Raw genomic sequence first — 57,671 nt, forward strand, 5'->3', positions numbered from 1 at the left:
AAGAAAACGGCCCAAAAGTAGGACCGTTCGAATTTCAAAAACTCGGTACACCATTAAGTCAAAGCATGCTTAACTGAATGGTGTTAGCTCAAGAGCGACTTTAAATATTTACTATATGTGAACTATGAGTGCTTAAATGCAATTTCACCGTCGATATGAATATCACGCTGCGGAAAAGCAATCACTACATCATGCTTTTCAAATACAGCATAAATACTAAAACGAATATCACTGCGTACTTTTCTAAGCATGGTTTCAGACTCGGCACATACCCAAAAAATAGCATTAAATACAAGTGAGCTGTCAGCAAAGTCATCAAATAACACTGACGACTTTGGATTAGCCAATATAGATTCATGGTCATCAAGTACTTGTTGTATTAACTTTTTAACAAGTAATACGTCTGATCCATAGGCAACACCTACACTGACCGATGAGCGGGCATTGCCATCAATTAATGTCCAGTTTGTTACTGTGTTTTCTAGTAGTTGGCTGTTAGGTATAAGCATATGTACGCCATCGTTTCGGCGAATACGTGTTGAGCGTGTATTTATTGTTTCTACCACACCTTTTGCATTACCTACTTCTAAAAAGTCGCCTATACGTATTGGGCGCTCCCACATTAATATCCAGCCACTAATAAAATTATTAATAATATTTTGGGCACCAAAACCAACACCAATGGCAATAGCACCCGATACAAATGCAAATGCAGTAACGGGAATGCTGAGCACTTCTAGAGAGGTAAAAACCAAAATAGCGATACTAATAATAAAATAAATACGCGTAAATAAATGCACAGCATCTTGGCTTAACTTTTTTGCTAATAAGGTTCTTTTTATTAGCTTACCTATGCGCGTAACAACAAACCAAATGGCAAAGAGTATTAAAGGTATTTTAATAATTTTGGCTACGGTTATATGTATATCGCTGTAACTAAATACAACAAAGGCAAGAATTTGGTTTATTTGTTCTAACGTCATTTATTTTTCCAAACAAGCAAGGAGCGCTTTAAAATTAAATCGCTTTAAGTGAAATAGGTTCAGTGTTAGGTAAGTTTAACCGTCATAATATAACTAAAACGCGAAGTTAATAAGTTCAATATGTACTTTATATACAATTTATTAACCAACTATTGCAACAAGTGCTATATATGTAGTTAAAGAGCACTGGAGGTTACTATGTCACAACTTACTTTAAATCAACGACTAGCCACTCTACAACCGCAAGTAGATCTAAATTTATTTGAGAGTAGCCTAGATTATCGCAACAAAATATTATGCTTACTTGCCCAGCAAGAGCAAACATTAGCTACTATTAATAAAGAATTTGGACAGCAGCAACCAACGAGCATTGGCTCTGAAAAAAGATTTGTTCTTGGCTACAATTAAAATTCTCAATACACTAATTATTCCCTTTTTATATATCTAGAGTAGCTCAAAGGATGTTTTTAGAGCTACTTTTACCTACCTTAATGTTAATTATTAGCTAATTTGCGTTCAAATCCCCCTTAATACCGATAAACTTTATTGTATATAAATCAAAATTTGGTAAGTTAACTGGGTTTTTCGACTCGCAAAGCCTATTTCGGCTAATTTTCCTATGGAGTTATTATGCGTAAAACCCTGATCGCCACTACTATAGCTAGTGCACTAATACTATCGGCCTGTTCAACAACTGAAACAAAAGACACGGCAAAAGAGAGCGCAGCTCAAGTACAAGATATGAACGCAGACAATGTTTTATTTAAACCAAGCCCATTACAATACATGGCACCAGAGTTTGATAAATTTGGTACAAAAGACTACGAAGCTGCATTCGATGCTGGTATCGCACAGCACACGGCACAAGTACAAGCCATTGCTAACAACCCTGCTCCAGCAACATTTGAAAACACATTAGTTAAAATGGAATTGTCAGGGGAGCTATTAAATCGCGTATCGGCTGCTTTTTATAACTTATCTGGTTTAATTTCAGATGCTGAATACCAGCGTATTGATGAAAAAATGGCGCCTGTATTATCTGCTCACTCAGATGATATTTACTTAAACGGTGAATTATTTAAGCGCGTACAAACAATTTACGACAATCAAGATAAATTAAACGCAGAAGATAAACGCCTAGTTGATTTTTACTACAAGCAGTTTGTAAAAGCAGGTGCTAAATTAAATGACGCTGAAAAAGCTAAAATGCGTGAAATTAACTCAGAGCTAGCTCAGCTATCTACTGCGTTTTCACAAAACATTTTAAAATCGTTTAAAGAAGACGTTATTGTAGTTACAGACAAAAGTAAATTAGCGGGTCTTTCGGAAGGCGAAATTGCAGGCCTTGCAGCTTCAGCTAAAAAAGCGGGCAAAGACGGCTACATGATCACTTTGGTAAATACAACGCAACAACCAATTTTAAGCAGCCTTGAAAACCGCGACCTACGTGAGCGAATTTTTAAAGCTTCTGCAAACCGTGCAGCAAAAACTAACGGCCCTATTATTATTAAAGAAACCAACCTACGCGCTCAAAAAGCAGAGCTTTTAGGCTACAAAGATTGGGCTTCTTATGTAATGACGTCGCGTATGGCACAAACAACTGATAACGTTTACGGCATCCTTGATGACCTAGCACCAAAAGCAGTTGAAAAAGCAAAAATTGAAGCAGCCGCTATTCAAAAAGTGATTAACGATTCAGGCGAAAGCTTTGAGCTTAAACCATGGGATTGGACTTTTTATGCTGAAAAAGTACGTGCAGAAAAGTACAACTTAGACCCAGCACTTGTTAAACCATACTTTGAAATGCAATCGGTTATTCACGATGGCTTATTCTTTGCAATGAACAAACTGTACGGTATTACGTTTAAAGAACGTAAAGATCTTCCTGTTTATCATGAAGATGTAACCGTATACGAAGTATTTAACGCTGATGGCAGCGCTATTGGTTTATTTTACTTAGACCCATATGCACGTGAAGGTAAACGTGGCGGTGCATGGATGAGTGCATACGTTAGCGAAAGCGGCTTAAAAGGCACCAAACCTGTTATTTACAATGCGCAGAACATTCCAAAACCTGCTGCAGGCGAGCCTACGCTAATGACGTTTGACGAAGTGTCTACTATGTTCCATGAATTTGGTCATGCTGCACACGGGTTATTCTCAGATGTTAAATACCCAAGCCTAGCGGGTACTGCAACAGCGCGTGACTTTGTTGAATTTCCGTCACAAGCAAATGAAGATTGGATGATTGAGCCTACGGTACTTGCTAACTATGCGAAACATTACAAAACAGGTGAGCCAATTCCACAAGCTTTACTTGATAAAGTACTTGAATCGCAAAAATTCAACCAAGGTTACGGCACTACTGAGTATTTAGCAGCAGCACTACTTGATATGGAATGGCATTCATTTGGTTCTGATAAGAAAATTACTGACGTTCAAAAGTTTGAGCAAGACGCATTAGAAAAGCATGGTATTGCTTACTACCCTGTACCACCGCGTTATAAATCAAACTTTTTTAGCCACACATTTGCAGGTGGTTATTCAGCGGGTTACTACGCGTACCTATGGACTGAAGTGTTTGCAGCAGACGCCTTTGCACATATGGAAAACAACGGCGGCTTAACACGTAAAAATGGTGATAAGTTCCGTAAAGAAATCCTATCAAAAGGTAACAGCCGCGACTTAATGCAAAGCTACATTGAGTTTAGAGGTCAAAAACCAACTACCGACGCACTACTTAAGCGCCGTGGTTTAGTTGAATAGTTAATAACTTAGTTTATTAATTATTGCTTTATAAAAGCCCGCTTGCGGGCTTTTATTGTTTATACATTAATTTATAACAGATAAACTGCTGCCATTAATTATTTAGAGACGACGGCTATGCGGTACTTATTTGCAGTAACTTTACTTTGGGCATTTTCATTTAGTTTAATTGGTGTGTATTTAGCAGGTCAGGTTGATGCATGGTTTAGTGTGTTAATTCGCATAGCACTAGCAACTATCGTATTTTTACCATTTTTAAAGTTTAAACAAACACCTAAACCTTTAGCCTTAAAGCTCATGCTGATTGGCGCTATACAACTTGGTGTTATGTATAGCTTTTACTACCACTCCTTTTTATTTTTAAGCGTCCCCGAAGTACTGTTATTTACCGTAATGACCCCTATTTACATTACTTTATTAAACGACGCGCTTGAAAAGAAATTCAATCCACGGTTTTTTATAGTTGCACTTATTGCTGTTTTTGGCGCAGTTGCAATTCGTTATGAGGACTTAAACAACAACTTTTTAATCGGCTTATTACTCGTACAAGCTGCCAATATTTGTTTTGCAACAGGGCAAGTTACTTACAAACGTTTAATGGTAAATAATACACTTGACGATAAAGCGATATTTGGTTGGTTTTTTATTGGGGCGTTAATTGTTGCCATTATATGCTACGTTTTATTTGGTGATGCAAGCAAACTCCCAAGTACATCTACCCAGTGGGGCGTGCTTATTTATTTAGGTATTATTGCCTCTGGTCTTGGCTATTTTGCATGGAATAAAGGCGCAACGCTTGTAAATGTAGGTGCCTTGGCAGTTATGAATAACCTTCTCATTCCGGCTGGTATTATTATTAATGTACTTATTTGGAACCGAGACGCTGACATAGTCAGGTTAAGTATTGGAGCTGGCATAATGTTAGGCGCCTTGTTAGTGAATCAAGTTATTAATAAAAAAGTAAATTAATACGTTTGTAGCTAAATTGTCATTAATAATCATTAAGGTAGTACAAATTTTACTTTTTAAGGATAAACAATGAAACGTATCACCTTACTTACAAGCTGTATATTGTTAGCCACACTTGCTGGCTGCGACGACGATGTAGAAATAGTAGAAAAAGAAGTGGTTGTTACCAGCACAGAAGTTGAGATTGTTGAAGTGCCTACGCCTATTATTGTAGAGGTACCAAGTGGTGATGCGCCAGATATTCAACTAGGCACTCGTCCTTATTATCTAGTAGATGATATGAGCGACAGCAACTTAAAAACACAATTAGAATCTTGTAGTGAAGGTCCTTTTTACCGCACCGACTTTTCTATTGGTCATCGCGGTGCATCAATGCAATATCCTGAGCACACCAAAGAAGCCTACATTGCTGCAGCCAGAATGGGCGCAGGCATTGTTGAATGCGATGTTACATTTACAAACGATAAAGAACTAGTATGCCGCCACTCTCAATGCGACTTACACACCACAACTAATATTTTAGCCATCCCTGAGCTTGCAGCTAAATGCAGTGTGCCATTTACACCAGCCGACCCTACTAATGGTATTGCCGCTTCAGCTAAATGCTGTACCAGTGATATAAGCTTAGCGGAATTTTTAACCCTTGAAGGTAAAATGGATGGTGCAAACACTAATGCAACTACCGTTGCCGACTACATGGATGGTACACCAAATTGGCGCACTGACTTATATGCTACCCAAGGTACATTAATGACCCATAAACAAAGCATTGCACTGTTTAATGGGATGGGGGTAAAAATGACCCCAGAACTTAAATCGCCACAAGTAAGCATGCCATTTGATGGAATGACGCAAGAGCAATATGCGCAAAAAATGCTAGACGAGTACACACAAATGGGCGTGCCAGCCTCAAAAGTTTATCCGCAATCGTTTAACCTTGATGACGTAAAATACTGGATTAACACTAACCCTGACTTTGCAGATAAAAGCGTATACCTAGATGGTCGCGACAGTGAAGCCGGATTTGATCCAAGTAACCCACAAACATGGCAACCTGGTATGGACGAACTTGTGGCTGACGGCGTTAAAATTTTAGCCCCTCCAATTTGGATGATGCTAACAATAGATAACGAAAATAATATCGTGCCATCACAATACGCAATTGACGCAAAAGCAGCAGGTTTAGAGCTTATTGCATGGAGCCTTGAGCGCTCAGGTCCGCTTAATGAAGGCGGTGGATATTACTATCAATCTATTGCTGATGTTATAGATAACGATGGCGATATGATGACGGTCGTTGATGTGCTCGCAAAAGACGTTGGGGTAATGGCTATATTTTCAGATTGGCCGGCTACCGTAAGTTATTACGCTAGTTGTAATAAAATGCCTGCAAGTATTTAAATACTCGACAACAAAAGTCGTTTATTTTATCGCGCTCAGTTACCATATCATTATATATAATTTTATTTAACTGAGCGCTTTTATGATAATTCAACAACATAACGCAGACTTGCCAACACCTACAGGTTTAATGCGAACAACCATCTATCGCCCTCAGGCGCAAGGGCAATTCTCTGCTATTATTTTTTATTCTGAAATTTTTCAGCAAACTGCACCTATTGCTCGCAGTGCAGCTATTTTAGCAAGCCATGGTTTTGTAGTGTTCGTACCGGAAGTATTTCACGAGTTAAATCCTATGGGCACTGTGCTTGCTTACGACGATGCAGGTAAAGATAAAGGCAATGCAGATAAGTGGGCAAAACCACTTGAGCATCATGATAGCGACACGCAAGCCATGATCGACTTTATAAAGCAGCAGCATTACTGCACAGGTACAGTGGGCGCTATGGGCGTATGTATTGGCGGGCATTTAGCTTACAGAGCGGCGCTTAACCCTGAAATTAAAGCGGCTTTTTGCTTATACGCAACTGATATTCACAGCGACACATTACCGGCAAAATCAGGTAATAACTCATTTGAACGCATGGCTGATATACAAGGCGAAATTCACTTTATATGGGGTAAACAAGACCCGCATGTGCCACAAGAAGGTCGCACTAAAATATACCAGCAATGCGTAAGCACTGGCATTAATTACCAATGGCAAGAAGTTAATGCCCAGCATGCCTTTATGCGTGATGAAGGTGAGCGATACGATGCAGCCCTTGCAATTAATATGTATCAACAAGCGGTTGCATTATTTAGCCGTACTTTATAAGTGTTTTATAAATATTTAAAAAGCGAAAATAATTAAACGCTTTTCAGCATACCCAAGGCGGTATGCTGTTTTACAAAATATGCTTTTAAGTAATCAATAAATAACCGTAGCTTTTTAGAACCCGCAGCTCCTGGCGGAAATACTCCGTACAGTTCAATATCTTTGCTTTTATAATCATCTAATATTATTTCAAGCAGCCCAGCTTGTACTTTAGGCCACGCATCGTAAAGCGGAATACGCCCAATGCCATGCCCCGCTTCTACAAAGGCAGTACGTGCAGCTGCGTTATTAGTACTTAAGGCGCCTTGCATTGCAATGTCGTGTTTTTTGCCATCTTTTGAAAGTGTTAACGTTTTACTTCCTAGCTGATAAACCACCCATTGATGATCTGCCAATTCTAAAGGCGTTTTAGGTTTACCAAAATGTGTAAAGTAATCCGGCGCGCCACAAATACAAGTGCTCATTGTAGTAAGCTTGGTTGCTTGCAAGTTGGAGTCACTCAGTGCCACACCCCTAATTGCAAAATCGAACCCATTTTTAATAATATCAACCACATCGTCAGTAAGCTGTAAGTCTATTTTAATTTTAGGGTATTGGCGCTTAAACGTATTTATTGCGGGCACAATTAGCTGCATTCCCACATTCACAGGGCAGCTAATTTTAAGTAAACCTTGCGGCTCACTCTTTATATTTTCTATTTGCTGATTAGCTGCATTAGCTTGTTCGGTAATTATTCTACAACGCTCATAATAAGCAATGCCCGCCTCAGTCAGCGCCATGGTACGAGTTGAGCGATTTAATAAAGTGACTTCAAGCTGGGTTTCTAACTTTTTTAAATGATAACTTGCTACGGCTCGCGTAAGTCCTAACTGTTTAGCGGCAGCGGTTAAGCTGCCCTGCTCTACAATTTGCGCAAATACAACCATGCTCTTTAACTGCTCAAACGACACCTTCATATGTGCTCCGTAACGTATTTTAAATTCAACCCCTCAATTGTATCAATTATTAAACCAATAAAGTTAAATTTATCATCGTTGTTTAAAGCTCTGTTAGTGCATATAGTAGTTGGTAAGCAAAATAAACTAATTCAAATCATCAGAAGGAATATATTCAATGTCTAAAAAAATACTTATGGTTCTTACATCTCACGCAGAACTTGGTAACACTGGCGAAAAAACAGGTTTTTGGGTAGAAGAATTTGCAGCCCCTTACTATGCATTTGTTGATGCAGGCGTTGAAGTAACATTAGCGTCTCCAGCTGGCGGTCAACCACCAATTGATCCGACAAGTACGCTTTCTGATTTTCAAACAGATGCAACTAAACGTTACGACGCCGATAGCGCAGCACAAACACTTATGGCAAACACTAAAGTGTTGAGTGAAGTAAAATCTAACGATTTTGATGCTGTATTTTACCCAGGCGGTCACGGTCCATTATGGGACTTAGTTGACAACGCAGATTCAATTTCGCTTATCGAAAGCTTTGTAAAAGAGCAAAAGCCTGTTGCTGCGGTATGTCATGCAAGTGCTGCATTTTTAAATGTTAAAGATGCCGATGGCAATGCATTAGTAGCGGGTAAAAAAGTAACTGGTTTTACTAACTCTGAAGAAGCTGCAGTGCAACTTACCGATATCGTGCCATTTTTAGTTGAAGACGAGCTAATTAAAAAAGGCGGCGATTATCAAAAAACTGACGACTGGGGCGTATTAGCGCTAGTAGATGGTTTAGTAATTACCGGTCAAAACCCAGCAAGCTCTGAACTAGCAGCCAAAAAACTATTAACTAAACTAGGTTAATAGTGAGTAAAAATTAAAAATAAGCACAGCATTTTATGCTGTGCTTTTTTAATTGCTTTTCATTAGCAAATACAATTCCTATACTGGCAACTCTTAAAGTCAATTAGGGCGATTATATGGCAACCAAGCCAACCACACTGTCATTACTAACTAGTACCCGCTTCGCAATTTTTAGTATTGTTGTTCTTTGCTTCGTACTACAAGTGATCAATAGCCTACCTGGTATAAACCTAAATGGTTTAGGCATATATCCACGCAGTATCCAAGGCTTAATAGGCATACTATGCGCACCTTTTTTACATGGTAGCTGGTGGCACTTCGCCAGTAATATGATCCCATTTGTAGTGTTAAGTTGGCTAATTTGCCAGTACAGCGTAAAACGTTTTTATAACGTATTTATTTTTACCGCTCTAGTTTGTGGACTGTTAGTTTGGGCATTTGGGCGCAGTTACATACATGTTGGTTTAAGCGGTGTTATATATGGTTTATGGGGCTTTATTCTATGCTACGGCTTAGTAAGACGCTCATTAAAATCAATTATAATTGCTGTTGTAGTGGCTATACTTTATAGCGGTTTTATATGGGGTGTTTTACCCCAGCGCTATCATGTATCGTTTGAAAGCCATTTATTTGGAGCGCTAAGCGGATTGTTTTTAGGTTATAGATTAGCAAAAGCCGATAAATTAAAAGGTCGGTAAATTAAGTATTAGTGCCTTTAATTAATTTTTTATGGCCACATTTACCATATATGTATTTCATCTAACAGAGGTTATTTATGAGTGATAAAAACGAATACACGCCACCAAAAGTATGGACGTGGGAAAGTGAAAGTGGCGGTAAGTTTGCCAGCATTAACCGCCCAATTGCAGGCGCGACTCATGACAAAACTCTACCTATTGGTGAGCACGCATTTCAGCTTTATTCTCTTGCTACGCCAAATGGTCAAAAAGCTACGATCATGTTTGAAGAGCTTTTACAGCTTGGTTGCACCGATGCAGACTATGACGCATATTTAATAAACATAGGTGATGGCGATCAGTTTGGATCTGACTTTGTTGATATTAATCCAAACTCAAAAATCCCAGCGCTAATGGATCATTCAACCACGCCGCCTACTCGCATCTTTGAATCTGGTTCTATTTTACAGTATTTAGCTGAAAAATTTGATGTACTTATACCTAAAGATCTAAAAGCTAAAACTGAGTGTCGTAACTGGCTATTTTGGCAAATGGGCTCAGCGCCTTACTTAGGTGGCGGGTTTGGTCACTTTTATAGTTATGCACCAAGTAAAATGCAATACCCTATTGACCGTTTTACCATGGAAACTAAACGCCAGCTTGACGTGTTAAATCGCCATTTAAGCGAAAATGAATACATGGCAGGTGATGAATACTCAATTGCCGATATTGCAATTTGGCCGTGGTACGGATCGTTAGTGCTTGGAGCTTTATATGATGCAGCAGAATTTTTAGATGTTGCCTCATACACCCATGTTGTACGCTGGGCTACGCAAGTATCAGAGCGCCCTGCTGTAAAGCGCGGTCGTCGCGTAAATCGCACATGGGGTCCTGAAGAAGAGCAAATGGCAGAGCGCCATAACGATAGCGATTTCGAAGGTTAAATCTATAGAACAGCAAGTAAGGTCGTTAACACTTTAACCTGCTTGATAATTTTAGGGCTCAAAATAAATATTTATTTTGGGCCTTTTTACTTTTTAAACTTTTTTTATCCCTCCCGTAAACTATATTTACTTTTACATTAAAGTTTTATTTAGCTGCGTAAAGGCTTATTAAGCTCTTTGTATTACCAGTATTGCATTAGTGTAATTTGCTAAATGGTTTACTTAATTTCCTAGGGGTTGTTTTTGAAAAAGGTTTTAATTAGTGCCATATAACAATTTAAGTAATAATGAGCGAAAAGAAGCGCTCAAAATTTTATACTCGAATGCTATTTCCGGAATTGCCGTTTCTATATTAGTAAGTGTTGCTTTAGTCTTTGCTTTTAATATAAATAATGAGAAAACTAACCACGATAAAATAGTATGGTTTGGCATAATAATGTGCGTACTTACTTTGCGCGTTATTGATGTAGCGCTTTTTTTTAAAACTCAAGAGTCTAACCAACCTTACAAAATACATTCTTATATAAGTCGCTTTACAATTGGCTGTATATTAACAGCCATGTCTTGGTGTGGGTATGCTCTTTGGTTTCATAGCACATCATCTACTGTAGAGGTTACTACGACTATTGCTATTTTATCAGCGCTTGCCGGAGGCTCTGCAAATTTACTGTCTGGTAGTCGTTTTACAGCAGTTTTATATAGCTTTACTTTATTAGCGCCGTACTCTTTTTTACTCACACTTTCAAACGATCGTTTCCACCATATATTGGGGTTATTAGGTTTAACTTTTTCCACAATTATGATTGCTTCATCATATAAATCAGCCACATTTACACATAGTGCTATTAAGCTCAAAAACCAAAACCGAGAGCTACTTAATGAAATGGAAAACAAGGTTGAACAACGTACTGAAGAAATTTACCGCTTATCAAATACCGATCCACTTACTAATCTACTAAACCGAACCGCATTTTTAAAAAATGCAAACAAACAACTCGCCGATAATCCTAAAGAACCCTTTGCTTTATTATTTGTAGATTTAGATGGGTTTAAACAAATCAACGATTCGTTGGGTCACAAAGTAGGCGATAAAGTATTAAAAGAAATAGCACTGAGAATTAGGAATGTATGCAACCAACAACTCTATAAATGCCGATGGGGTGGAGATGAGTTCTTAATTTTAGCAACGTATCAAAATCAAACTGAGCTTTTCGAGTTTGCAAATAAAGTACTTCAAAGCATTAGTGCCGAACATGAAACATATAAATATCAAAAATGGGTATCGGCAACTATTGGAGTTGCTATGTACCCTGAGCACGGAAATGACTTAAATACCTTAATTCGCTCTGCTGATACCTCAATGTATCACCAAAAGCGGGTGGCTAAAGGTAATATTAATATTTATAACGATTCACTCAAATTAAAACAAGAAAGGGAATACCTCTTAAGTCAACGCTTAGCCAGTGCCATAGAAGAAAACAGCTTAAGGCTAGTATTTCAGCCAATTGTAGATAGCAAAACATCAAAAGTAACCTCTTTTGAATCATTATTACGCTGGCAACTAGACGGCGAAAATGTTTTTCCTGACGAGTTTATAACTATTGCCGAGCAATACGGTTTGATTACCGAGTTAGGTATTTGGATAATAGAGCAAGCATGCGTACAAGCAAAAAAATTCATTCACTTACAACCACAAATTGCTATAAGCGTGAACGTATCGGTTATTCAACTACAAGATCCAGAGTTTGCAACTAAGGTATTAAAATTAGTAAATAACCATCAGGTAGAGCCTAAAAATCTACATATAGAAATTACCGAGTCAGTATTTGCTAAGGATAAACTCACGTTTTTGACAGCCGTTAAAGCACTACAAGAACAAGGCTTTTGTATTTCAATTGATGATTTTGGAACTGGCTACTCATCACTATCAAGCATGCTTGATATTGGCGTAGATATAGTAAAAATAGACAGAAGTTTTATTCAAAATATGGATAAAAGAGGGTTAAGTATTATTCATGCAATTGTACAAATGGCTTCATCTTTAGATTTTGCTGTTGTTGCCGAAGGCGTTGAAACTATTGAACAAGCAAACACGCTTACTAATATTGGTGTATCTCACCTGCAAGGTTATTACTTTTCAAAACCGATGGAAGTAGATTTTGTAGACGCTTATCTGCATGGGCAAAACAAGCTGTGTAGTTAACACTACCCCTTATAAAAAGCAGCAGAGTTTCAATTTATAAGCTCGCGTGCTGGCATTTAAATTAACTAAACATAATCTTACAATTACTTACACCCAGTACATAGTAATTAGCGTAGGCTAAATATGAACCAACTTACATAAGTGTATTACGTTTAAATTTACGCTAATTAGCAAACCGCCAGCGCTGGACCCTACGTTAAGTTGTGCGCTGATGTTGCTTATATAAGTGAATAATAAAAATGTAACGATACAACTAAATATAAAGAAGGAATTTGCATGATAAAACCACTTTGCTATTCACTTATCACTTTACTTACCCCCATTGGCGCTATAGCTCAAACAATGGCAATAAAAACAACGGATGAATTAGTATCAACCGATTCAGAGATTTTATTTGCATATAATAAAGAATCAAAACAATTAGAAGCCATCAATTTACTCACATCACTAAGTAGTGAACTTGCTTTACCAAAAAATGCCATCGGGTTTGATGTGGCTACACTTGCTAACATTACCGATAAACAAGCACTCGTACTAACAAGTGATGGTGTATACAAATCCTATGCTGGTAAACCAACACTATTGTTTAATTATGAGTCGGTTCTAAATCAATTAAAAATAGATAAATTTGAAAAAGTAGACTTTGTTTTCGATGCCAACAATGACGGTCTAAGCGATATTTTCATCCCTGGGTTAGCAAGCAGTACTTTATACATTCAAAATAAAGATGGCAGCTTTAAGCCTAACAAATTTAAACAAACACCTATGTATGAAGGCAGCTTTTCAGGAAAAGGGCTTTCTCTAGAAGTTAATATTAACAATAAACCCGTCGTTATCGATTTTAACCACGACGGGTTGAACGACCTGATTTTTTCAAATGACTTTGGAGCAGATGTACTACTTGCTAATCCAGAAGGCTTTGAGCAAAAGCTCACCTCAATTGATTTTAACATCGAATTAGGCGAGCTAAGCAATGGCGAAACTCGCAAAATAAAGCAAATTATTGATATTAATAACGACGGATTTCTAGATTTTACAACTAGACAGTTTAAGCCAACGCAAGGTATGGATTCGTTAGATATAAAAATAGCACATACTTTGTACCTAGGAAGTGCTAAAGGCTTTAGTAATACGCCCATTACCTTATTTGAAACACAAGGCCCTAGTGAGTTATTGCTCAAAACTGATTTTAATAATGATGGCTTAATTGATTTACAAAAAATGGATTTAGAAATTGGATTAGGTACTATTGCGTCTATGGCATTGGGCGGTGGCAGTACTGATGTAGATGTAGAAATGAACATTTATAAGCAGCAACCCGACGGCTCATTTGCCAATAAATCGAGTATAGAACTTGATTTAGAAATGGAAGTGGGAATGAACGGCGATGACTCAGAGCCAGCACTCTATTTAGGTGATATTAACGGCGACAGCTATATTGACGCAGTATACAAATACAGTAAAAAAACGCTCTATATTTATTACGGAGAGCAAGACTCACTGCTAAATGATAAACGTAAAAAATTAAAACTAACGCTGCCTAAAAATAATAAAGATATTCTTCTGGTAGACATAAACCAAGACGGTAAAAAAGATTTTGTATTTAAATTTACCGAAGAAGATGGCACCAGCAAAATAGAAACACGCTTAAATTAAGCCAATAAAAAAGCCCAACAGAGTTAACCGTTGGGCTTTGGACTTAAGATTTTCGAGTAACAATCAACTCTGCTGCTAAATGTAATAACTAAGCAGTTACATTTAGCAGTGAATCGCCTTCACTTAAACCAAACTTCTCTTGCACTGATGCAAGGATTGATTCTTTATCTTCATCAGACAACTGGCTTGAATACTCAGTTAATAGCTCATCTAAGTAGCTGACTACTTCGTCTGTATCGACTGATTCTAATGAGTTCTGTGGTGGCGGTGGAGGTCTTTGACCTTCCACTCGTCCTGCATCACCAATGCTTTTAGCATCAAACTCAAGTTCGCTCATTAAATCAGCAAGCTCTTTTGTTGGTTCAATACCTTGTTCTTTAAATGCCGCTTGAATACTTTGCGCATCGTCGCTAGTTAAGTTTTCTGCATCAAACTGTGCAAGCGTTTCTTTAACAAAATCACTTTGCTCTGTTGTTAATTTTGCAGCTTGGCTACTTTGTTGCGGCATAAAACTCGCAGAGCTGCTGCCAATATTATTAATCATTTTAGTATCCTTTCAACGTTCACGACGAGGTGGTTTATGTTCGCTAAGTTCTTGTTCACTAATTTCGCCATTACCATCAGCATCTATAGAATCAAAAATTGTTTGTGCATCGCCGTGCGGCGGTTTTTTAGCACTAAACTCTTCAAAATTAATTACCCCATCGCCATCGGTATCAATAGTTGAAAAGTCAGGTTTTTCAGGAGGATTGTCACCGCCTCGAGCAGCTACATTAGCTGAAAAAGCAATAGATAATATTGCCACAGTGGCAAGAGTTGAAAAATGCTTCATAGTAATAACCTCGTATTTAAGAATTAAACTAAGCTTACGCTTTAAAAACGCAAACAATGTGCAAATAATGAGTAAGTAGTGAATTATTTTGATAAAAAATAGTAATCTAAATACTTATTTAAAAAGTTCTAGTTGATTGCCTTGCAATCAATATATAAGCTAATAAAATAATACGATTAATTACTCTCAGGCAGTAGTGTTACTGCCCTTAATTCTCAAAGCTGATATACTGCTTGAGCCAATTAAACAAACAAATACAGAGCACTTTCATAAATAATGATTAATAACCAACCCTACTTAGCAGGCAATCTGTGAAAATACCTAAACGCCTACAACCCCTTGTTGATGATGGCCTTATTGACGAAGTTATAAGCCGACTAATGAGCGGTAAAGAAGCCGATGTATTTATTGTCCGCTGTGGTGAGCACATTCGCTGTGCGAAAGTGTATAAAGACGCGGTTAAACGTAGCTTTAAAAAAGCGGCACAATACCAAGAAGGCCGTAAAGTACGTGGAGGACGCCAAGCGCGTGCTATGGGTAAACGTTCTAGCTATGGCCGTCAATTAGAAGAAGAGATTTGGCAAAATGCCGAAGTTGATGCGTTATCTCGTTTAGCTGGTGTAGGTGTACGTGTTCCTGATACTTACTTTTGTATTGATGGCGTGCTGCTTATGGAACTCGTGTCGGACGAGGACGGTAACGTAGCCCCTCAACTTGGACATGTCGTTTTTAGTGAAGAGCAAGCGATTGAGCAGCATAAACTCATGATGCATTACATTAAGCTTATGCTTTGCGCAGGTATAATACACGGTGATTTATCTGAATTTAATGTACTTGTAGATAATAACGGCCCTGTAATTATAGATTTACCGCAAGCAGTTAACGCTTCAGCAAATAACAGTGCACAAGCTATGTTTGCACGCGATGTAAATAACATACGCCGCTACTATGGTGAATTTGCGCCAAGCATACTAAAAACTCAATACGCTAAAGAAATGTGGGCATTATTTGAAGAGGCAAATTTAACGCCTAATTCAACGCTTACTGGTGAATTTGAAGACAGCGATGAACTTGCCGATGTAGATTCTATTCTTGATGAAATTCAGGCGGCAGAATACGAAGAGTTTGACCGTTTAGAGCGAATTAAAAATGCTGACGATGATGAGTAGCTCATCGTCATAGCTCACTAATACCTCTTACTGCGGGTGCACAAATCGGTAGCCAACCCCATAAACAGACTGAATAACACTTTCAGTTTGTGTCACTTCATCTAGTTTTTTACGCAACTTTTTAATATGGCTATCAATAGTACGGTGGCTCACAATACGCTGATCGGCGTACATAGTGTCCATTAAACTATCGCGCGAATAAATACGATTTGGTTTATTAAACAAAGGTTTAAATAACTGAAATTCAAAGTTAGTAAGCTCAATACAACTGGTTTTAAATTTTACAGTGTAGGTACTTTCGTCAAGTTGCATAACTGTTGCTTTTGGCTCTGCGCTATTAAGGCGTCTTAAAATAGCTTTTACACGAGCCACCAGCTCGGCATAACTAAATGGTTTGCAAATATAATCATCTGCACCGAGCTCTAAGCCAAGTAAGCGATCAATTTCTTCTACCTTTGCCGATACCATAATAATAGGCACATTAGAAAACTGTCTAATTGCTTTACACAATTCAATACCACTTTGACCAGGTAACATTATATCGAGCAAAATTACGCTGGGTCTGTTAATTTCAAGCCAAGGTAATACTTCATTTCCGTGATGTATTTGATGAGTAACAAAATGATGGCTACTTAAAAAGTCACTCATTAAGTTAGCTAGCTTTACTTCATCTTCTACAATCAGTATTTGTTCGCTCATAGAGTTCTCTGTTATTAGTAATCCAAACTTAGGATAAAAATACCATATCAAACAAAGTTCAAGTTACGTATTTTTTATATTAATCAACTAAAGCTAAATAGTTGGTAGCCTAATAATAATAGCAAGACCGCCTAAAGTGGCTTTTTCAGCGGCTATTTCACCTTTATGCCCTTTAACTATATGCTGGCAAATAGATAAACCTAAGCCCGAACCACCCTCTTGGCGATTACGCGAACTATCTACTCGATATAAATACTCAAACAAATGCGATAAATGAGACTGTTCTACACCTACGCCATTATCTTCAATTATAAGCTCTAAGTAGGTTTGCCCTTTAATGCTTATATTGTTAGCCGTTAATGAAATAGTGGTGCATTGTGCATAATGCACCGCGTTCATTAAAATATTATCGAGCAGCTGCAAAAGTCGGGTTTTATCTGCTTGTACCGTTATATGTTTAGCGCTATTGAGTAAGTAAATTTTTATATTGTGCTGCTCAAGTATAACCTGATATTTTTGCTCAATAGTATTTAATAATAAAGCCATATCAGTAGGTTGCATAGTGTAATGCATACCACCTAACTCTGCGCTATTAAGCATATGCAAATCATCAATCAAGCGTTTTAAATGCAATGCCTCGTCGTTAGCCGAGTTAATGTTTTTTGCATTAGGCTCACGTATGCCAAGTAGCATAGCTTCAAGCTCACCGAGCAAAATACTCATTGGCGTTCTAAGCTCGTGAGAAATATTAGCTAGCCAACGTTTACGTACTTGCTCGTCTTTAGCGAGTGTAAATGCAAGGATATTAAAATCTTCGCTTAATTGGCCTAACTCGTCTTTTCGCTCAAGCGTAAGTTTGGTCTCGTAATTACCTTGCGTTAAGCGATGCATACCGTTAGCAATTTGCTTTACTGGGCTAACTAAGTGGCGAGACAATAAAAAGGTAACTAGCAATGTAAGCAATACAGCGGCTAAAGCAATAAACCATAAGTAGTTAGTTTGCTGCTGTAAAAAATCAAGCTCATAACCATCAACCAAGCTATCTCTTTTGGAAACAGCTAAGTAACCCACTGTTTTATCGCCCACTGTAATTGGGGTTGTTATATATTTTAAATCGCTGAGGTATCTACCCACTACTCGCTGCTTATTTTCATCAAGCAAAGCGTAGTGAGCAATATTTTCAGGTGGTAGGCGGCGCTCTCTCCCTAAACGAATATGATCGGGTGGCGGCCGTCGCATCATTCCCCCTCTGGGGCCTGGACCTTCTGGTGGCCTAGGTAAAAACTGGCTATTTTCTAGCTGAGATTCAACAAGTTTTCTAAAATTTTCGTCACCGCCAACAACACGTTTCCATGAGGGGGTCTGTTCGTACTGTTTTGACAGCTGCGCAACAAGTGGTTCAAGCGCTTTTACTTCTTTTGCATTAACAAAATCAATTACGCCTTGCCCTATACTCCACTGTATAAGTACCACCAGCCCTGCAATAACACTAAAAGTAAAACTAAATAGTATTAAAAAAAGTTTATTATGAATCTTCATTAATGCGTGTTTTCAACCTTGCTAGGAAAGCTTTCAAATCGGTATGTTATAAACTCTTTGGTTTGATCGTTAACATACAGCGTAGCAACTATTTTTTTGCCCTGAGCGGTCCAATACATATGACCATGATTATTTAAAGTAACCGATACGGTATTTATACCACTTTTAAATAAGTTAGCAGGTAAATGCAATGCATGTCCGTAAATTCGCTGTATTTTAACCCCATTTATATATAAATGAGCATGACCTTGTAAAAAGCCCGTGTCATCGTTTGTAGTAACGCTCATCATTTGCTGCATGTTCATTGCGCCCTCAGGGGGTACAGATAAATCATAGCGCTGCGTATCTAAAATTAAGTTATAACCCGACATACTATCTTTTAATAACTTAAGGCTTAATGCCGGGATTGGCGTATCACTTGGCACTGCTATAGGCATATGGCTATGATCCATCATTTCCTGCTGCGCAAAGAGCTTAAAGCTCAATAGCGCAGCAGTAGTTAGGATCAATGCGTATTTAAAATAACGCATAGTTACTCCTTACATTCCCGGTGGTGGACCCATTGTTTCGCCCGTATCACAGCGACCAATTGAATTATCGGCTAATTGACCTTTAAAACGAGGCCCTATTTGATAAGGAAAAGAAGGCTGTAATTTACCATCACTGTCTAACGTTAGTGTTATATGGTAGTGATAACCCTTGCCATCGTTAGTATCGTGGCCGTTATGCTCATCTAATTGAGCACCGGTTACTGTTTTTTGTGCGTAGTAGAAATCTTCAAAGTAATAACCATCGTCGGCATTTAATGTATTACCAGAGAGCGTCGTTACTTCTGCGCCAATAGCAGGACCTGCATCACTTGTTTGTGTACCTTGGCTAACATCGTATTGATCGACTAAAGTACAGCTTCGCTCACCCTCAGTACCACAACCACCTTCACTTTCTGATGCGCCATAATCACGCATTTCCCAGCCACTTAATGCAAGTTGACCGTTACTTTCATAAGGACCATAAAGTGGATAACCATCAGCTGCAAACCCATAAATAGGTGAATGCGCATCGCCATCATCTTCAAGTAAATCAGCTAAACAACTAGTGTAAAAATGGTGATGATATTCACCGTTAGCAGCATGTCCGCCACACACATCAACATCGTATTGCTCTGCAATTGGCGCTAATGTATACCAAATATTATTACCGTAGCTCATACCATCGCCCCAGTTAAATATACTGGTGCCATTAACCATTAAGCCAACTGTACCTAAACCTGTTTCACAAGTTTCAGTGTCAGATAAATCGGTAGGTGTTATCGGAAAATACGCCTCAACTGTTTGTTCTGTCGGGCAACCTGGTCCTGGAGGCCAATAGCCTGCACCGCCTGTGTCATCACAGTTTTCAGTGCTGCTGTTATAGCCAATATCTTCACCAAACGAAATGGTTTGCCCTACTGCTGCTGAGGTTACACCGTTATAAAAATCAGTAGCTGCACGCGGGCGATTATTTAACGTGTCTACTTGGTCTTGTGTAAGTGTTACGTCATATTTAGGAATGTCAGTTGTTTGCACATACATGTATTCAACGTCAGCATCTTCCTCAGTAACGGTAACAACCTCAACTGATTGAACATCTTCAACCACTGCGCCATTGTTTTGTATATAAGTAGAGGTTGTATCGTTGTTGATTAACCAACTGGTAAGTTTTGCACTATTATCAACTGCACCACTATCTGAGTCTGATGAAGCAATAACATTAACTGTAATTGTATCTACAACAACATCGTTTGTGCCGTCATCTGCACTGATTTCAAACACAAGTGCTTCATCGGTTAAAACTTCAGGTGCAACAAACTCAGTAGAAGTTGCTGTACTTGAAGATAAGCTAACGGTAGTGCCTGATGTTTGTGACCAGCTAACAGATACTTCGCCATCATCTTCAACTGTTGAACTTAAATAAACGGTATCGCCCGCATTAACAGCTTGGTCAATACCGGCGTCAACCGTTGGAGCACTATTACTGACTGTTTCGCCGTCTGTTGTAGAGCTTGTAGAATCGCTATTACATGCGCTTAAAGCTATACAAAGCGCACTTAACGCAAATAACTTAGTTACATTAGAGGCTTTTGTTTTAAGAAGTGTTTTCAATGTTTGAACCTTTACATTAACTTTTGATAAAATATTTTAACAAGTAAAAGTGCAAACAATGTGCACAAATTAAGGAAAAATAAACATAAAACTAGATTTGTGGTCGTTTAAGTACAAATTTGTCTTTAGTGGTTGCATAGTAATCCCCACCCATTCTACCTACCGCATCTAAAAGTGTTGGGTCAATATAACCGTCAACAAACACCTCATCGTCAACACAAATACCCACTATGTCTAACAACATCATTTGCCCGCCACCTGGCTCGCTTGAAAAAGTAATAACTTCACGTAGCTTACACTCATAGCGTACTTTTGAATCAGCAACACTCGGCACTGCGACCATTTGGCTATCAATTTTAGTTATATTTGCAGCATCAAACTCACTAACATCACTAGGGTAATTAGCACAGCTTTGATTCATTTTTTCAACCAGTTCATGGCTCACAATGTTAATCACACATTCTTTAGTCGCTAATAAGTTAATTAATGTATCTTTGCTTGGTTTATCGCGTGGATTTACTTGCGTCACACTCAATACTGGTGGGTTACAACTCGCTACTGTAAAAAATGAGTAAGGAGCAATATTAGCCACACCGTCGCTACTTAATGTACTTATCCACGCAATTGGACGAGGACTGATCCCGTCAACTAAATACGAATAAACATTAAGCTCTTTATTTACAGTTAAATCTAAAAACATATTTTTCCTTTTAATACATTAAAACTAAATCTTAATTTAAGTTAGTTACGTATAGGTTTGGCTGACTTAGTTAAATAACAAGCTAATTTTTATCTCTATTTAAAGCAATAAACAAATTATATGAAAATAAACATCGTGTGGTTTAAACGTGATTTGCGTCTTAGCGATCATCAACCATTAAAAAATGCATTCAGTAATGGCTTACCTACCCTATTACTTTATAACTTTGAGCCATTACTGCTCGAAGATGCACACTACAATGAGCGGCACTGGCGCTTTGTATATCAGTCTGTCGTTGAGTTAAACAATCAACTAGTGCGCTTTAATGCCTGTGTTTATATCTTTAATTTAAATATGAGCGATTTACTTGAATCGTTAAAGACGCAGTTTGAAATAGTTAATATTTTTAGCCATCAAGAAATAGGCTTAAACAACACCTTTGAGCGCGATAAAGCAATAAAAGCATGGTGCCAGCATAACCATATTAACTGGCAAGAGTCGCAAACAGACGCGGTTATTCGCGGCAAAAAAAATCGTAATAATTGGAACGAACGCTGGCAGCAAACAATGCAAGCACCTATTGCTGTTCCTAATTGGAAGAGTATAAAAACAATTACTCTCAATAACTACCAAGCACCAACATTACCAACTACCTACACGCAAGATCACGACAGCTTTCAACAAGGTGGCCCGTTGCATGCGCGAACTGTAATGCAGAGCTTTTTTGCCGAGCGCGGTAAAGGTTATCAAAAAGGAATATCGAGCCCAAGTTTAAGCCAAACTCATTGCTCTCGGCTTTCCCCGTATTTAGCGTGGGGGAATATTAGCCTTAGGCAAGTGTATCAAATGGCCATTGATGAATATCATTCAAAACACCCTGACAAAAGAGGCTGGAAGCGCCCGCTTGCTGCGTTTGTATCGCGCTTGCATTGGCACTGCCACTTTATGCAAAAGTTTGAGAGCGAATGTTCTATGGAGTTTTTAGCCCTCAATCCGGGTTATCATGTATTTCCGTATCGTGATGATGAACATGTTAAAAACGATATTGAACGCTGGGCGCAAGGTCAAACAGGTATTCCCATTATTGACGCTTGCATGCGCTGCTTAAAAGCCACCGGCTATATAAACTTTAGAATGCGCGCCATGCTTGTAAGCTTTGTAACGCATCATTTAAATATAAGCTGGCAGCAAGCAAGCTTTCCTCTCGCTAATTACTTTTTAGATTTTGAGCCCGGAATTCACTACCCACAAATTCAAATGCAAGCCTCGGTAACCGGCATTAATACCATTAGGCATTACAACCCAATTAAGCAGTCGGAAGATCAAGACCCAACAGGTTCATTTATTAAAAAGTGGTGCCCCGAGCTTGAAAAACTCCCTATTGAATATTTACATCAGCCTTGGGAGCAAACTCCGATGGAAGCACTCTTTAACGACTTTAAGTTAGGGGAGGATTACCCTGAACCCATGCTTGATTTAACCACTGCTTCAAAAGAAGCACGCGAGCGCTTATGGCAATACCGTGAGCGAGCTGATGTTAAACACGCCATAGGGAGGATTCTTAAAAAGCACGTTGGAGATACTCAAAAAGTTACTCGAACAAAAAGTAAAACGGATACTAAAAGTAACAGCAAGGCTAAGTAAGCATGGCGCACAAAAAACTAAACTTACCTCAAAAAACATGCCCTATTTGTAATAAACCTTTTACGTGGCGTAAAAAATGGCAGCGCGACTGGGATAACGTTATTTTCTGTTCAGAGCGCTGCAGGCGTAATAAATAAGAGTAAAAATTAACTGGCGTCTATTTTGCAACATCATCAGTAATTAGTGCTTTTAAGGCTTTATATAAGTTTATTTTGTAAATAACGCTTAGCTAACCTGAAAAGCTTACACTCAAGCAAGGAGAAGATGATGACTATTAAAAAAACGGCTAGTTCAACATGGTCTGGCGATATTAAAACAGGCAAAGGTAGCATATCAACTCAAAGTGGCGCGCTTAACAAACAACCTTATGGTTTTAATACCCGCTTTGAAGATAAGGCAGGCTCAAACCCTGAAGAATTAGTAGGTGCAGCTCACAGTGCATGTTTTAGTATGGCGCTTTCGCTTGCATTAGGTGATGCAGGCTTTACCGCAGATAAAATTGATGCTAAAGCCACCGTAAGCCTTGATGAAGTAGATGACGGTTTTTCAGTAACGCATATTGCCCTTGAGGTAAAAGCGCGTATTGATCATATTCAAAACGAGCAGTTTCAAGCCTTATGTGAGCAAACCAAAAAGAGCTGCCCTATTTCCAAGCTCTTAAATACCGAAATATCACTAGATGCGACACTTCAATCAGCATTTTAAATATTTAGACTTAACTATTTAGACTTAACTGTTTAGACAGTTCCTTACTAAAAAAGCCAAGTAAGTAATTACTTGGCTTGCTTATTATAAAGAAGTATTTTTAGGTTTATTCCTACTCAAAGTACTTACTACAAGCCCTATTCCCATCCCAATTGTTGGCCATACTACCCATATATAACTAGGCGAAGTTAGTAAATTTATAACGCTTAGCAAAGTTAAAATAAGTAAATATCCTTTAATTTTTTTGCCTAATGTCACTGTATTGCTCATTTATATTCTCCAAGTAATGTATGTCGCTATTATTGTTTTAATAAGCAACGTACACACCTGCTAAATGTCACTAAGTGATCTGACATTAGTCATCACTTTTCATTTAATTACATAGTTATTTATTATGTATAAAAACAATACTTTAATCTATTTGTGTTAGAATCTAATCTCAACTAACCTAAACAAATAAACATAAGAGGATGAGCTAAATGAGCGAAAAATCAAAAGATTGTGAAAAAGTTACGTGTAGTAACTGTGCTGACGCTAACGATCTCGAATTTGATTTTTCTATGGCTTTTCAACCGATTATAAACTGTAAAACTAATCTTATTTATGGCTATGAAGCGCTGGTTAGAGGTTTAAATGGCGAGTCTGCTTATTCAATCATTTCAAAAGTAAATGAAGACAACCGCTATGCATTTGATCAGCTTTGCCGCATTAAAGCCATTCAATTAGCCTCAAAGCTGGGCATAACATCAATGCTAAGCATTAACTTTTTACCTAATGCTATTTATAAACCTGAGCGATGTATACGCACCACGCTAGAAGCTGCAAAAAAGTATAACTTCCCAATTCAAAATATTATGTTTGAATTTACTGAAGTAGAAAAAATAGAAGACACCGCACACATAAAGCGCGTTGTTGATTACTATCAGTCTCTCGGATTTAAAACCGCCACCGATGACTTTGGTGCAGGTTATTCTGGTTTAAATCTACTGGCTGACTTTCAAACAGATATTATTAAGCTGGATATGGCGCTAATACGCGATATAAGCAACGACAAAAAACGCCAATTAATAGTAACTCATTGCTTAAATATGTTTCGCGATTTAAATATTATCGCACTGGCTGAAGGGATTGAAACAGTAGATGAATATACATGGCTTAAAAACGCAGGTGTTGAGCTTATGCAAGGGTATTTATTTGCCAAACCAAGCTTTGAAAACTTGCCTGAGGTAAATTTTGAGGACATAGGTGCTGATTAATACTCAACACCTATTATTTATTAAAACCTTATTGAATTTAAGTAAGGCTTAAACTACATATTACCTAGCTCTATCATCATCGCTGTGTACATACGCAAATTAAGCTTAAGTTGCTCAATGGTCATAAATTCATGCTCTGAGTGACCGGTGTAGCGCTTGCCTGGCATTGAAGGACCAAACGATACCGCATTATCAAACAGCTTTGCGTTAGTGCCACCACCTATTGATACAAAGTCAGCTTTTTCGTCGCCCGTAAAATGCTTGAAAATATCAAGCAGCTTTTGCGCATGCGGCGCGCTATCAAGCAGCATAGGTGTGCCAATAATTGTTTCTATGTTAGCAAGCGTTACATTGTTAGCAGCTTGCCAATTAGCGAGCGCATCATCAATTTGCTTTTGTAATACAGCTTCGTCTTTACCCATAGGGCGACGTGCATTTACAGCAAGTGTTAGCGCATTAACATCGCGCTCAATAACGGTTGGTGCCACTGTCATCGGGCCCATAAAGTCGTGCTTGTAAGCTATTTCGCCAAACTGTTTACCATGAATATCTAAACCAATTAACTGATTCACAAAGTCGATTAGCTCACCGTCACTGTTATTTTCAAGCTCCACGCCTTTAAATAACTCAGCTAAATAAGCAATGGCATTTATACCCGACTCCGGCTCTGATGAATGCGCCGACATACCTTTAACACTTATTGCTAAGGCATCATTTTGCTCACTAAAGTTAAACTCAACTTTATTTAATGTTTTGGCTTTTGCTTTTAATGTATTAATAAGTGCAGCGTCTGCATTGTGAAGTACTAAGCTGGCGTCTTCTGGAATTTGGCTTCTAAACGCACCGCCAGTTACATCCTTTACATATAAACCCGTTTGTGGTGATGTTGCATTAAAAGTAGGTGCAATTAAGCTCCAGCCTTTCTCGGCAACCACTACAGGGTATGATGCATCAATCGTTACTGCATATTTTGGTTGTTCATACGTTTTCATAAATTGAGTAAGCGGACCCCAATCAGACTCCTCAGCAAGGTAAATCATAAGCTCAATTCGGTTATTAAGGGTTATGCCTTTATCTTTAATTGCTTTCATGGCGTAAAGCGCTGTTGCTATTGCACCTTTATCGTCTTCCGTACCACGACCAACTAATTTTCCCGGTTCAGATGTATCAATAATAAAAGGACTTTGTTTCCATTTGCTAGCATTAGCAGGTTGCACGTCACCGTGCGTTACTACCGTTACTTTTTCGCTTTGCTCGCCCATTCCAATTAAAACGGTGTAGCCTAAATCTTGGTAGTCAAAACCAAGCTCTGCGGCTTTCATTTTTAAAAGTGCTTTAAAGCCAATAAAATCGGGATTTTGAGGAGCTGTAATGTCGCTTTTATTAACGGTCGGAAAAGCCACTAAGTTAGTTAGTGTGTGTATTTGAGCATTTTGGTAGGTATTTACTGCGTAATCGGCAACGCTATCAATATTTTTATTTAACTGCGCATGAGCACCAAACGCAAATAAAGCAATACTGGCTAAAGCTAACTTTTTCAAAACAATTCCCATTTAATTAATAACTAAGAGCGGTAATTATAACGCTATGAAGCGCTTACTTATAGCTCTTTACGCTAAACACACAGGTAACTTAAGCTGAATATTTATATAGCAGCTTTTATGAGGATGACTGTATAATGCGCGACTTAAAATTAACAGGGTATTTAATTGTGAACCGTCGTAAAAAAATCGTCACTAAATTTCAAAAGAAAGATAAACGCACTAACGCTAAACTACATAAAAGCAACAAACCTGGTTATGTGTCAAAAGCTGAGCGCGAAAAACTAGCTGAACAAGAAAGTAATGAGCCAGAGGTAATCCAAGAGTAACTCTACGCTACCCGATGCTTTGATAATTTAAAGTGGCAAAAGTACCGACCACTTACATAACCAACTACTGCCGTGGCAACTATAAGTTCAAACGTAGCTAAGTAATTAACTGTATCTACATATGGCATTGCGAGGTTTATACTTTGCATCCAGTCTTTCATTTTAAATAATGCAGTTGCCCCAATAACCATTGGAAATGTAAAAGCAGCGTAGCTCGGCGTAAAAGGCCTGCGTAATAACTTTATAAATAACACATAAACAATCAGTGTTTTTATTATCGCTAATATAAATAATGCCCCCACTATAAAGAGTGATGGATTAGCTACAATATGAAAATACCCCGCTAATGTTAAACTGGCAGGCGCAGCTAAAATGGCAAGTGTTGGCTGTATTTCGTAGTCACTTTTTAATGCTAATAAAAAGCGATAAAACATAATTGGCAGCATAATACTGTACGTTGATATACCAATCACCAGTGCGCTATAAGCTAACCGCGCTAATGTCGGATTTCCCGAAAAAGTAACATCTGCAATAATTATCCCCACTGGCGGCACAAACCAGCTGGGCGCCATATCCTCGAAGTTAAACTTTTTTGCTCGCTGGTATAAAAAACTCACCAAAAATGTGAGATGCAGCACAAAAGCTAAAACCCACATAATGTCGCCAGCTAATGAATTAAATTGCCCAACTGAGTTTGAAATAACAAGATTAGCCATTGCAAATGTAGGGATCACACTTCCTGCAACTGGGTGTGCTAAATCGGCTTTTAATAAATGAGGGTGTAGTAAAAACTTAGCAGCCAAAAGTAAAACTAATACGCCAGCTAGTACCGCTCCCAAAAATTGCCCTTGGGAGTTTAAATTAAAAACGTTTTCCCATGTCCATCCCATACTAGCAATACCCAAAGTTAAACCGGCCATAGCTGTTGGCGCACCCATCACTTTATTTTTAAATTGCTTAAACACTGTATTTCCTAATTATTGGGTGATGAACAAGTTACTGCTTTTTACTGCATTGCCTTAAAATAACGCTGTAAAATTAGTACAAGCGTGCTTAATAGAACGCTTTTTGCGTACAAATATTTCATAAAAATAAGTTTACGGCTTACATATTAAAACGCAAAAAAAGCCATAACACAGTTATGGCTTTTGCTTTATTTTTAAAATTTAGTTTAGTTAGAACGCGTAACTAACGCTTACATTAAATGAACGACCCTGCCCAGCAAGTTGTTCAAACCCGTTGCTGCTATCTTGTTTAAGTGCCGCAATACTTACACCACCTAGCGGAAGTTGGTAGTACTCATCAAACACGTTACTCACTTCTGCGCTTAGCGTTAATGAATCCCATGTGGCTTTAGAGCTTAAATTAACCAGGCTGTAGCTGTCTGTTTGGTTTTCAAAACGATTATTATCTACACGGCTTTTAGTATCGACCCACTGCCAAGATAACGCGTTTTCAAATCGACCTATTTGCTGGCTAATACCTAGCTGGGTTTGCAGTGGTTTAATTTGATAAAGCGGCTGGTTAGTATCGTCGCGCTTGCCTCTCGTATTAGTAACGTTAGCGTGTAACTGCCAGTTACCTAATTGCTTAGATTCATAAATGTTGGCTGTTAAATCTATTTTTGCACCATACAAAATAGCATCTACATTAGTAAACTGAAAAATGTTACGCGCTGTATTGTCCAAGTCATAACTATTGAAGCTTCTTATAATATCAGCATCAATATAGTCACTCACATCTGTATACCAAACATTGGTGCTTAATCGCCAACGGTCATCTTTAGCCGATTTAATATAAGTAGCACTTATTGTATGCGCTGTTTCAACGTCTAAATCAGGGTTACCAATATAGCCATTACCATCGCCATACCAACCAATCATGGTGGTTGCCATGGTACTTACACCCCAACTGTATCGCTCGTATAAATTAGGCGCTCGGTTTTTACGGGCAAGACCAAGTTGCAGCTCATCATAATTTGTTATTTGGTAGTTAATTAATAAGTTAGCATCAACTATAGTGTCGGTTTTATCTCTGTCGCCAGCATTAAAATTCTGTGCAGCAATGGTATTATCTGTAGACGTATCGCTCATGGTCATACTTTCCATACTACTCATATCGTCCATATCCGTCATACTCATGTCATCGTTGTAAGATTGAACCTCTCCAACATGGGTATTAATACTTTCAATGCGTACGCCTGCGTTTAACCATAACTTTGTATTTATTTGGCTCTCAAATTCTGCAAATGCCGCTATGCGCTCTCGTTTGCCGTTATTTACATTTACGTAATCGTCTGGTCCCATCATGGTTGAGCCTTCAATACCTGGCCACCAATCATCAATACTGTAATTGTAATATTCTTGACCGAGTAAAATACTGCTGTTTTTATCAAGCGCGATACGCCATTTAAGCTGCGTACTTATATCTTGTGCATCGGTTTTCATTGGCATCATGCCTGTTTTTTCTTCACTGAAAAAGCCCATTTCGTGCTTTACGCTATGCCAGTTAACTTGCCCTTCAAGCTCGCTGTTTTCAAAGGAGCGCTTGTATTGAGCTATTGCACCGTAACTGGTGTTATCGGTCATATCCATATACTGATTTGCAAATCCCTGATACGGGATTTTTTGATGCGTTAGCTTTATAACTAATTGCTGTTTATCATCGCGCATAGCTGCGGTTAAACTATGATTTTGTGCTCGATACAATGTATCTAATACTACATCGCCGTTACCGTCTTCATAACTATCTGCGTCACTAAACGAACCCTGATAATTAAGGCTAAACGTGTCACTTGCTAAACGTGCACCAACGCCAAGTTTACGTCCGTTATCAACGCTACTGTACTTTGCTGACACATAACCTGAGTGCCAACCTAATTCATTGCTATCGCTATACTGTGTTGAAATAGAATTAACGCTTATTACACCGGCAATATTATCCCCGCCCGCGCTTACTGGCGACACGCCTGCAACCACATTGTAAGACGTAATTTGATTAGCCGAGATATACGAAAGTGGCGGGTTCATATGATTAGCGCATGCAGCGGTTACATCTGCACCATCAACTAACACTTTAACTCTGTCGCCCATTAAACCATTTAAAATAGGTAAGTTAGATACGCCGCCCGCTGCTGAAAAATCGACACCTAAATCACTTAATAACGATTCTGACGAACCAAGTGCTAAATGCTTATTTTGAGCATGTCCGTGTACTTCAATCACTTCTAAAGGCGTATCGTCGGCAAATGCAAAAGGAGATAGCACACCGCTAATAAAAAGTGCGACAGGCGTTAGTAAATATGTTTTTTGAGTTTTGCTTTTATAAACCATTGTTAATTTATGCCACTGTAATAATTGACGTAATTATAGTATGAGTTGCAAAAGCAAAAGCGCGACATATTGTCGCACTTTATCAATTTAAAATGTTGTTAGGTGTGTTTGAACACATAAGAAGGCAGCTTTAAACATAGGAACATGCAATTAACTAAGTATTTAACTTAGCTACCGTTTGAGAAACAATATCGGCTCCATGTTCAATCTCTTTAATAACCTCAGACACATTAGCAATAAGCTCTCTTCCTTGTTTTGATGAGTCTGAAACTGACGTTATTTGCTTTGATATATCATTAGTGAGCTCTTGGTTATTTTTAACAACACTTGCTATTTCATTAGTAGAGCGACTCGTGCTGGCTGCAAGCTGCCTTACTTCATCAGCTACTACAGCAAAACCTCGACCATAATCACCAGCACGCGCTGCTTCTATTGCGGCATTAAGTGCCAGTAAATTAGTTTGATCCGCAATGCTGCTAATTGTCGAAACAATGGAGCCTATGACCGCAGACTGTTCATTAAGATTTTTTATTAAATCTACCGATTTAAGTACTTGGCTTACAATGGCGTCGGAGTTCGCTATAGAGCTTTGTAGTATTTCAGAGCCTTTTTTAGCGGTTGTAGCAGTAGCTACCGCCGATTCATGTGCTATTGCAGCGGCTTCTGTCACTGCACTGTTATTATTAATTCGATCGGTAATATTTGATGCAAACTTAATTATTTTAATTACATTACCTTTGCTATCTAAAATTGGGTTATAAGTTGCTTCTAACCAAATTTCTGAACCGTCGGCGGTAATACGTTTAAATTTTCCTGACTTAAACTGCCCCTGCGCTAATTCACTCCAAAAGCGTGGGTTTTTCTCATAAAACAATTTAGTACAAAACATTTTATGATGCTTGCCTACAATGTCTTTTAAGCTATAACCTATTGTTGCTAAAAAGTTTTGGTTCGCCTTTAAAATATTACCCTCTGGGGTAAACTCTATTGTAGCCAAGGCTTTGTCGAGTGCATTTGCAATAGCTTCTTGCGCTTTTCTTTGTATGTAACTGTTTGTAATATCAGAGGCTATTTTAATAACTTTGGTGACTACGCCGCGCTCTTCTACAGGAAAGTAAGTTGCCTCAAGCCAAAGCTTATCGCCATTAGCTTTGTACCTTAAAAACGAGCCTGCTTTAGAATTCCCTGCTCTCAATGCTTGCCAAAATTGACTATATTCGTTTGACTTTGCATATTCAGGTTCGCAAAACATACGATGATGCTTACCAATTATTTTCTCTTTGCTATACCCAATCGTTTTTAAAAACAACTGGTTTGCATCTAATATTATTCCATCAGGTGTAAACTCTATATAAGCAACGTGCTTATTAATTGCCGATAAAATAGATTGTTTTTGAATTAATTGAAGCTCCATTTCTTCAATTTTTGCGTTTCTTTTAGAAATACCAAACATATAAAAACCTTAAGGAGTAAATTAGTACAAAAATTAGCAAATTAATGTGATATCAATATGTAGCTGTACTGTAAATATAAGCTTTAAATAACCTTTCGGCTAATATTTAATATCTTATATATATATGCTTTATAAATAGTTTTTTTATTTTATAAATGTTAAGTAGCATTTTCTTCTAATTAACATTTTAAAAACCTAATAAAACCACTAATTTATGCATGACTCTGTACTTTTTTTAACTTAAAATAGCGCCCTCACAGACTACCCTCTCACACCAAAATTTAAGCATACACATAATATTTCCTATTCAAGATCTATTGTGCAGTTTCATTTTTAAAATTAAACCTTAAGGGATCATCTATGACATCAGATGTAACGTCGGCATCTAGTCAACTTAACAGAACCGCTATTTTACTCGTATTAGCGCTAGGCACATTTATTTTAGGATTATCTGAGTTTTCGATGATGCCTATGCTGCCACTAATTAGAGAAACATTTGGCTCAACGCCCTCACAAAGTGGTTACGCAATTAGTGCTTACGCCATTGGTGTTGTAGTTGGCGCCCCTATTTTAATGCTCACTACAGCTAATATGAGAAAGCGCAAAGCATTGCTCATTTTTATAAGCTTAATGTTTATCTCAAACGGGTTAAGCGCGATGGCAACATCGCTTGAGCAGCTTGTAATATTTAGATTTTTAAGTGGTTTACCTCATGGTGCATATTTTGGCGCGGCTATTTTATTAGCATCGGATATTGCCCCAAAAGGTAAGCGTGCTAGCTTTATGTCTAAGGTGTTTATGGGTTTAACTGTAGCTACTATTGTTGGTGTGCCTGTTGTAACACTTGTGGGTCAAAACCTTAGTTGGCGGTATTGTTTAGCCGGCGCTGCAGTGCTTGCATTTATTGCTTTTATTTTTGTTTATAAAGTAGTTCCAAATATAGATAACGCTAAGCCTTCTAACTTACTAAACGAGTTTGGCGTACTTAAAAACAAACTGGTTTGGTCTATTTTGGGTATTGTAATTATTGGCTTTGGCGGGGTGTTTTGTATTTATACTTACATTGCAGACACCATCTTAGTGGTAACAAAAACAGCCCCGTATACTATTTCTATCGCAATGGTAATGTTTGGTATTGGTTGTACGCTCGGTAACTATGTACTGGGTAAAGCAGCCGATAAATCAGCAATTAAAACGACTGGCCTTGCGCTTGTATGTACCATTGTATTTGCCTTTGCTTATGTAACGGCAAGCCATAATATTTGGGCTCTTTATGCAGTGATCTTCTTTATTGGTTGCAGTGTGGGCTTGGCTACGCTGATTCAAACGCTTTTAATGGACGTTGCACCCGAAGGCCACGCTATGATTGGTGCCTTAGTACAGTGCGCATTTAATACTGCCAATGCTATAGGCCCTTGGGTCGGTGGAATTGCAATAGCACAGGGTGCTGCACCTAATCAAACAGGTTACGTTGCAGCTGCATTATTTTTAGGTGGTTTGGGTATGTGGCTACTAAGTTACTTACAACTAAATAAACAGCAACCAACAGCGCAAGCTACTAATTAACTTGAGTTCAGATTAATTTAAAATACAAAAAGAGCCGCTAATTAGCGGCTCTTTTTAGGTAAAATTAAGCGTTTAACGATGCCATATCAATAACAAAGCGGTATCGTACGTCTGACTTTTCCATACGCTCGTATGCAGTGTTAATTTCGTCAATGTTGATCATTTCGCACTCAGGTAGCACGTTATTTTCACCACAAAAGTCGAGCATTTGTTGCGTCTGTGCAATACCACCAATAAGTGAGCCTGCAATACGACGGCGACCCATTAATAATGGCACCGTGCTTAGCTCATCTACAGGACCAACTTGGCCTACGATAACTAAAGTACCATCTACATCAAGTAGTGGTGTGTAAATAGATAAATCATGTTTTACAGGTACCGTATCTATAATGACGTCAAAGGCAGATTGCGAGTCTTTCATTTCGTCATCATTAGATGACACTAAGTAATGCTGAGCACCCAATTTAACCGCATCATCTTTTTTAGACTCACTACGGCCAATTACCGTAACGCTTGCGCCCATTGCAACTGCATTTTTAACGGCCATATGGCCAAGTCCGCCTAGACCAACAACACCAACACGGCTACCTTTTTTTACGCCCCATTTATGAAGTGGCGAGTAAGTAGTAATACCTGCACAAAGTAGCGGTGCTACGCGAGAAAGGTCTAAATTTTCTGGTACGGAAAGTACGAATTCTTCGCGTACAACAACATGTTTAGAATACCCACCTTGGGTCATTTCACCACTAATGCGGTCTTTGCCTGCGTAAGTACCAATCATACCTTCGCGGCAAAATTGCTCTTCATCGTTATCACATTGATCGCAGCTTTGGCACGAATCAACCATACAACCAACAGCAACCGTGTCGCCTTGCTTGTATTTTTTAACGTCGCTACCTACCGACATAACTTTACCAACAATTTCATGCCCAGGTACTAATGGGTAGTCACTGCCACCCCAATCATTTCGTACGGCGTGTAAATCTGAATGGCACACACCACAGTATAAAATTTCAATTTCTACATCGTTATTTCGTAAATCGCGGCGCTCAAAAGAAAACTCTGTCAATTCAGAACCTTGGCTTTTTGCTGCATATCCTACTGTTTTCATAATAACTCCATAGTGGTTAAAAATTTAAATCATCAACAGCATAGTACATAGCCTGTGAATAGAACCTGACAATATAAAATAGGCACAAAAAAAGCCCAAACAGTGTTTGGGCTTAATCGTTAGGACTAGGGAGCTAAATTTAATTATTTTGCAAGTAAGCTGTTTAATTCATTAATAATTGAATGAATGCGCTCTGCATTTTTTCCTAAATCACTACGCCCTACTCGCGACTTACTACGAATATCAACAAAACGTTGGCTGCCTTCATCTTTAATACGAATTACCACATCGTCTTTAAAACCAAACCACGTTGTTGTATCGGTAGCTTCCACAATACCTGTAGCCGTATTTGCACTTACCAATGCAAAGCCAAGATTTTTAACTGCTTGTTCGCTTGCTGTCATTAAATCGGCTTTAGATTGTGCAAAGCTTATCGTTACCAGCTCCGGGTATGCTTTGCGTTGCTGTACTGCCGTTTCTTCACCCGCGTATTCTACTGGGTTAGATGCATTTGCACGTAGTGGTGCAATTGCTACAAATTTTGGTGGATTAACTAAATCAGTTGAAATGTCATGAATTGCCGGTACACCTTCAGCCTTGTTCATCATATTAAGTGGCATAGCAATAGCCACAACCGAAAATACAAGTGCAATAACACCACTGCTTAGCGTTAACGTTTTACGCATAAATAACGCTTGTACTATAAGTAGCACCAATGCAGCGCCACCAGCATAAACGCCAAATTTAAACCCCGTAAACGCAACACCTAATTCTACAATACCAAATTTATACAAAGGCCCTGGCAGTATGACGAGTAAAAAAGCGATTAAACTAACTAAGCTCACTAAAACTTTCATTTTATGATTCCTATATTGTGTGTGATTTTTATTATTAAAACAGATAAGCACTATTAACCAGTAGCTTATACTACTAACAAGTGCTTTTAGATTACTATTAGCGACTAATTACACAAAAAAGTCCAATGTTGTGTGATCAAAGTTACTCAAGTTTGGAAAAATATCAACAAGTTCAGAGCTTGGCACACCAAACCACTGAGCCAATGTGGCAAAGTACTGCTCATTAGCAACACTTGGAATTAAACGCCCGCCACCGGTATCTTGTGGGCCATCCAAATGTTGAGTTAGTAGCTCGCCATATATATTGCCGCCTTTTACTGCGCCGCCCATTACTATTTGGTTTCCTGCCCAACCATGGTCAGTGCCATCGCCATTTGAGGTCAACGTGCGACCAAAATCAGACATAGTAAACGCAGTCACTTTATCTGCCATATCAAGCTCTTTCATCGCGCTATCAAATTCACTTAACCCTTGAGCTAACGTATTTAATAAAGCTGGGTGCGTTGTTAATTGGTTATCGTGCGTATCATACCCCCCCATGGAAACAAAAAACACTTGGCGCTGAGTGCTCAATTTTGCCTGTACGCTAATTGTTTTAGCGACTGCTGCAAATTGCTCACTAAGACTATTATCGCTAAATGGGGTAATAAGTGCAGGCGCGCTTTCTAACGCGCTGTTCATTGCTTGAGTGTTATTTATCGCACTTGTTAAGCCATTGGCATAAGCTGTACTTAACGGATGGCTCGTATTGCCTAGTAAGCGGTTCATAATAGAAGTTACGTGCTCGCTACGAGGTTGATACCCTCCAAACGCGTTAATACTACTAATGCCACTTTTGTTAAGCGCAAATGCATTGCTAGCACTTCCCGTTTGCCATAAATTAGTACCGTCGAGTGATACATTAGCTGCAAACTCATCTTGTAGCTCTAAACGTTCTAAAAGTCGTGCGCCCCAACCACTATTAAGTGATTGTTTTTCTCGACCATACATCCATGCAGCTTGCTGATCGTTATGCGAGAACAAATGCTTAGGCAAACCTATTGTTTTATTTTTATAGTCACTCAATGTTGTGGGAGCGAGTAAAGTACCTACCCCACCTATAAATGCTAAATTTTGAGATTCAAACACATTTTGTATAGGTTCAAGTGAGGGATGAATACCGACTCCACCGGCAAACTGGCTTTTAATACTTAACTCAAGTGGGCTCTCTACAGCCAGGTTCTGCCTACTTTTCTCGTAAACACTACGTTGTTCGCCTTCAAGCGGAACTAGCATATTTAACGAATCATTCCCTCCATATAAATACACACACACTAATGCTTTGTAATCTCCTAGCTCAACTGCATTAGTCGCTCCAGTTAATGCTTGTAATTGCAGGCTCGTTAACGCGGCAGCCGATACACTGCCTTTTACACATAACGACAAAAACTCTCTTCTATTAATGCTCATTATGCGCTCCTAATACTGCACGTTAAATTCAGGTGAAATAGCAATCATATATAATAAATACGAAACCCGTTCACGGTATTGCTCTTCATTAAAATAGGCATCTAAATCAAGTAACGCTTGGCGCGTGTCACTGCTCATTGCGCCTGCAAAATATAACGTGTTGTACTGAGCTAATAGCGCGCTAACACCGTTTTTCTCTAAAAAATTCATGTCGTCTTGAACATAAATATAAATACTATTTGAATTTAAATCACTGCGCGCTTCTGCGGTACTCCAAACTAAACTTGCGTAAAGCGCGTTCATGGTACCAATCAGTGTTGCGTCGTTTGCTATTTGTAATTCTGGTGCAACAATACCTTCATTTCGCAAAGCTGCGGTTTGATAATCAGGCCTAAAAAAGTTAAATACCGAAGCCGATTGCATGGGTCCTTGTCCGTAGCTATTTATTAAATTCCATGTTTTATAATAACCCGCTGGCGATTTAGCATCGAGATTTCGCCAAAACTGTACAGTTTTTAAAATAGGCTCTTTAATTTTACCTTGGTAATTAAGCACTGAGCCAAAATGCCGCGCTTCATCATCTAAATATATAGCCTTTACTACAGCCGCTAAATCGCCGCGTACACCGGCGCCATTATCAATAAATACATTAGCTACTCGTTCAACGTATTGGGGGGTTGGATTTGACGTAATTAATCGCTGAATAAGCTGTTTGCTAATAAACGGCGCAACATTTTGATGGTTAAATAAGTTATCGAGGGCTATTTGCAATGACTCTTCTGCTGCATAACCTTGTGGTATAACCTCACCGTTTAGTAAGGTTTTTTGTTTACTAGAGTGGTACTCGTCAAATGCTTCCATTGGCTTAATATAGTCACGACTTTTACGCTTAAATGTTTCACTATCGGCAAACGTCCAACCTGTAAATACGCGTGCAAAACCCTCTATTTCTACCTGTCCGTAAGTGGCAATAGTATTACCTTGTGCATCAAGCTTGGCGCTGCCATCTAGATTTAGTTCTTCAAGGCCAATAGTAAATAACTGCATTACTTCACGTGCGTAATTTTCGTCTGGGCGAATATTAAGTGTATCGTCTGCTTTTTCGTTACCCAAATGGCTTAAGTAAGTCCCCATAATAGGCGAAAGCGTCACATCTTCAAGTAAGTCACGATAATTACCAAAGGCATGCTTTAGTAATAAATCGTAATAAGTGATCATGCCCTCAGGTTGGCCTCTTAAGGCACTATTTTCATCCGACACCACTAATATTTCACTTAACGCAAACGCAACACGTTGACGAAGTTGATCGTCACTTTGCATTACTGCTTTCCACCATGCATCTATGCGGCTTATGTATTTAAAGTCGTCATCGTCATTTAGCTTTACTAAATAATCACGGTGATAATTAATAGATAGCGCTATTTGTTTATCAAGCCATTGCTGCTCGCTTAAACCTTGTGCGTTTTGTATTTCACTAAGCTTAGGCCCCATTGTTGCTTGGTGTAGTAACCGTGCGGCGCTAATCTCATCCATATTATTGCGCGCTATAAAGCTCAGCGTTTTTACACTGCTTGCCCCTTCGTTATCGGTTGCTGTGACCGAAAAAGCGTAATTAACAGGCTTATAACTTTGCGCATTTAGCAGTGTTACTGAGGTGGTTACTGCCTCTAAAGGCCCGCTAATTAGTTCAGGCCCTTGCGTTTGTTGCCATACAACCGATGTAATAGTGCCGTCTTTATCACTGGCTGTTGCTGTTAGCTCAATTGTTTGGCCTTTACTTAATTCACTAGGAATATCAGCGACTGACAAAATGGGGATTTTATTTCCGTTAACGGTTGGCGTATCATCTGAGCCTGAACCACCGCAAGCGCTTAGTATAAAAACAGTGCTTGCGATCAGAGCAAATTTATAATGCATGTAAAGTCGTCATCATTTGTTAATTAAAGTACGTTAGTGTGTACCGAGTTTGATGCATTTATTGAAACACAAAATTTACAATTTAACTCTTTATTTTTTGTAACCGAATCATGAACGCCCCATTAATAATGCACTAGCTGCAGGGGTAAACAGCCAGAGCTTTATTATTTATGAAAACAGAAATTCGCTATTGTTTTGAATCTTCACAAGTTGCTAACCGGTTTTTACACGAGCTGAAAGATTGGCCGGTTAACGATGTAAAAACACGACTTTTTAATGGCGGCGATAGTGTAAAAGTAACATACGAATACGACGAAAGTGGTTTTGATTACACTTGCGCCGAACTTGATGACCTAGCACAAGGCCATGGCGGGAAAGAGGTTTAACAGGCAGTAACATAAAAGTAGCGCCTATTCTTATAATAAAAGCCAAGATCATGCCGATACTCTGCATTTAGCTGTATAGGGTGCTTTACAAAAATTAACTACCATAAAAAATAGCTATGTATGAATAGCCTTACTGTATAAAAGCGCCATTGGTACAGTGCTTCAATGGCGTAAAATTATATTTTTAGATAGAAAAAAACTGAAACTATTTCGCTACCGAAACTTTCGATGAAGATGAACTCGCAAGATCCAGTACTTCATAATAATTTAAGCCATCAATTTTTTTACCAATAATAAAGTAATTCATTTCGTTCATCATGGTCGGGTCGCCCAAAACATCTTCTGCGCTTTGCACCTCAGAAAATTGAATTGTAATTAAGGCGCCTATAAAGCGCATTAAATCTTGAGATTTTAATGTCTTTAAAACTTTATTAACTCCCGCCTGAGTTGACTCAGGTGTAGAGCCATCAAATCTAAAATCACTTTTTGTACTAGCGCATGCACTAAGCATTAATATTGATAGTGCGATAAGTAAATGTTTCATATATATCCTTATTTGTTATTCGTGATACTTGCGGATCATCGCCACCTTGCCGTTTTCAATTTCAATCACTTCCATCATTGTGGAGGTGTATTCTATTGGCTGCTTACTTTGCGGGTGAATGCCCTTTGCATGACTCTTATAACGAATAGCAAAGCCTGTATCATTAAACACAAATGTATTAAGCAGTGTGCTTTCAAACAACGTGTGCGCACCTAAGTAAAAACTCATACCTTTGCGCATCTGCTCTTTGCCATCAGGAGTACGTAAGTCATCCGGTTGATACGGAATATGCTGATTACCAATATCATCGGTTAACAATGCAAGATAAGCCTCAAGCTCTTTAATACCTGCGTTAGGTGCTTGTGTGGCGGTCATTGTTTTATGGTACTGCTGCGCAAACGCGTTTAAGTCGAGTGGCTTTTCAGCATACGCCGAAAAAGCAGTTACTAGAGCCAAGCCTAACGTTAAAAGTAACCTCATTGACTATTCCCTGTAGCTAAAAATATTTTATAGGTACATTACATTAGTAAGTTCAATAATCAAACAAAATCAGTTTTAAGTGAATTATCACCTACATTTTGCTCTTTACTCTGTTGGTTGCAACGCTGTTGGCAGGATCGTCTGGCCAAAAATGTTTAGGGTAGCGGCCTTTCATTTCCTTTTGCACGTCGCGGTAACTGCTAGCCCAAAAGTGCGCTAAATCTTGAGTAAGTTGCAGTGAGCGTTTACCCGGCGATAGCAACTCCATAAGCAGTGGCAATTTACCGTTGGCAAGCATAGGCGTACTGGTCAAGCCGTAAACTTCTTGCATACGCACGCTTAGCTTTGCGGGGCCGTCAAGTTGGTATTCTATTTTTATATTTGAGCCACTGGGCACTGTTAAGCGCAGTGGTAACAGTGCTTTTAAAGCTGTTTGGTGTTGCCAATCAAAACAGTTTTGTAATGCCTCAAGGTAGTTAAACTTTTTAAGCTGTGTGAGGGTTTTAATATCTTCTAAAAACACGCCTAGCCACTGCGCTGCATTTTGAATAAGTTGTTGCTCATTTATTTGTGGGAATTTATCAGGCATTAAATTACTTGCTAAGCTCATACGTATCAGCAATTGCTGCGCATCAGGTTGCTCGTTAAATAATGCAAAGCCATGTTTAGCAAATAAGCTAAGCCACGCTTTAGCACGCTCGCCCTTATCTAATTTTTGTTTACTAGGCTGGCTGGTGAGCGTTATAGCACCAAGCTTTACTTCATCTTGATGAATAAAACGTGCTGATTTTTCGTCAAACTCACAGCGAGTAAGTTCACTAAATAAATGCGGTAAAAATTCTTGTAACTCAAATGGGTTAAGCGCGGTGGCAGCAAATATACGCCCTCCTTTGTGCCCGCCCATGGTTGCTATAGCTAAGTAATCGTCGTTGTGCCAGTAATCGGCATTTAACTCAGCACCTGCACCGTTGGCAAGTAGGTAACCATTACCGCGTTTTTTAGCAATACGATCTGGGTATGCCAATGCCACTAGCAAACTAATATAATGCGTATTTAATTCGCTGTTTTCGTCTTTTACTTTTAAGCGGCTTTGCCAATATTTTAACTGTTGTTTAAATACCGGATGCGGACGTTGCTGTTGGCTATGCAGCGCTAAACTCAACTCGTTTGGACTATTTACTCGGCTCTCAAGTAATGCCACTAAATAAATAGCAAGGCGATAAGTACCAGGGAGTTGGTCATCAAGTATTTGGGCTTTTAGTAGCATATGCGCCAAACGAATATCAGCACCAAAACCTAACATTTTACTGCCAAGCGGTGTGAGCTTACCTTTGCTATCAATAGCTTCTAGCATGTTAAGCAGGTTACTTGCCTGCTCGCATTGTTGCTCAGTGGGCTTATCGAGCAAGGTTAGCTCATCAATACTGGCTCCCCATTGCTTTGCCTCAAGCATAAGTTGGCTTATGTCTGATGTGAGTATTTCGGGATTGTCGTGGCTATTACGTCGTTCAAAAGTTTGCTTTGAGCCAATTCGATAAACAATGCCCGGCTCTATTCGCCCTGCACGCCCTGCACGCTGCACAGCAGATGAGCGCGATATACTTTGTGTTGTGAGCTCAGTAACCCCTGTTTTTAAATTAAAGGTCGCTGCACGGCGCTTGCCGCTGTCAATTACAATGCGTATACCTTCAATGGTTAAACTGGTTTCGGCTACATTGGTGGTAAGCACTACTTTGCGCATGCCATTTGGCGCGGGAGCAATAGCGGCTTGCTGATTGGATTTATCTTGCTCGCCAAATAGCGTTGCGACTATAAAGTTACTGGATAGATCGCTCAGTGCTTGTTGCACACGTAGTATCTCAAATTGCCCAGGTAAAAATACCAATGTGCTACCTGTTTGCTCATTAAGTGCTTGTTTTATTATGCTAGGAATTGCATCAAGCCAGCGGCTTTCATCTTTTATGGGTATGTATACTTCGTCTATTGGGTAGCTACGACCGCTCGATTGAATTACAGGGCAGTCAAAAAACGCTGTATAACGCTCAGTATCAAGAGTTGCCGACATAAGCATTATGGTTAAATCTTCGCGCAGTGCACTTTGGGTCTCGAGCGCAAAGGCAAGTGAGGTATCGGCTGCAATTGAACGCTCATGAAATTCATCAAATATCAGTAAATCTATATCGCTTAATTCAGGGTCGTTTTGCAGCATGCGTGTAAGCATACCTTCGGTGACTATTTCGAGGCGCGTATTAGCGCTTACTTTACTCTCGCCCCTAATCCGCAAACCTACACTTTGCCCAACACTTTCGTTTTGGCACTTTGCTAAGTAACTGGCAATATTACGCGCGGCTAAACGGCGTGGCTCTAGCATTACAATACGTTTAAAATGCCCGTCGCGCATTAGTTGCAGCGGCAACCACGTAGATTTACCCGCACCAGGTGGCGCTTGTAATAACGTAATAGGATTACTTTGCAATGTAGTAACGAGTTGTTGATATATGTCTTGAACCGGCAGCACAGCTATTTACTCTAAATTACTTTGCAGGCATTGTAACAAAAAAAGGTATCAGTAGAGGGGGAATAAATTAAAACAAGCTAGTATAAAATGACTCTAAACTATTTGTAAAGTTGACGGATATAAGCTTGGCTAACCATCTCATCCAATACTTTCTCTTCTTGTTTATTAGCATAGGTTTGTTTAATCGAAACTCTATTTTTTACTATTCCTTCAATTCCTTTATTGAAGGTCATTTGCTTTAAACAAGCTTGTTGCTGTCGCAGCTCATCCTGTTGAGAATCCTTCAAGCGTGTACTTTGTTGATTAGACAAACCACTAAGGATCCCTTTCATTCCAGATAGGTTTTGTAAACTAATAGCTGATTTCATCTGCCTGCTTTTGTCCATACTATTAATATGCAATTGCAGTTGAGCTAAACGTTGCTGTTCTTCTAAACTTTTTAACTGCAATTGAGTTTGTTTAGCGAGCATAAGATCGAGTTTATCTTTTTGTATAACTAGGTACTTATTTAACATTCAACTTACTCATCACTTCATTTAATTGTATGCATGATTGAACAAAATCTACTTTTTCATTAAGACCTTGGCACAAAAATGATTCAATTTCAGGGTAAAGTGCAACAGCACTATCAAGCTCAGGATCTTTACCCGCTTGATAAGCACCCAGTGGAATTAGCTCATGCACTTGCATATACCGACTGTATAATTTTTTTAACTTATAGCAGTATTCAAGTTGTTCTGGTGTAACAATATTGGGCATAACACGGCTAATAGATGCCCCTATATTTATTGCTGGGTAATGACCTTTTTCAGCTAATGTTCGATCAAGCACTATATGGCCGTCGAGTATTGCGCGAGCATTATCGGCAATTGGATCTTGTTGATCATCTCCCTCAGCAAGTACGGTATAAATCGCCGTCATTGACCCTTTGCTTTTTTCGCTATTACCTGAGCTCTCAACAAGTTGTGTAAGCTTGCTAAATACTGAAGGTGGATAACCTTTTGAAGCTGGTAATTCACCTACTGATAAACCAATCTCACGTTGAGCCTGTGCATACCTCGTTAGAGAATCCATTAACAACAATACATTTAAATCTTTATCTCTAAAAAAAGCAGCAAGACGATGACTTAATTCTGCAGCTTTAATACGCAATAAAGGCGAATCATCCGCTGGGGAAGCAATAACAATCGCCTTTTTTAAGCCTTCTTTACCTAAACTTTGTTCAATGAACTCTTTAACTTCCCAGCCACGCTCACCAACAAGGCTCACGATAACAACATCAGCCGATGTATATCGTGTCATCATACCTAAAAGCTTACTTTTACCAACACCAGAGCCTGCAAATAAACCTAACCGCTGCCCTTTTCCAACACTAAATAAACTATTTATTGCTCTTATGCCAACATCTAAAGGCTCGGTTACACCTTTACGCTCTAAGGGTGTTAGTGAATAATCTTTCGGTAATTTAGATAAATTAACGGTCTCGTCTTTATCTAAATCGCCTAAGTTGTCGATTGGTTGCATTTGCGCATCAACAACACGGCCAAGTAGCTTTTCAGAAATAGCGACTGTAGAAACTTTAGCAGCAGGACGTACTCGCCCCCCAGAGCATAAATTTTGCGCCTTTTTCAAAGGCATCAAGTACGCTTCGTCTTGGTGAAAACCAATAACCTCTGCGTCATACCAAACCCCATCCACGCTCTCAACTTGGTACTTTTCACCAATAGCAAATTGGCCGCCTGTGGCAGTTAAAGTTAAACCATTAACTCGAATGAGGCGACCATAGCTTTGAATCAAAGGGGGTGCTGTGAGTATATTTAAGGCTGATTTTAAACGGGAATTTAAATCACTGTTCATCTGAATCATTTCTTAATATTTCAGGGATAATAGTATCGAGCAAACTTTGTAAACGCTGAGAAAAAGAAAAACTATGTGTTTGTTGTTCAGCAATTAACTCAACGTCTCCAGAGATAAGTTCATCATCAAATTGAATCGGTATTGCAAAGTTTTTTAATACAGCTGAATCTAACCATTCTTTATCCGCTGAAGAAAAAATGATCTTTGTGACAACATCTCTATCTGAAAGAAGTTCTATCGCTTTTTCTACTAATCCCAACCTTATTTCAGGCTGTATTTTAAGCTCATTATCAATGACAAACTCAGCCAGCTTAGTAATTATTTGAGTAATGTCATTTTTTAAATCAGTAGAAAGTGCCAATAGTTCGTTATTAGTTTTTTCAAAAATCACATTAAAATGATCTACTAATATTTTTTTTTCAGACTCTAGGCGTTCATTGACCGAGGTTTCAACCTTAGTCTCAACTTGTTGTTCCAAATTATTTTGCTTATCTAACGCGCCTTGCTCGAGCCCTTTTTCATATCCACTTTGCCAACCCGCACGTTCAGCAGCTTCCAAACGCTCATGGAGGTTTTTTTGCTGCTCTATTTTGTTTAAAACAGGAAAACGAAATGTTTCAGTCATAATTATCCTGCTGTTTCTTCTTGATACAAGCGGTATTCTATTTCCCCTCGCTTAGTCATATCTCTTACTATTGACATGATCTCTTTTCGGGCTGCTCTAACTTTGCTTACAGGCTGAGATGTCAAACCTTCAATCTGCTGCTGGTAAACTTGAGCCAGTCGCTTAGGTAATGAACCTAAAACTCTCTCAAGAAGCTCACTCTCAGCACCTTTTAGTGACATAACCCATAACTCATCCGGAATATCATTTAACAACTGAGTTAATGTCTCATCTGTTTGTTTCGCCAAACTATCGAAGTCATACATTTTCTCTTGAACTTCGTCAGCAACAGTACTGTTGTGCTTTTTCATCATTTCGATAATTTGACTCTTATTACCGTTATAACGATTCATAATTTCAACAGCTTTATCTACGCCGTTAACTTGAGCTCCAACTTGGCGCCCAACGAATTCAATACATGCCTCTAGAGTTAAACGAACATCATCAATTACATGCTCGCTAACTTCCCTTAAGCTGGCAATCCTATAAAGTAAATCGTCATGCTTCGATTCAGGGAATAAAGCGATAATGGCAGATGCTTGCTCTGGCGGTAAAAAAGCTAAAAATAAAGCCTGCATTTGTACATGCTCTTGTTCAAGAAAACGAACAATAAGCTCAGGAGGGATCCACTCTAGACGACGTAAATCATCGTTCATAGCTCCACCATAAATATCATCAAGCATTGTTTTTGCTAATTTCCTACCTACAGCTTTATCTAATGCTTTTTCTAGATAAGCTCTAGATGCGCCATTAACACCACTTTCATTTCGGTAGCAATCAAAAAACTCACCTAAGGTAGAGGCAACTTCTTTTTGAGTAACGTTAGAAATTTTAGCCATTCTTTCTGAGATAGCCTGAACTTCCCTGCGACCTAGCTTGCGAATAACACTGGCTGCATTTTCTTCGCCCATGCTTAACAATAAAATTGCAGCTCTGTCTAATGCCGGTAACGGTGTTACCTTATCAAGCTTTTCTTGATTCAATTTCAACCCCTTGCTCTACCCAATATTTTATCACTGATGTTACACGCTCTGTCTCTCTACTCGCTAAAAGCTGCATGTGAGCAATCTGCTCTTCAAAATCATTACCTATTTGAGGAAGTGATATTGCCGAGTGTTCAACGCTTGCATCTTTTGAGCCTAAACTATTTACTTTTGCACTAGAGCTAATTGCATCATCTAGTGGAGTACTTTGTCTGTCTGTAACATCGTTAGGTCTAACATTATTTGAGTCTTGAGTTGACGCTGCTAATTCAGATGCACTCTTTCCTTTAATCAAGTGGTTAACTAAAGGACGAACACCAAATAGAATAAGTAAAATACTAATTAATGTACCGAAAATATAGCGAGCATATTCTCTGAATTCCGGCATTTGCCACCATTCAAGCCCTTCACCAGGGGCTAATACTTTTTCTTGCACAAACGCAAAGCTAGTTATATTAAACTGATCCCCTCTAGCCTCGTTATAACCAGTAGCCTTTTTAACCATTTCACCTAATGATGCTAAACGTTCATCTGTCCAACCTGCATCTTCTAGAGATGCACCTTCATTAATAAGTACAGACAAGCTCATCGATTTAACTCGACCTACTTCAAATTGTGTATGAGTAACAGAACGTCCATTTTCAAATTGTCGATTACTCTCACTTCTTTGTGAAGTTCGCTCATTATCCTCTCCCTCTACTTGCGCATTTGGCACAGGAGGCTCATTTGCCAGAGAGCCAGGAATACCAGCTGCAAATTGGTCTAAGGTAGTATCTGACTTTACAAATTCTTGTTTTAACACATTTTGAGGATCGACGAGCTCTTTTGTTTCCTCTACTACACTAAAATCTACATCTGTGGAAACTTGAATTCTAAAGTTATTCTCACCCAATATAGGCAACAACATTATTGATGCTCTTTGCTCAATATTTCGCTCAACCTTCTGCGTAAATGCTAACTTTTTATCTGTTTCTTTACCAACTGGAGTGTTATCAAATAAATCTCCACTTAATAGTTCACCTCGTTGGTCTACTACAGAAACGGATTTAGGTTCTAAACCAGGAACACTGCCAATAACTAAGGCAATAATAGCTTCGACTTGACCAGGTTTTAACTCATGCCCCGGTGCCAAATCAACCATCACAGACGCTGCAGTTTTTTGTTCGGTACGACCGACAAATAGACTACGTTTAGGGACGGCCAAATGTATTCTAGCGTTTCGGACACCTTGCATATTAATGATTGTTCGAGCGAGTTCCCCCTCTAATGCATGCTGATACTGCATTGATTCTATAAACTGACTAGTTCCCATTGAAACTTTATCACTAATGTTTTCCATACCTTCTGGCATAGAAGCTTTTATACCTCTTGCAGCAAGAGTAATTCTTGCATCAGCCAACTTTTCTTGTGGAACTAAAATATTGCCGCTATCGGTATCAATTCGAAATGTTATTTCTTCAGTATCTAAAATCTCAAGAATATTAGCTTTATCATAACTCTCTTGGTTACCGTAAAGAGGTACGTAATTTTTTGCTGATGTCCATAATATTAATACGATTGTCGCTGCTACAAGCGTTGCTAATAATGCTATTGTTGCAATACTTCTATCACTACCAGCATTGAAGTTTAATTTATTAGAGAAGTTCACGACTTTTTCTTTTAGCTTCATGTCGTTGTTATCTAATTCTGGAACTTTAGTTAATTCGCCCTTCATCATCAGCCTCTAGAGTGACATTCGCATTACATCATCAATACCATTGAGCACTTTATTTCGCATTTCCATAAGCATCGAAAAGCTTAAGCTTGCTTTTTGACTTGCGATCATAGCACCAACAACATCTTCACTTTGTCCCGTATCAACGGCTTTCATCATATCTCCAGCAATATTTTGCTGTTCATTTATGGAACGAACTACATACTTAAAATCTTCACCTATATTTACATTTTCATTAGGAATTATATTAGGCTCAATTCGATCAGATGCAGCTAACTGCTGCATTTCCATCATTTTACCAAGCATCAATCGTTGACTTTCAATTGGGGACATTAGGGTTTCCTTTAAATTATGCTATTGCATCTATATCAATGCCGTATTCACGCATAGCGGCAAGTTTGTATCTTAATGCTCGAGTACTCACTCCAAGCGCTTCAGCTGTTTGAGTTCTATGTCCTTTAAAGCGACTTAGTAAACTATAAATATAATCAAATTCAGCTTGTTTCTTATTTTCTTTCAATTGAGATGAGCAAAAGGTAGCTGCCGCAGGTAAACAGTTAGGCAGATTGAGATCATCAGATTGAATCTCTGCACCACGAGCCATAACAAGCGCTCTTTGCATAACATTTTCAAGCTCTCGTACGTTTCCAGGCCAGTTGTAACAAAGCATAAGGTCTTCAGCTTGTTTACTAATATGATACTCAGATGAACCGTATTTCTTAATGAAATAATGAGCCAAAGGTAAAATATCATCTGTTCTATCACGAAGTGCTGGCCAACTAAGTGGCAATACATCTAATCGATAAAATAAATCTTCTCTGAAATACCCTTTTTCTACTTGCTCTCTTAGTACTTTATTAGAAGCAGCAATAATCCGTATATCTAGATTGATTTTTTGATGACTACCTAATCTTTCAACTTCACGTTCTTGTAAAACACGCAGTAACTTCGCCTGTAAATCAAGTGGTAGCTCAGTTATTTCATCAAGTAATATTGTTCCTCCATTTGCAAGTTCAAACTTACCTTCTTGGGAGTTAACGGCTCCTGTAAATGCGCCTTTATTATGTCCAAATAATATTGCCTCAAGCATATTTTCAGGTATTGCAGCACAATTGACCGCTACAAAAGGTTTATCTTTACGTTCAGAAGCTTTATGAATGAAATGAGCTAACTTTTCCTTACCCGTGCCTGATTCCCCGCTAATTAACACACTTGCTGATGTTTGTGCAGCCCGGTTAGCTAAGCGCAAAACTTGCTGTGACTTAGTCGATACAGCAATTAAATCTTCAACGCCGTTCTTCATTGAATTAGCATTACGAATAGTATTTTTTAGCTGTTGCTCAAAAAAAGGCTTTAATAAATAATCAACTGCGCCACCAATATTTATAGTCTTTGACGCAATTTGACTCTGCGAAGAATCAACAAGTGAGACTACTTGAGTAATCGGACACGTTTTGCGGATAAGCTTAATTAATTCAACTAATTCAATGTTTTTAATATCCGCATCAACAAAAATAAGCTCTGGTTTAATACTAATACAATGGCTTACTGCTTCAGCAATAGAATTGGTATGCAAAAATTTGAAGTTTTCAGATATAACTATTTCTATAAACTCAATATCCGGCTGCTGTTCACTTATCCATAAAAGGTACTTTTGGCTCATTTTATCCCCTACAAAACACATTAATTTGAATGTCGAAACAAACGAATCAAAACACGACGATTGGACGCTAGTCCTTTTTCTGAATTTTCGACAATAGGATAACGTTGACCATGAGCTCGCACTTCTAACATACCTTTAGGCAAACCAAATTCGACTAATCTTGAAGCTACATCATCTGCCCTTTCTTTCGAAAGCAGACGATTTGCTAAAGGAGAACCTACATTATCAGTGTGCCCATCAACCATGACTTTAGTTACACCTTTATCTAGCGAAACATAACGGACAAGATCTTTCAAAAAGTCTAAATCGTCCTGTTGATAAACCGTACGTTTACCTGTTTTAAAGTGAATTTCATGATCTCTTGCCTGCTTCCATGACAAAGGAGATAGATTAGTTAAACAATGTTGATATTGCTTAATAACATCACTACTGAAAATGTTTGTAAATGTCAGGCGTAATTGTTCATCTCCAAAACCTATAATACTATCAAGCCAACCACCTTGTTTTATTACTCTTAGTAAGGTGCTTTCATTAATATCAAATGTAGCTGTATTATTTGCAATATCCGAAGTGAATAAATTAAGTTGCGGAGGGGAAATACTTTTCGACTGCCAATCAGCTTTCTTAGAGTGGACTTGAACATCAGTTACAGTTTTATCTGGTATTAGCCATTTAAGAACTAATTTTTGGGGTTCTGCAGGAACGCGAATAATTTCTAACGATGCGTAGCTGTCAAAATTTTGACTCAACCGACAAGAAAAAGAACTTTCTTGTGTAGACCATAAACCTTTTTCATAAGCTTGAGTAAAAACCTGTTCTTTTGCTGTTGCATCATTAATTGTAAAAATTAAAAACAGACAACAAACTAAAAGTTTAATTGATGTGAAAATATAACTCATGAGTATTCCATACAACCTTGAATAGACCAACTAGGTCCTATTTAATATAAACAGCGAAATGTATAAAAATACATTTATAGTATTAAACGATGTCGCTAAGTTAATGTAGCCTCACGATCTTAGTTATCCCTTAGACTGGTAGCTTTGCGTCCTACACTTTCGTGAAGCTTGCCATTTAATTTACTTTAACTTTACTTTTATTACTTTTATTTTTTAAAAAGTGATAATTCACAACATGAAAAGTAACCCATATGGACTACTTTATTTTCAAGGTTATAGTTAATTAGAACCAAATGCAACTATAATTGCATTTAGTTCATCACTTATTCAGCATAACTAATAAACGAGATTAACCTAATGACCCGAGAACATTAACTCTCACAAAGTCTGGAATTTCGTTATAAGAAAGAACAACTAAGCCACCTTTTGTAAAACTCTTTGCATACCGAGCAAGCAAAGGCCTCAACTGAGGAATAACGATTAAAACGGGAGTCACCCCCCTTGTTTTCATGTCATCAACAAGTAAGGGCATCATCCGTTGAAATTGCCCTAATAAATTAGGATCAACAGGAAAGCTATCTAATGCCACTTTTCCTGCCTGCATCGCTTGATCTAGTGAACTTTGCATTGTACTTTCAAGCTTTTCATCAAGACTGTAAGCGGCAAGCTCTTCTTTATTACCCATCACCTGTTTTACTAATACATTTTGTAATGCGCAACGAACATCAGAAACCAATAAAATAGGGTCTTTTGTTACTTCAACACTATCAATTAAAGTTCCTGCTATAGTTACAATGTCTTTGATACTAATATGTTCTCGCAGTAATAACCGAATAACTTTCAGCTGTAAGTTAGTCGATAATGATTTTTCAAAAGTTTCAGCCAGACTAGGTGAAATTTCTTTCAATCTATCATTTAATCTCTGAACATCTTCGTAACTAAACAGCTCATCTAAGTGTTCTTTAATAATCTTACCAGTATGAGTAGCAATTACCGTACCAAGATCTACAACTGAATAACCCATATTTAAAGCTTTAGCTTTGCTATCGTCTTTAATCCAAACTGCTTCTAGTCCGTAAGCCGGATCGGTTGTAATTTCTCCGTCTAGAGTTCCATAAACATCTCCGGTGTTTAAAGCGAGTAGTTCTTTGGCATTTAAAAAACCGTTTGCAACGGGAACGCCTGTTAGATTAACTTTATATTCTTGAGGATTTAGCTTTAAATTATCTTTAATTCGGATTTCAGGTAATAAAAACCCTAATTGCTCTGACAGGTTTTTTCTTACACCTCGCAGAGTTTTAACCAGTTCCTCGCCTTTATTTTTATCAGCTAAATAAACAAGCCTGAACCCTAACTCCACTGACAATTTATCGACATGAGAAATATCTCCCCACTCTAAGCTAGCTTGCTGCTCACTTAAAATAGAGTCAGTTATTTGTTCAGCTTCGAGCAGATCTGTTGTGGGGAGTGACCTTTGTAATCGCCAAGAAACGTAGAGTAAGGGAATTGCAAAACCCAAAAACGCCACAGTAGGCATGCCTGGTACAATGCCCAGGACTACCATAATTAAAGCTGCGGTAAAAATAACTCGTGGAGATGCAAGCAGTTGTTTACCAACTGTTTCACTCATATCCCCTTCATCGTTCATTCGCGTAACAATGATAGCCGCCGCTACAGCAAGTAAAAGTGAAGGAATTTGTGCTACAAGGCCATCACCAATAGTAAGTAATGCAAAGCGCTGAAAAGCTTCAGCTAAACTAAGACCATGCTGGAATGCACCAATAGAAACACCACCCAGTAAATTAATTACTAGGATGATTAAGCCTGCAATAGCATCTCCTCGAACAAACTTTGACGCACCATCCATAGATCCGTAAAAATCGGCCTCTTGGGCAATTGTTGCTCGTCTTTCTTTTGCTTGCTCTGGACCTATTAAACCTGCATTTAAATCTGCATCTATTGCCATTTGTTTACCTGGCATTGCATCTAATGTAAAGCGAGCTGCAACTTCAGATATTCGTTCTCCACCTTTTGTTATTACTACAAAGTTAATTACCATTAATATAATAAAAACAACAATACCAACAACATAATTGCCACCTATTACAACTTCACCAAAAGCTTGAATAACCCGGCCAGCTACGTCAGAACCTTCATGTCCATGTAATAACACAACTCGAGTTGAGGCTATGTTTAAGGTTAGCCTCATTAGGGTGGCAACAAGTAAAATAGTAGGGAATACAGAGAAATCTAATGGTTTCTTTGAGGATACGGCTACCAGAAGAACAATAACTGATAGAACAATATTGAATGTAAATAATGCATCTAATAGCCATGCTGGCAATGGTAAAATAACCATTGATAGTATAGCCAAAAGTATTAAAGGAATGGCTGTATAAGGCCGAGTAAAACTGCGCCAGTTCAAATTAAGACTCCAACATCTAAGATTTTTGTAAATTTTTAGGGATTTTTAATTCAGGTAATGGGGCCGGAGGCTGCCCACGACCTTGCTTATAAGCCTTTAGCTGCATAACATAAGTTAAAACGTACGCTACAGCTGTATATAAACCATTTGGAACTTCTTGGTCAATTCTGGTAGAAAAATATATCGCCCGAGCAAGAGCCGGAAGCTCTATGATTTCTTTATTATTTTGACGTCCTACCTCTCTAATGCGTAATGCCATTTCATCAACTCCTTTTGCAACAACATAAGGAGCTTTAGCTGCTCCTTCACTATATTTAATTGCAACAGCATAATGAGTTGGATTAGTAACAATCACATCGGCAGTAGGAACTCGTTCTTCAATTTTTCGATTTGCTTGCTGATATTGAATTTGTCTTATTTTGTTTTTAATTTCTGGACTACCATCAGAAGACTTCCTCTCTTCTTTTACTTCTTGATGCGTCATTTTTATTTTTTTAGAGATTTGATGTTGCTGAAAAGGAACATCAATTACGGCAATAAATAACAATAATGTCACTGTAACCATTAATGACAAAAAGAGTAATTCAATACCTTGTCCTATAGCGACTTTAATGTCTAAGCTTTGCAAAAACATTAGTTGCCCCCATAGTTTGGTTAAAAATACATATAAACAAATCGCTAATAAGCTGATTTTTAGAATAGATTTAACCAGTTCTACTAATGACTGTGTCCCAAACATTTTACCTAAACCTTTTAACGGGTTTAGCTTACTAAACTTAGGGGATACTGATTTCATTGAAAAAACGAAGCCGCCCGGCAAAATCCCTGTAATCCACATAGCTAAAAATAATAAAAACAAAAATGGTGTTAAAGTTGAGATCATATCCATTACAGCCCTACCCATGGCAATAGGCATCATTTTAGTATTATTTATAATATTGTGATCGAGCTGCATACTCGTATTCATCAAATTTACAAATAATGTATAAAATAAATTTGAAAACCAGAGTAAACCTGAAATACCAACCATCAACAGTATGGCCGTATTCAGCTCTTTAGAACGAGCTACCTGACCATCTTCTTTGGCCTTTTTTAACCTTTTCTCTGTGGGTTGTTCTGTTTTTTCTTGGGAGCTATTTTCAGACATAAATTATTGCATCGCTTGTGAAAAAACAGTGAGTACATGATACGCCAAGGAAGAGAAAGCACTTCCCATATATTCTAACGTCATAAACACACAAAAAAATCCCATCAAAAGGGACATAGGAAAACCCAATACAAATATATTAAGTGACGGGGCCGCTCTACTAGCAACACCAAATGTAAGGTTGACCAATAACATGGCTATAATACCGGGTAGCGAAAGAAGCAATGCAGAGGAGAACATCCAACTAAATAGCATTACTATTGACTGGATATTAAATTCATAAATGCTCCTCCCAATTGGGAAAACATTAAAGCTTTCGACCATTACATTTAGAGTAATTAAGTGACCATCGACAGCAAAAAATAATAATGCCCCCATAATCCAAAATAACTGCCCTAGTAATGCAACCTGGTTTCCACTTCCTGGGTCCATCACCAATGCCATAGATAAGCCCATCTGCATTGATAATATAAGCCCAATGATCGCCATAACCTCAAATAGCATTCGCAGTGAAAGCCCCATCATTACGCCAAAAATAATTTGTTCCGCTGTTAAAATAACAGCATCCAAAGAAAATATATCAACTGCGGGGGCAAGGGGTAATTGTGGAGCAACCAAAAAAGCAAGCATCATCGAAAGGAGTATTCGTGAGCGCGGCGTCACTGCTGGATTATCAAAAACAGGCATGGACCATAATAGTGCAGAAAAGCGCACAAAAGGCCACCATACCATGCCTATCCAACTAACTAAATCACCCGCAGTAAGCGATATTAACGAACTCACCCGAAGACTCCGGGAATCATAAATTTGAGTTTATCAAACCAATCAACAAGTATTTGAAGCATCCAGTGCCCTGCAAAAACTACCATTAATAGAGTTAGTAACATTCTTGGTAAAAAAGTCAGTGTTTGTTCTTGTATAGAGGTCGCACCTTGTATTATTGCTACAACAATACCTAAAATCAGCCCCGGTACAATTAAAACTAAAATCAATTTAATAATTGTATAAACTGCAGAAGCAATAAGCTCTACAGCCATTTCTGGACTCATGGCGACATACCAAAGGTGGCGGCTAGCGTACCTGCAACCATTGACCAACCATCCGCTAAAACAAACACCATAAGTTTAAAAGGTAAACTTATGATTAAGGGTGACAACATCATCATACCCATTGACATCAACACACTACTTACAACTAAATCAATGATCAAAAAAGGAATAAATAACATAAAACCTATTTGAAAGGCTGTTGTTAACTCACTAAGTACAAACGCTGGCATTAATACTTCAAAAGGGATCTCTTGGGCAGTTAATGTTGTTGGTTCGTTTGCAATTAATAAAACCTGTCTAAGTTCGCTTTCTCTAGTTTGTCTTAACATAAAAGTACGAAGTGGTTTTTCAGCCCTCGCTAGTGCTTCTTCTAAGCCAATAGTTTCAGCTTGAAATGGCTTATACGCATTTTGATACATATCTTGCCAAACAGGTCTCATTATTAACATCGTCAACATTAACGATATTCCAATTAGAATCTTATTCGGCGGACTTTGTTGAAGCCCCATAGCTTGTCTTAAAATTGCTAATACAATAATAATTCGAGTAAATGAAGTAAGTACCATCAATAAAGCAGGGATCAAGCTCAATACCGTCATAAGTAACAAAATCTGCAACTTAACGTTATAGTCTTGGCCTTGCGCAGTATCTTTTAAAGAAAATAGCGTAAGTTCTTCGGCATTTAACCAGCCTGGTATTAAAAGTAAGATTAAAAGTAAACCAGTCTTAAAAATTACGCTTTTATTCATTTCTTATGCTTCCTCTTGCTCAGGAGCATCTTCTTTTATAAATTTAAGCGCATACTTGCCTTCAGCCATAATAACTTCAGCTTTAGCAAAGAAAACCCCATTAACTTTAACATCTAAAGGCTCGCCAGCAACTTTGTCAAGTCGCAAAACATCACCGTCTTTAGCTTGGCTTAACTCACCCAGTGTAATTTCTGTGCTAGCAACTTCTAAAGTAACTAATAAAGGAACATCTTGGAAAAATGACATATTTTCAGCATTACCTTGCGCAACTGATTTATTTTCAAACTCATCCATTCCATCTAAGTCTAAGCCAGCTAAGGCACTATCAAGATTTTCATTCATAATTTATATTACTCGTTTCTTTATTTGTTAATTCTGTTATTTGAAATGCTAAGCCTGAGTCTTGCTCTACCACTTGACCTTTAAATATATTTTTCTTACCTAATTTAAACAATGCAAGTTCATTGAGCTCTATAGGCAAAAGTTCTCCATCCATACATTTCTTTAATTGCTTAAGAGTTACTTTCTTGTTTGCCATCTCAATTTTTCCTTGTACAGAAAACTGTGGCCAAGCGTTCATTGATATGTTTTCAGGTGAAGTACTTTTATCTTTAATATTCTGTTTATTTTCACTAAAAAAAGATATAGGCAACCAAAGAAACCAGCTGATAACTTCGTTTTCTAAAATAAAACGAACTTTAAAAGCTATATAGTTTAATGGGTTTGGGTGTTTTTCATATTTTTGCACTTCGCCTAGTAAAGCTGAGCGCTCTCTAAATAGTAATTTCTGCAGCCCCTGAACTTGCCTTTGCAATAAGCGGCAACAAATTCTATTTTCTGTAGAGCTCAACTCAGCAGGAAGCTCAACTGACTCATCAGCTGAAGGATTTAAGCTATTAAACTGCCCACCAAGACATAAATCTGCCGTCTTATGAGCGCTTTTATAGTCAAGCGCTAAGTAAGCTGAGTCCTCATCAGGAACAAATAAAGGGCATTCAATAAAAATACGTGGCGACTCTTTAAACCAGCTTTCAATTACACCTTTACTACATTGGGTAATATCAATATCAAACCGCGTATCGTTGAAAAGTTGGGCGAGTTCTAGCTCGAAAACTTTTCGCATATTAACTTTTATTTCATCAGCTTTTTTTATTGCATGATCTAAAGTACGCTGCTCTATTGTAAGAGGAAAAGCGGTAAAGCTCCCTGCATCTTTAGCTTTAATTAACTTAGGCCTAACATTTGACTTTTTATGCATACAAAAGCTTTCCCCAGTTTAGTTTCATCATTTCTTTCCTTGCTCTTTTCTATACTGAGCTTGTTGCTGTAATCTTTTCACAATAGCGCTTCGTTTTGATTCATTTTTAGATGTCCATTCAACCCCTAAAAACATTAGCTTCTCATTAACTTGGCGGCGGTACATCACCTTTCCCGCTAATCGGCTATATTCATCGAATACAACAGTAAGTGTATTGGGTATTGTCTTTTCTGCGGGTACTAATATACCTACTCCACCAACACTTATATCTTTGGCAACTGCATGGCAAATCGAAATATCAATGAAAAAATTGCGTAATAACTGGACACCAACTCCACCTCGTTGAATAGCTTCTGGTTCATAGTTGTCTTTAGGATTTAAATTCCAACGTTTATAATTGCGTTTTGTTTCAATTTGGCTACTCATAACCACCTTCTAGGCGTAATACAGGTTTATTAGCAGTAGCTGCTTTAACTGATTTATTTACAGGACTCTCAATGTTGTTGTCATTAAATAATGCATTAAGCTTTTCTTCTGCATCTTTAGTTAAAATCAACAACTCTACTCGTCGGTTCTCACTAGCTAATAGGTTATCTTTATTGAGGGGACGATTTGAAGAAAATGCATTTACTTGTAATACACTTTTAGTGGGCATCCCTCCTGCAGTCATTATTTTCCTTGCTTGCTGCGCTCTTTCACCAGATAGGTCCCAGTTTCTTGAGCTGCCATCTTTAAAAGCACTTGCGTCACTGTGTCCTGAAATAATTATTTTATTGTCAATATCACGAAATAACCCACCAAGATGTAAAAATAAATCTTCAAAAAAAGGTGTCATATCATTTTTAGAACGTTCAAACATTTTATGACTATCATTATCTCTAA

At 38.3% G+C, this 57,671-nt stretch carries 55 protein-coding genes, 1 pseudogene and 1 riboswitch (1 of these 57 running past the window's edge); of the genes and pseudogenes, 18 read left to right on the forward strand and 38 right to left on the reverse strand.

Annotation, left to right across the window (positions count from 1 at the left end; genetic code table 11):
* Window positions 1-122: 122 nt before the first annotated feature.
* Window positions 123-983, reverse strand: coding sequence for a mechanosensitive ion channel domain-containing protein (locus GQR54_RS15040; protein ID WP_166378656.1), 861 nt, complete (start codon window positions 981-983; stop codon window positions 123-125).
* 198 nt (window positions 984-1,181) lie between these two features.
* Between GQR54_RS15040 and GQR54_RS15045 the strand changes: the two genes are divergently transcribed.
* The 5 genes from GQR54_RS15045 to GQR54_RS15065 all read left to right on the forward strand — a co-directional run bounded on the left by GQR54_RS15045 (window position 1,182) and on the right by GQR54_RS15065 (window position 6,936).
* Window positions 1,182-1,391, forward strand: a complete 210-nt coding sequence (locus tag GQR54_RS15045) for a hypothetical protein (protein WP_166378658.1) — start codon at window positions 1,182-1,184, stop codon at window positions 1,389-1,391.
* 222 nt (window positions 1,392-1,613) lie between these two features.
* Window positions 1,614-3,749, forward strand: a complete 2,136-nt coding sequence (locus tag GQR54_RS15050) for a M3 family metallopeptidase (protein WP_166378660.1) — start codon at window positions 1,614-1,616, stop codon at window positions 3,747-3,749.
* 117 nt (window positions 3,750-3,866) lie between these two features.
* On the forward strand, window positions 3,867-4,718 hold the full coding sequence (locus GQR54_RS15055) for a carboxylate/amino acid/amine transporter (RefSeq protein WP_166378663.1): 852 nt from the start codon (window positions 3,867-3,869) through the stop codon (window positions 4,716-4,718).
* 69 nt (window positions 4,719-4,787) lie between these two features.
* Complete coding sequence (locus GQR54_RS15060) at window positions 4,788-6,119, forward strand: glycerophosphodiester phosphodiesterase family protein (protein ID WP_166378665.1); 1,332 nt, start codon at window positions 4,788-4,790, stop codon at window positions 6,117-6,119.
* A gap of 82 nt (window positions 6,120-6,201) precedes the next feature.
* Window positions 6,202-6,936 carry a dienelactone hydrolase family protein gene (locus tag GQR54_RS15065; RefSeq protein WP_166378667.1) on the forward strand — a complete coding sequence of 245 codons (735 nt, stop codon included), beginning with the start codon at window positions 6,202-6,204 and terminating at the stop codon, window positions 6,934-6,936.
* Between the two features lie 32 nt (window positions 6,937-6,968).
* Here the strand turns inward: GQR54_RS15065 and GQR54_RS15070 are convergent, their stop codons facing one another.
* Window positions 6,969-7,892 (reverse strand): LysR family transcriptional regulator, encoded by a 924-nt coding sequence (locus GQR54_RS15070; protein WP_010555363.1) that lies wholly within the window; start codon window positions 7,890-7,892, stop codon window positions 6,969-6,971.
* Window positions 7,893-8,049: 157 nt separating this feature from the next.
* Here GQR54_RS15070 and GQR54_RS15075 point away from each other — a divergent pair, with 157 nt between their 5' ends.
* From GQR54_RS15075 to GQR54_RS15095, 5 genes are all read left to right on the forward strand, one after another.
* Window positions 8,050-8,733 (forward strand): type 1 glutamine amidotransferase domain-containing protein, encoded by a 684-nt coding sequence (locus GQR54_RS15075; protein WP_166378669.1) that lies wholly within the window; start codon window positions 8,050-8,052, stop codon window positions 8,731-8,733.
* A 116-nt stretch (window positions 8,734-8,849) separates the two neighbouring features.
* On the forward strand, window positions 8,850-9,431 hold the full coding sequence (locus tag GQR54_RS15080) for a rhomboid family intramembrane serine protease (RefSeq protein WP_166378671.1): 582 nt from the start codon (window positions 8,850-8,852) through the stop codon (window positions 9,429-9,431).
* Window positions 9,432-9,508: 77 nt separating this feature from the next.
* Window positions 9,509-10,354 (forward strand): glutathione-dependent disulfide-bond oxidoreductase, encoded by an 846-nt coding sequence (gene yghU / locus GQR54_RS15085; protein WP_024589239.1) that lies wholly within the window; start codon window positions 9,509-9,511, stop codon window positions 10,352-10,354.
* A gap of 262 nt (window positions 10,355-10,616) precedes the next feature.
* The gene (locus tag GQR54_RS15090; protein WP_166378673.1) at window positions 10,617-12,557 is read left to right on the forward strand and encodes an EAL domain-containing protein; all 1,941 of its coding nucleotides are present in this window, start codon (window positions 10,617-10,619) and stop codon (window positions 12,555-12,557) included.
* A 276-nt stretch (window positions 12,558-12,833) separates the two neighbouring features.
* The gene (locus GQR54_RS15095; protein ID WP_166378675.1) at window positions 12,834-14,213 is read left to right on the forward strand and encodes a VCBS repeat-containing protein; all 1,380 of its coding nucleotides are present in this window, start codon (window positions 12,834-12,836) and stop codon (window positions 14,211-14,213) included.
* Window positions 14,214-14,301: 88 nt separating this feature from the next.
* On the opposite strand, the gene GQR54_RS15100 is transcribed toward GQR54_RS15095, so the two are convergent.
* Both GQR54_RS15100 and GQR54_RS15105 read right to left on the reverse strand, forming a co-directional pair.
* On the reverse strand, window positions 14,302-14,757 hold the full coding sequence (locus GQR54_RS15100; RefSeq protein ID WP_166378677.1) for a hypothetical protein: 456 nt from the start codon (window positions 14,755-14,757) through the stop codon (window positions 14,302-14,304).
* Window positions 14,758-14,769: 12 nt separating this feature from the next.
* Window positions 14,770-15,045, reverse strand: coding sequence for an EF-hand domain-containing protein (locus GQR54_RS15105; RefSeq protein ID WP_166378679.1), 276 nt, complete (start codon window positions 15,043-15,045; stop codon window positions 14,770-14,772).
* 311 nt (window positions 15,046-15,356) lie between these two features.
* Here GQR54_RS15105 and GQR54_RS15110 point away from each other — a divergent pair, with 311 nt between their 5' ends.
* Entirely contained in the window at window positions 15,357-16,214 is an 858-nt protein-coding gene (locus GQR54_RS15110; protein WP_007376869.1) for a PA4780 family RIO1-like protein kinase, read from the forward strand.
* 27 nt (window positions 16,215-16,241) lie between these two features.
* Here the strand turns inward: GQR54_RS15110 and GQR54_RS15115 are convergent, their stop codons facing one another.
* The 5 genes and pseudogenes from GQR54_RS15115 to GQR54_RS15135 all read right to left on the reverse strand — a co-directional run bounded on the left by GQR54_RS15115 (window position 16,242) and on the right by GQR54_RS15135 (window position 21,293).
* Entirely contained in the window at window positions 16,242-16,913 is a 672-nt protein-coding gene (locus tag GQR54_RS15115; RefSeq protein ID WP_166378681.1) for a response regulator, read from the reverse strand.
* 93 nt (window positions 16,914-17,006) lie between these two features.
* Complete coding sequence (locus GQR54_RS15120; RefSeq protein ID WP_166378683.1) at window positions 17,007-18,452, reverse strand: ATP-binding protein; 1,446 nt, start codon at window positions 18,450-18,452, stop codon at window positions 17,007-17,009.
* Window positions 18,452-18,982, reverse strand: coding sequence for a hypothetical protein (locus GQR54_RS15125; protein WP_024589245.1), 531 nt, complete (start codon window positions 18,980-18,982; stop codon window positions 18,452-18,454). Before GQR54_RS15125 ends, GQR54_RS15120 begins: the two co-directional genes overlap by 1 nt.
* A 9-nt stretch (window positions 18,983-18,991) precedes the next feature.
* Window positions 18,992-20,652, reverse strand: a pseudogene (locus GQR54_RS15130) (YHYH protein).
* Between the two features lie 32 nt (window positions 20,653-20,684).
* Window positions 20,685-21,293, reverse strand: coding sequence for a flavin reductase family protein (locus tag GQR54_RS15135; protein WP_166378687.1), 609 nt, complete (start codon window positions 21,291-21,293; stop codon window positions 20,685-20,687).
* 120 nt (window positions 21,294-21,413) lie between these two features.
* Between GQR54_RS15135 and GQR54_RS15140 the strand changes: the two genes are divergently transcribed.
* The 3 genes from GQR54_RS15140 to GQR54_RS15150 all read left to right on the forward strand — a co-directional run bounded on the left by GQR54_RS15140 (window position 21,414) and on the right by GQR54_RS15150 (window position 23,642).
* Window positions 21,414-22,937 (forward strand): deoxyribodipyrimidine photo-lyase, encoded by a 1,524-nt coding sequence (locus GQR54_RS15140; protein ID WP_166378689.1) that lies wholly within the window; start codon window positions 21,414-21,416, stop codon window positions 22,935-22,937.
* A gap of 2 nt (window positions 22,938-22,939) precedes the next feature.
* Complete coding sequence (locus tag GQR54_RS15145) at window positions 22,940-23,074, forward strand: DUF2256 domain-containing protein (RefSeq protein WP_166378691.1); 135 nt, start codon at window positions 22,940-22,942, stop codon at window positions 23,072-23,074.
* Between the two features lie 130 nt (window positions 23,075-23,204).
* On the forward strand, window positions 23,205-23,642 hold the full coding sequence (locus GQR54_RS15150) for an OsmC family protein (RefSeq protein ID WP_166378694.1): 438 nt from the start codon (window positions 23,205-23,207) through the stop codon (window positions 23,640-23,642).
* A gap of 84 nt (window positions 23,643-23,726) precedes the next feature.
* On the opposite strand, the gene GQR54_RS15155 is transcribed toward GQR54_RS15150, so the two are convergent.
* On the reverse strand, window positions 23,727-23,912 hold the full coding sequence (locus tag GQR54_RS15155) for a 2TM domain-containing protein (protein ID WP_166378696.1): 186 nt from the start codon (window positions 23,910-23,912) through the stop codon (window positions 23,727-23,729).
* Window positions 23,913-24,121: 209 nt separating this feature from the next.
* Here GQR54_RS15155 and GQR54_RS15160 point away from each other — a divergent pair, with 209 nt between their 5' ends.
* Window positions 24,122-24,898: an EAL domain-containing protein gene (locus GQR54_RS15160; RefSeq protein ID WP_166378698.1), complete on the forward strand. Its 777-nt coding sequence runs from the start codon at window positions 24,122-24,124 to the stop codon at window positions 24,896-24,898.
* 53 nt (window positions 24,899-24,951) lie between these two features.
* Here the strand turns inward: GQR54_RS15160 and GQR54_RS15165 are convergent, their stop codons facing one another.
* Entirely contained in the window at window positions 24,952-26,439 is a 1,488-nt protein-coding gene (locus tag GQR54_RS15165) for a dipeptidase (RefSeq protein WP_166378700.1), read from the reverse strand.
* A 137-nt stretch (window positions 26,440-26,576) separates the two neighbouring features.
* Between GQR54_RS15165 and GQR54_RS15170 the strand changes: the two genes are divergently transcribed.
* Window positions 26,577-26,768: a DUF2986 domain-containing protein gene (locus GQR54_RS15170; protein ID WP_008169531.1), complete on the forward strand. Its 192-nt coding sequence runs from the start codon at window positions 26,577-26,579 to the stop codon at window positions 26,766-26,768.
* A 2-nt stretch (window positions 26,769-26,770) separates the two neighbouring features.
* Here GQR54_RS15170 and GQR54_RS15175 read toward each other — a convergent pair whose 3' ends face one another.
* The 3 genes from GQR54_RS15175 to GQR54_RS15185 all read right to left on the reverse strand — a co-directional run bounded on the left by GQR54_RS15175 (window position 26,771) and on the right by GQR54_RS15185 (window position 31,553).
* Entirely contained in the window at window positions 26,771-27,733 is a 963-nt protein-coding gene (locus GQR54_RS15175; protein ID WP_166378702.1) for a TDT family transporter, read from the reverse strand.
* Window positions 27,734-27,943: 210 nt separating this feature from the next.
* Window positions 27,944-30,100 (reverse strand): TonB-dependent receptor, encoded by a 2,157-nt coding sequence (locus GQR54_RS15180; RefSeq protein ID WP_166378704.1) that lies wholly within the window; start codon window positions 30,098-30,100, stop codon window positions 27,944-27,946.
* A gap of 154 nt (window positions 30,101-30,254) precedes the next feature.
* A complete protein-coding gene (locus GQR54_RS15185) occupies window positions 30,255-31,553 on the reverse strand; it encodes a PAS domain-containing methyl-accepting chemotaxis protein (protein WP_166378706.1) in 1,299 nt (432 codons plus the stop codon).
* 360 nt (window positions 31,554-31,913) lie between these two features.
* On the opposite strand from GQR54_RS15185, the gene GQR54_RS15190 reads away from it, so the two are divergent.
* Entirely contained in the window at window positions 31,914-33,119 is a 1,206-nt protein-coding gene (locus tag GQR54_RS15190) for an MFS transporter (RefSeq protein WP_166378708.1), read from the forward strand.
* Between the two features lie 64 nt (window positions 33,120-33,183).
* Here the strand turns inward: GQR54_RS15190 and GQR54_RS15195 are convergent, their stop codons facing one another.
* The 4 genes from GQR54_RS15195 to GQR54_RS15210 form a co-directional block, all read right to left on the reverse strand.
* Window positions 33,184-34,230, reverse strand: coding sequence for an NAD(P)-dependent alcohol dehydrogenase (locus tag GQR54_RS15195; protein WP_007581239.1), 1,047 nt, complete (start codon window positions 34,228-34,230; stop codon window positions 33,184-33,186).
* Window positions 34,231-34,373: 143 nt separating this feature from the next.
* The gene (locus GQR54_RS15200) at window positions 34,374-35,087 is read right to left on the reverse strand and encodes a DUF1499 domain-containing protein (RefSeq protein ID WP_166378710.1); all 714 of its coding nucleotides are present in this window, start codon (window positions 35,085-35,087) and stop codon (window positions 34,374-34,376) included.
* 108 nt (window positions 35,088-35,195) lie between these two features.
* On the reverse strand, window positions 35,196-36,536 hold the full coding sequence (locus GQR54_RS15205) for a DUF1501 domain-containing protein (protein ID WP_166378712.1): 1,341 nt from the start codon (window positions 36,534-36,536) through the stop codon (window positions 35,196-35,198).
* 9 nt (window positions 36,537-36,545) lie between these two features.
* A complete protein-coding gene (locus tag GQR54_RS15210; RefSeq protein ID WP_166378714.1) occupies window positions 36,546-38,453 on the reverse strand; it encodes a DUF1800 domain-containing protein in 1,908 nt (635 codons plus the stop codon).
* A 170-nt stretch (window positions 38,454-38,623) separates the two neighbouring features.
* Here GQR54_RS15210 and GQR54_RS15215 point away from each other — a divergent pair, with 170 nt between their 5' ends.
* Window positions 38,624-38,839 carry a hypothetical protein gene (locus GQR54_RS15215; RefSeq protein WP_166378716.1) on the forward strand — a complete coding sequence of 72 codons (216 nt, stop codon included), beginning with the start codon at window positions 38,624-38,626 and terminating at the stop codon, window positions 38,837-38,839.
* Between the two features lie 205 nt (window positions 38,840-39,044).
* Here the strand turns inward: GQR54_RS15215 and GQR54_RS15220 are convergent, their stop codons facing one another.
* The 20 genes from GQR54_RS15220 to GQR54_RS15315 form a co-directional block, all read right to left on the reverse strand.
* Window positions 39,045-39,383 (reverse strand): hypothetical protein, encoded by a 339-nt coding sequence (locus GQR54_RS15220; protein WP_166378718.1) that lies wholly within the window; start codon window positions 39,381-39,383, stop codon window positions 39,045-39,047.
* Between the two features lie 15 nt (window positions 39,384-39,398).
* The gene (locus tag GQR54_RS15225; RefSeq protein ID WP_024589261.1) at window positions 39,399-39,863 is read right to left on the reverse strand and encodes a nuclear transport factor 2 family protein; all 465 of its coding nucleotides are present in this window, start codon (window positions 39,861-39,863) and stop codon (window positions 39,399-39,401) included.
* A 91-nt stretch (window positions 39,864-39,954) separates the two neighbouring features.
* The gene (gene hrpB / locus GQR54_RS15230) at window positions 39,955-42,381 is read right to left on the reverse strand and encodes an ATP-dependent helicase HrpB (RefSeq protein ID WP_166378720.1); all 2,427 of its coding nucleotides are present in this window, start codon (window positions 42,379-42,381) and stop codon (window positions 39,955-39,957) included.
* Between the two features lie 98 nt (window positions 42,382-42,479).
* Window positions 42,480-42,896, reverse strand: a complete 417-nt coding sequence (locus GQR54_RS15235) for a hypothetical protein (protein ID WP_166378722.1) — start codon at window positions 42,894-42,896, stop codon at window positions 42,480-42,482.
* Window positions 42,886-44,238: a FliI/YscN family ATPase gene (locus GQR54_RS15240; protein WP_166378724.1), complete on the reverse strand. Its 1,353-nt coding sequence runs from the start codon at window positions 44,236-44,238 to the stop codon at window positions 42,886-42,888. Before GQR54_RS15240 ends, GQR54_RS15235 begins: the two co-directional genes overlap by 11 nt.
* The gene (locus GQR54_RS15245; protein ID WP_166378726.1) at window positions 44,228-44,863 is read right to left on the reverse strand and encodes a FliH/SctL family protein; all 636 of its coding nucleotides are present in this window, start codon (window positions 44,861-44,863) and stop codon (window positions 44,228-44,230) included. Before GQR54_RS15245 ends, GQR54_RS15240 begins: the two co-directional genes overlap by 11 nt.
* Window positions 44,864-44,865: 2 nt before the next feature.
* The gene (locus tag GQR54_RS15250) at window positions 44,866-45,885 is read right to left on the reverse strand and encodes a FliG C-terminal domain-containing protein (protein ID WP_166378728.1); all 1,020 of its coding nucleotides are present in this window, start codon (window positions 45,883-45,885) and stop codon (window positions 44,866-44,868) included.
* Window positions 45,866-47,599, reverse strand: coding sequence for a flagellar basal-body MS-ring/collar protein FliF (gene fliF / locus GQR54_RS15255; protein WP_166378730.1), 1,734 nt, complete (start codon window positions 47,597-47,599; stop codon window positions 45,866-45,868). Before fliF ends, GQR54_RS15250 begins: the two co-directional genes overlap by 20 nt.
* Before the next feature lie 9 nt (window positions 47,600-47,608).
* Window positions 47,609-47,932, reverse strand: coding sequence for a flagellar hook-basal body complex protein FliE (locus GQR54_RS15260; RefSeq protein ID WP_166378732.1), 324 nt, complete (start codon window positions 47,930-47,932; stop codon window positions 47,609-47,611).
* 16 nt (window positions 47,933-47,948) lie between these two features.
* A complete protein-coding gene (locus tag GQR54_RS15265; protein WP_166378734.1) occupies window positions 47,949-49,262 on the reverse strand; it encodes a sigma-54 dependent transcriptional regulator in 1,314 nt (437 codons plus the stop codon).
* 20 nt (window positions 49,263-49,282) lie between these two features.
* A complete protein-coding gene (locus GQR54_RS15270) occupies window positions 49,283-50,161 on the reverse strand; it encodes an OmpA family protein (protein ID WP_166378736.1) in 879 nt (292 codons plus the stop codon).
* Window positions 50,162-50,262: 101 nt separating this feature from the next.
* Window positions 50,263-50,344, reverse strand: a riboswitch (cyclic di-GMP riboswitch).
* A 166-nt stretch (window positions 50,345-50,510) separates the two neighbouring features.
* On the reverse strand, window positions 50,511-52,586 hold the full coding sequence (gene flhA, locus GQR54_RS15275) for a flagellar biosynthesis protein FlhA (RefSeq protein WP_166378738.1): 2,076 nt from the start codon (window positions 52,584-52,586) through the stop codon (window positions 50,511-50,513).
* Window positions 52,587-52,602: 16 nt separating this feature from the next.
* Entirely contained in the window at window positions 52,603-53,733 is a 1,131-nt protein-coding gene (gene flhB, locus GQR54_RS15280) for a flagellar biosynthesis protein FlhB (protein ID WP_166378740.1), read from the reverse strand.
* 3 nt (window positions 53,734-53,736) lie between these two features.
* Window positions 53,737-54,516 (reverse strand): flagellar biosynthetic protein FliR, encoded by a 780-nt coding sequence (gene fliR, locus GQR54_RS15285; protein WP_166378742.1) that lies wholly within the window; start codon window positions 54,514-54,516, stop codon window positions 53,737-53,739.
* Window positions 54,513-54,782, reverse strand: coding sequence for a flagellar biosynthetic protein FliQ (locus tag GQR54_RS15290; RefSeq protein WP_166378744.1), 270 nt, complete (start codon window positions 54,780-54,782; stop codon window positions 54,513-54,515). Before GQR54_RS15290 ends, fliR begins: the two co-directional genes overlap by 4 nt.
* On the reverse strand, window positions 54,779-55,531 hold the full coding sequence (fliP, locus tag GQR54_RS15295; RefSeq protein ID WP_166378746.1) for a flagellar type III secretion system pore protein FliP: 753 nt from the start codon (window positions 55,529-55,531) through the stop codon (window positions 54,779-54,781). Before fliP ends, GQR54_RS15290 begins: the two co-directional genes overlap by 4 nt.
* 3 nt (window positions 55,532-55,534) lie before the next feature.
* A complete protein-coding gene (locus GQR54_RS15300; RefSeq protein WP_166378748.1) occupies window positions 55,535-55,873 on the reverse strand; it encodes a FliM/FliN family flagellar motor switch protein in 339 nt (112 codons plus the stop codon).
* The gene (locus GQR54_RS15305) at window positions 55,866-56,789 is read right to left on the reverse strand and encodes a FliM/FliN family flagellar motor switch protein (RefSeq protein WP_166378750.1); all 924 of its coding nucleotides are present in this window, start codon (window positions 56,787-56,789) and stop codon (window positions 55,866-55,868) included. Before GQR54_RS15305 ends, GQR54_RS15300 begins: the two co-directional genes overlap by 8 nt.
* Window positions 56,790-56,816: 27 nt before the next feature.
* A complete protein-coding gene (locus GQR54_RS15310) occupies window positions 56,817-57,215 on the reverse strand; it encodes a PilZ domain-containing protein (RefSeq protein ID WP_166378752.1) in 399 nt (132 codons plus the stop codon).
* Window positions 57,208-57,671, reverse strand: partial view of a flagellar motor protein MotB gene (locus GQR54_RS15315; protein ID WP_166378754.1) — the 3' end only. 529 nt of this gene lie beyond the right edge of the window; only the last 464 of its 993 coding nucleotides appear in the window; its start codon lies off the right edge, out of view; it ends in the stop codon at window positions 57,208-57,210. The genes GQR54_RS15310 and GQR54_RS15315 overlap by 8 nt, the downstream gene beginning before the upstream one ends.

Origin of the sequence: Pseudoalteromonas sp. Z9A4 (genome assembly GCF_011378845.1) — a bacterium.
GTDB classification, from domain to species: domain Bacteria; phylum Pseudomonadota; class Gammaproteobacteria; order Enterobacterales; family Alteromonadaceae; genus Pseudoalteromonas; species Pseudoalteromonas arctica.

What these genes read in the sequence shown, in the direction of transcription:
- GQR54_RS15040 (WP_166378656.1), bottom strand. Translation starts at nt 983, where the DNA reads ATGACGTTAGAACAAATAAACCAAATTCTTGCCTTTGTTGTATTTAGT.
- GQR54_RS15045 (WP_166378658.1), top strand. Translation starts at nt 1,182, where the DNA reads ATGTCACAACTTACTTTAAATCAACGACTAGCCACTCTACAACCGCAA.
- GQR54_RS15050 (WP_166378660.1), top strand. Translation starts at nt 1,614, where the DNA reads ATGCGTAAAACCCTGATCGCCACTACTATAGCTAGTGCACTAATACTA.
- GQR54_RS15055 (WP_166378663.1), top strand. Translation starts at nt 3,867, where the DNA reads ATGCGGTACTTATTTGCAGTAACTTTACTTTGGGCATTTTCATTTAGT.
- GQR54_RS15060 (WP_166378665.1), top strand. Translation starts at nt 4,788, where the DNA reads ATGAAACGTATCACCTTACTTACAAGCTGTATATTGTTAGCCACACTT.
- GQR54_RS15065 (WP_166378667.1), top strand. Translation starts at nt 6,202, where the DNA reads ATGATAATTCAACAACATAACGCAGACTTGCCAACACCTACAGGTTTA.
- GQR54_RS15070 (WP_010555363.1), bottom strand. Translation starts at nt 7,892, where the DNA reads ATGAAGGTGTCGTTTGAGCAGTTAAAGAGCATGGTTGTATTTGCGCAA.
- GQR54_RS15075 (WP_166378669.1), top strand. Translation starts at nt 8,050, where the DNA reads ATGTCTAAAAAAATACTTATGGTTCTTACATCTCACGCAGAACTTGGT.
- GQR54_RS15080 (WP_166378671.1), top strand. Translation starts at nt 8,850, where the DNA reads ATGGCAACCAAGCCAACCACACTGTCATTACTAACTAGTACCCGCTTC.
- yghU (WP_024589239.1), top strand. Translation starts at nt 9,509, where the DNA reads ATGAGTGATAAAAACGAATACACGCCACCAAAAGTATGGACGTGGGAA.
- GQR54_RS15095 (WP_166378675.1), top strand. Translation starts at nt 12,834, where the DNA reads ATGATAAAACCACTTTGCTATTCACTTATCACTTTACTTACCCCCATT.
- GQR54_RS15100 (WP_166378677.1), bottom strand. Translation starts at nt 14,757, where the DNA reads ATGATTAATAATATTGGCAGCAGCTCTGCGAGTTTTATGCCGCAACAA.
- GQR54_RS15105 (WP_166378679.1), bottom strand. Translation starts at nt 15,045, where the DNA reads ATGAAGCATTTTTCAACTCTTGCCACTGTGGCAATATTATCTATTGCT.
- GQR54_RS15115 (WP_166378681.1), bottom strand. Translation starts at nt 16,913, where the DNA reads ATGAGCGAACAAATACTGATTGTAGAAGATGAAGTAAAGCTAGCTAAC.
- GQR54_RS15120 (WP_166378683.1), bottom strand. Translation starts at nt 18,452, where the DNA reads ATGAAGATTCATAATAAACTTTTTTTAATACTATTTAGTTTTACTTTT.
- GQR54_RS15125 (WP_024589245.1), bottom strand. Translation starts at nt 18,982, where the DNA reads ATGCGTTATTTTAAATACGCATTGATCCTAACTACTGCTGCGCTATTG.
- GQR54_RS15135 (WP_166378687.1), bottom strand. Translation starts at nt 21,293, where the DNA reads ATGTTTTTAGATTTAACTGTAAATAAAGAGCTTAATGTTTATTCGTAT.
- GQR54_RS15140 (WP_166378689.1), top strand. Translation starts at nt 21,414, where the DNA reads ATGAAAATAAACATCGTGTGGTTTAAACGTGATTTGCGTCTTAGCGAT.
- GQR54_RS15145 (WP_166378691.1), top strand. Translation starts at nt 22,940, where the DNA reads ATGGCGCACAAAAAACTAAACTTACCTCAAAAAACATGCCCTATTTGT.
- GQR54_RS15150 (WP_166378694.1), top strand. Translation starts at nt 23,205, where the DNA reads ATGACTATTAAAAAAACGGCTAGTTCAACATGGTCTGGCGATATTAAA.
- GQR54_RS15155 (WP_166378696.1), bottom strand. Translation starts at nt 23,912, where the DNA reads ATGAGCAATACAGTGACATTAGGCAAAAAAATTAAAGGATATTTACTT.
- GQR54_RS15160 (WP_166378698.1), top strand. Translation starts at nt 24,122, where the DNA reads ATGAGCGAAAAATCAAAAGATTGTGAAAAAGTTACGTGTAGTAACTGT.
- GQR54_RS15170 (WP_008169531.1), top strand. Translation starts at nt 26,577, where the DNA reads ATGCGCGACTTAAAATTAACAGGGTATTTAATTGTGAACCGTCGTAAA.
- GQR54_RS15180 (WP_166378704.1), bottom strand. Translation starts at nt 30,100, where the DNA reads ATGGTTTATAAAAGCAAAACTCAAAAAACATATTTACTAACGCCTGTC.
- GQR54_RS15185 (WP_166378706.1), bottom strand. Translation starts at nt 31,553, where the DNA reads ATGTTTGGTATTTCTAAAAGAAACGCAAAAATTGAAGAAATGGAGCTT.
- GQR54_RS15190 (WP_166378708.1), top strand. Translation starts at nt 31,914, where the DNA reads ATGACATCAGATGTAACGTCGGCATCTAGTCAACTTAACAGAACCGCT.
- GQR54_RS15195 (WP_007581239.1), bottom strand. Translation starts at nt 34,230, where the DNA reads ATGAAAACAGTAGGATATGCAGCAAAAAGCCAAGGTTCTGAATTGACA.
- GQR54_RS15200 (WP_166378710.1), bottom strand. Translation starts at nt 35,087, where the DNA reads ATGAAAGTTTTAGTGAGCTTAGTTAGTTTAATCGCTTTTTTACTCGTC.
- GQR54_RS15205 (WP_166378712.1), bottom strand. Translation starts at nt 36,536, where the DNA reads ATGAGCATTAATAGAAGAGAGTTTTTGTCGTTATGTGTAAAAGGCAGT.
- GQR54_RS15210 (WP_166378714.1), bottom strand. Translation starts at nt 38,453, where the DNA reads ATGCATTATAAATTTGCTCTGATCGCAAGCACTGTTTTTATACTAAGC.
- GQR54_RS15215 (WP_166378716.1), top strand. Translation starts at nt 38,624, where the DNA reads ATGAAAACAGAAATTCGCTATTGTTTTGAATCTTCACAAGTTGCTAAC.
- GQR54_RS15220 (WP_166378718.1), bottom strand. Translation starts at nt 39,383, where the DNA reads ATGAAACATTTACTTATCGCACTATCAATATTAATGCTTAGTGCATGC.
- GQR54_RS15225 (WP_024589261.1), bottom strand. Translation starts at nt 39,863, where the DNA reads ATGAGGTTACTTTTAACGTTAGGCTTGGCTCTAGTAACTGCTTTTTCG.
- GQR54_RS15235 (WP_166378722.1), bottom strand. Translation starts at nt 42,896, where the DNA reads ATGTTAAATAAGTACCTAGTTATACAAAAAGATAAACTCGATCTTATG.
- GQR54_RS15240 (WP_166378724.1), bottom strand. Translation starts at nt 44,238, where the DNA reads ATGAACAGTGATTTAAATTCCCGTTTAAAATCAGCCTTAAATATACTC.
- GQR54_RS15245 (WP_166378726.1), bottom strand. Translation starts at nt 44,863, where the DNA reads ATGACTGAAACATTTCGTTTTCCTGTTTTAAACAAAATAGAGCAGCAA.
- fliF (WP_166378730.1), bottom strand. Translation starts at nt 47,599, where the DNA reads ATGAAGGGCGAATTAACTAAAGTTCCAGAATTAGATAACAACGACATG.
- GQR54_RS15260 (WP_166378732.1), bottom strand. Translation starts at nt 47,932, where the DNA reads ATGTCCCCAATTGAAAGTCAACGATTGATGCTTGGTAAAATGATGGAA.
- GQR54_RS15265 (WP_166378734.1), bottom strand. Translation starts at nt 49,262, where the DNA reads ATGAGCCAAAAGTACCTTTTATGGATAAGTGAACAGCAGCCGGATATT.
- GQR54_RS15270 (WP_166378736.1), bottom strand. Translation starts at nt 50,161, where the DNA reads ATGAGTTATATTTTCACATCAATTAAACTTTTAGTTTGTTGTCTGTTT.
- flhB (WP_166378740.1), bottom strand. Translation starts at nt 53,733, where the DNA reads ATGTCTGAAAATAGCTCCCAAGAAAAAACAGAACAACCCACAGAGAAA.
- GQR54_RS15290 (WP_166378744.1), bottom strand. Translation starts at nt 54,782, where the DNA reads ATGAGTCCAGAAATGGCTGTAGAGCTTATTGCTTCTGCAGTTTATACA.
- fliP (WP_166378746.1), bottom strand. Translation starts at nt 55,531, where the DNA reads ATGAATAAAAGCGTAATTTTTAAGACTGGTTTACTTTTAATCTTACTT.
- GQR54_RS15300 (WP_166378748.1), bottom strand. Translation starts at nt 55,873, where the DNA reads ATGAATGAAAATCTTGATAGTGCCTTAGCTGGCTTAGACTTAGATGGA.
- GQR54_RS15305 (WP_166378750.1), bottom strand. Translation starts at nt 56,789, where the DNA reads ATGCATAAAAAGTCAAATGTTAGGCCTAAGTTAATTAAAGCTAAAGAT.
- GQR54_RS15310 (WP_166378752.1), bottom strand. Translation starts at nt 57,215, where the DNA reads ATGAGTAGCCAAATTGAAACAAAACGCAATTATAAACGTTGGAATTTA.